This is a genomic window from Kitasatospora sp. NPDC048296 (assembly GCF_043201815.1).
GTDB lineage: Bacteria > Actinomycetota > Actinomycetes > Streptomycetales > Streptomycetaceae > Kitasatospora.
Window position 1 is genome coordinate 1 of the sequence record NZ_JBICZB010000052.1, and the last position, 54662, is coordinate 54662.

54 protein-coding genes and 5 tRNA genes (1 of these 59 running past the window's edge) are annotated in these 54662 nt (G+C 72.8%); 28 read left to right on the plus strand and 31 right to left on the minus strand.

The features are described from left to right. Nucleotides 1-154: 154 nt before the first annotated feature. A complete protein-coding gene (locus tag ACGF12_RS26445; protein WP_393034875.1) occupies nt 155-664 on the minus strand; it encodes a hypothetical protein in 510 nt (169 codons plus the stop codon). Nucleotides 665-857: 193 nt separating this feature from the next. Here ACGF12_RS26445 and ACGF12_RS26450 point away from each other — a divergent pair, with 193 nt between their 5' ends. After that, nucleotides 858-1598 (plus strand): nucleotidyltransferase domain-containing protein, encoded by a 741-nt coding sequence (locus ACGF12_RS26450; protein WP_393034878.1) that lies wholly within the window; start codon nt 858-860, stop codon nt 1596-1598. 298 nt (nt 1599-1896) lie between these two features. Then, a complete protein-coding gene (locus ACGF12_RS26455) occupies nt 1897-2820 on the plus strand; it encodes a hypothetical protein (protein WP_393034881.1) in 924 nt (307 codons plus the stop codon). Between the two features lie 734 nt (nt 2821-3554). On the opposite strand, the gene ACGF12_RS26460 is transcribed toward ACGF12_RS26455, so the two are convergent. Both ACGF12_RS26460 and ACGF12_RS26465 read right to left on the minus strand, forming a co-directional pair. Beyond that, nucleotides 3555-3627, minus strand: a tRNA-Lys gene (locus ACGF12_RS26460). A 58-nt stretch (nt 3628-3685) separates the two neighbouring features. Next, nucleotides 3686-4474 (minus strand): DNA polymerase beta superfamily protein, encoded by a 789-nt coding sequence (locus ACGF12_RS26465; RefSeq protein ID WP_393034884.1) that lies wholly within the window; start codon nt 4472-4474, stop codon nt 3686-3688. Between the two features lie 122 nt (nt 4475-4596). Between ACGF12_RS26465 and ACGF12_RS26470 the strand changes: the two genes are divergently transcribed. The 3 genes from ACGF12_RS26470 (at nt 4597) to ACGF12_RS26480 (ending at nt 7394) form a co-directional block, all read left to right on the plus strand. Continuing rightward, complete coding sequence (locus ACGF12_RS26470) at nt 4597-5817, plus strand: DNA glycosylase AlkZ-like family protein (protein ID WP_393034887.1); 1221 nt, start codon at nt 4597-4599, stop codon at nt 5815-5817. A 10-nt stretch (nt 5818-5827) separates the two neighbouring features. After that, entirely contained in the window at nt 5828-6589 is a 762-nt protein-coding gene (locus tag ACGF12_RS26475) for an SDR family oxidoreductase (RefSeq protein WP_393034889.1), read from the plus strand. A 109-nt stretch (nt 6590-6698) separates the two neighbouring features. Continuing rightward, complete coding sequence (locus tag ACGF12_RS26480; protein WP_393034892.1) at nt 6699-7394, plus strand: tyrosine-protein phosphatase; 696 nt, start codon at nt 6699-6701, stop codon at nt 7392-7394. Nucleotides 7395-7428: 34 nt separating this feature from the next. On the opposite strand, the gene ACGF12_RS26485 is transcribed toward ACGF12_RS26480, so the two are convergent. Both ACGF12_RS26485 and ACGF12_RS26490 read right to left on the minus strand, forming a co-directional pair. Then, nucleotides 7429-7935 (minus strand): RICIN domain-containing protein, encoded by a 507-nt coding sequence (locus tag ACGF12_RS26485; RefSeq protein ID WP_393034895.1) that lies wholly within the window; start codon nt 7933-7935, stop codon nt 7429-7431. After that, nucleotides 7928-8755 (minus strand): low temperature requirement protein A, encoded by an 828-nt coding sequence (locus ACGF12_RS26490; RefSeq protein WP_393035016.1) that lies wholly within the window; start codon nt 8753-8755, stop codon nt 7928-7930. The genes ACGF12_RS26485 and ACGF12_RS26490 overlap by 8 nt, the downstream gene beginning before the upstream one ends. 360 nt (nt 8756-9115) lie before the next feature. Between ACGF12_RS26490 and ACGF12_RS26495 the strand changes: the two genes are divergently transcribed. Both ACGF12_RS26495 and ACGF12_RS26500 read left to right on the plus strand, forming a co-directional pair. Next, nucleotides 9116-10270 (plus strand): hypothetical protein, encoded by a 1155-nt coding sequence (locus ACGF12_RS26495; RefSeq protein WP_393034897.1) that lies wholly within the window; start codon nt 9116-9118, stop codon nt 10268-10270. Nucleotides 10271-10365: 95 nt separating this feature from the next. After that, nucleotides 10366-10701, plus strand: coding sequence for a hypothetical protein (locus tag ACGF12_RS26500; protein ID WP_380609057.1), 336 nt, complete (start codon nt 10366-10368; stop codon nt 10699-10701). Between the two features lie 11 nt (nt 10702-10712). On the opposite strand, the gene ACGF12_RS26505 is transcribed toward ACGF12_RS26500, so the two are convergent. The 6 genes from ACGF12_RS26505 to crcB (ACGF12_RS26530) all read right to left on the minus strand — a co-directional run bounded on the left by ACGF12_RS26505 (nt 10713) and on the right by crcB (ACGF12_RS26530) (nt 16400). Beyond that, nucleotides 10713-11546: a TIGR02452 family protein gene (locus tag ACGF12_RS26505; RefSeq protein ID WP_393034900.1), complete on the minus strand. Its 834-nt coding sequence runs from the start codon at nt 11544-11546 to the stop codon at nt 10713-10715. Nucleotides 11547-11744: 198 nt separating this feature from the next. Beyond that, nucleotides 11745-14063, minus strand: coding sequence for a DEAD/DEAH box helicase (locus ACGF12_RS26510; RefSeq protein ID WP_393034903.1), 2319 nt, complete (start codon nt 14061-14063; stop codon nt 11745-11747). Between the two features lie 194 nt (nt 14064-14257). Continuing rightward, nucleotides 14258-14992 carry a hypothetical protein gene (locus ACGF12_RS26515; protein ID WP_393034906.1) on the minus strand — a complete coding sequence of 245 codons (735 nt, stop codon included), beginning with the start codon at nt 14990-14992 and terminating at the stop codon, nt 14258-14260. A gap of 159 nt (nt 14993-15151) precedes the next feature. After that, nucleotides 15152-15526, minus strand: a complete 375-nt coding sequence (gene crcB, locus ACGF12_RS26520) for a fluoride efflux transporter CrcB (RefSeq protein ID WP_393034909.1) — start codon at nt 15524-15526, stop codon at nt 15152-15154. Next, entirely contained in the window at nt 15523-15891 is a 369-nt protein-coding gene (locus tag ACGF12_RS26525; RefSeq protein WP_393034912.1) for a DUF190 domain-containing protein, read from the minus strand. Before ACGF12_RS26525 ends, crcB (ACGF12_RS26520) begins: the two co-directional genes overlap by 4 nt. Then, complete coding sequence (gene crcB / locus ACGF12_RS26530; RefSeq protein ID WP_393034915.1) at nt 15888-16400, minus strand: fluoride efflux transporter CrcB; 513 nt, start codon at nt 16398-16400, stop codon at nt 15888-15890. Before crcB (ACGF12_RS26530) ends, ACGF12_RS26525 begins: the two co-directional genes overlap by 4 nt. Nucleotides 16401-16470: 70 nt before the next feature. Here crcB (ACGF12_RS26530) and ACGF12_RS26535 point away from each other — a divergent pair, with 70 nt between their 5' ends. From ACGF12_RS26535 to ACGF12_RS26560, 6 genes are all read left to right on the plus strand, one after another. Further along, nucleotides 16471-16812 (plus strand): metallopeptidase family protein, encoded by a 342-nt coding sequence (locus ACGF12_RS26535; protein ID WP_393035019.1) that lies wholly within the window; start codon nt 16471-16473, stop codon nt 16810-16812. Nucleotides 16813-16925: 113 nt separating this feature from the next. Further along, nucleotides 16926-16998: transfer RNA gene (locus ACGF12_RS26540), tRNA-Glu, on the plus strand. Between the two features lie 57 nt (nt 16999-17055). After that, nucleotides 17056-17129: transfer RNA gene (locus ACGF12_RS26545), tRNA-Asp, on the plus strand. A 27-nt stretch (nt 17130-17156) separates the two neighbouring features. Further along, nucleotides 17157-17230, plus strand: a tRNA-Phe gene (locus ACGF12_RS26550). A 178-nt stretch (nt 17231-17408) separates the two neighbouring features. Beyond that, complete coding sequence (locus ACGF12_RS26555) at nt 17409-17825, plus strand: prevent-host-death protein (RefSeq protein WP_238860932.1); 417 nt, start codon at nt 17409-17411, stop codon at nt 17823-17825. Next, nucleotides 17822-18247: a cytotoxic translational repressor of toxin-antitoxin stability system gene (locus ACGF12_RS26560; RefSeq protein WP_393034919.1), complete on the plus strand. Its 426-nt coding sequence runs from the start codon at nt 17822-17824 to the stop codon at nt 18245-18247. Before ACGF12_RS26555 ends, ACGF12_RS26560 begins: the two co-directional genes overlap by 4 nt. A 71-nt stretch (nt 18248-18318) precedes the next feature. Here the strand turns inward: ACGF12_RS26560 and ACGF12_RS26565 are convergent, their stop codons facing one another. Then, entirely contained in the window at nt 18319-19452 is a 1134-nt protein-coding gene (locus ACGF12_RS26565; RefSeq protein WP_393034922.1) for a hypothetical protein, read from the minus strand. Between the two features lie 212 nt (nt 19453-19664). On the opposite strand from ACGF12_RS26565, the gene ACGF12_RS26570 reads away from it, so the two are divergent. Further along, nucleotides 19665-20210: a Uma2 family endonuclease gene (locus tag ACGF12_RS26570; protein ID WP_393034924.1), complete on the plus strand. Its 546-nt coding sequence runs from the start codon at nt 19665-19667 to the stop codon at nt 20208-20210. Between the two features lie 243 nt (nt 20211-20453). On the opposite strand, the gene ACGF12_RS26575 is transcribed toward ACGF12_RS26570, so the two are convergent. Both ACGF12_RS26575 and ACGF12_RS26580 read right to left on the minus strand, forming a co-directional pair. After that, nucleotides 20454-21515, minus strand: coding sequence for an alpha/beta hydrolase family protein (locus tag ACGF12_RS26575; protein WP_393034927.1), 1062 nt, complete (start codon nt 21513-21515; stop codon nt 20454-20456). 31 nt (nt 21516-21546) lie between these two features. Then, nucleotides 21547-22458 (minus strand): zinc-binding dehydrogenase, encoded by a 912-nt coding sequence (locus ACGF12_RS26580; protein WP_393034930.1) that lies wholly within the window; start codon nt 22456-22458, stop codon nt 21547-21549. Between the two features lie 237 nt (nt 22459-22695). On the opposite strand from ACGF12_RS26580, the gene ACGF12_RS26585 reads away from it, so the two are divergent. Continuing rightward, on the plus strand, nt 22696-23730 hold the full coding sequence (locus ACGF12_RS26585) for a LysR family transcriptional regulator (RefSeq protein WP_393034932.1): 1035 nt from the start codon (nt 22696-22698) through the stop codon (nt 23728-23730). Here the strand turns inward: ACGF12_RS26585 and ACGF12_RS26590 are convergent. The 3 genes from ACGF12_RS26590 to ACGF12_RS26600 form a co-directional block, all read right to left on the minus strand. After that, entirely contained in the window at nt 23645-24853 is a 1209-nt protein-coding gene (locus tag ACGF12_RS26590; protein WP_393034934.1) for a serine hydrolase domain-containing protein, read from the minus strand. The two genes, ACGF12_RS26585 and ACGF12_RS26590, sit on opposite strands and share 86 nt — an antisense overlap. 111 nt (nt 24854-24964) lie before the next feature. Next, the gene (locus tag ACGF12_RS26595) at nt 24965-25906 is read right to left on the minus strand and encodes a hypothetical protein (protein ID WP_393034937.1); all 942 of its coding nucleotides are present in this window, start codon (nt 25904-25906) and stop codon (nt 24965-24967) included. Beyond that, on the minus strand, nt 25903-26421 hold the full coding sequence (locus ACGF12_RS26600; protein ID WP_393034940.1) for a SigE family RNA polymerase sigma factor: 519 nt from the start codon (nt 26419-26421) through the stop codon (nt 25903-25905). The genes ACGF12_RS26595 and ACGF12_RS26600 overlap by 4 nt, the downstream gene beginning before the upstream one ends. A 141-nt stretch (nt 26422-26562) precedes the next feature. Here ACGF12_RS26600 and hrpA point away from each other — a divergent pair, with 141 nt between their 5' ends. Beyond that, a complete protein-coding gene (gene hrpA / locus ACGF12_RS26605; RefSeq protein ID WP_393034942.1) occupies nt 26563-30555 on the plus strand; it encodes an ATP-dependent RNA helicase HrpA in 3993 nt (1330 codons plus the stop codon). A 106-nt stretch (nt 30556-30661) separates the two neighbouring features. Next, nucleotides 30662-30735, plus strand: a tRNA-Asp gene (locus tag ACGF12_RS26610). A gap of 382 nt (nt 30736-31117) precedes the next feature. Here the strand turns inward: ACGF12_RS26610 and bldC are convergent. Next, a complete protein-coding gene (gene bldC, locus ACGF12_RS26615) occupies nt 31118-31324 on the minus strand; it encodes a developmental transcriptional regulator BldC (protein ID WP_014137253.1) in 207 nt (68 codons plus the stop codon). Between the two features lie 487 nt (nt 31325-31811). Next, nucleotides 31812-32723: a hypothetical protein gene (locus ACGF12_RS26620; protein WP_393034944.1), complete on the minus strand. Its 912-nt coding sequence runs from the start codon at nt 32721-32723 to the stop codon at nt 31812-31814. 198 nt (nt 32724-32921) lie between these two features. Between ACGF12_RS26620 and ACGF12_RS26625 the strand changes: the two genes are divergently transcribed. Together ACGF12_RS26625 and ACGF12_RS26630 are read left to right on the plus strand one after the other, a co-directional pair. Next, on the plus strand, nt 32922-34079 hold the full coding sequence (locus ACGF12_RS26625) for a Glu/Leu/Phe/Val dehydrogenase dimerization domain-containing protein (RefSeq protein WP_393034946.1): 1158 nt from the start codon (nt 32922-32924) through the stop codon (nt 34077-34079). A 383-nt stretch (nt 34080-34462) separates the two neighbouring features. Beyond that, nucleotides 34463-34717, plus strand: a complete 255-nt coding sequence (locus tag ACGF12_RS26630; RefSeq protein WP_393034949.1) for a DUF3073 domain-containing protein — start codon at nt 34463-34465, stop codon at nt 34715-34717. Between the two features lie 157 nt (nt 34718-34874). Here ACGF12_RS26630 and purM read toward each other — a convergent pair whose 3' ends face one another. From purM to ACGF12_RS26645, 3 genes are all read right to left on the minus strand, one after another. After that, nucleotides 34875-35960, minus strand: a complete 1086-nt coding sequence (purM, locus tag ACGF12_RS26635; protein ID WP_387618686.1) for a phosphoribosylformylglycinamidine cyclo-ligase — start codon at nt 35958-35960, stop codon at nt 34875-34877. A 139-nt stretch (nt 35961-36099) separates the two neighbouring features. After that, entirely contained in the window at nt 36100-37683 is a 1584-nt protein-coding gene (gene purF / locus ACGF12_RS26640; RefSeq protein ID WP_387618683.1) for an amidophosphoribosyltransferase, read from the minus strand. 331 nt (nt 37684-38014) lie between these two features. Next, nucleotides 38015-38929, minus strand: coding sequence for a diacylglycerol kinase (locus ACGF12_RS26645; protein WP_393034952.1), 915 nt, complete (start codon nt 38927-38929; stop codon nt 38015-38017). A gap of 126 nt (nt 38930-39055) precedes the next feature. Between ACGF12_RS26645 and ACGF12_RS26650 the strand changes: the two genes are divergently transcribed. Together ACGF12_RS26650 and ACGF12_RS26655 are read left to right on the plus strand one after the other, a co-directional pair. Continuing rightward, nucleotides 39056-40339, plus strand: a complete 1284-nt coding sequence (locus tag ACGF12_RS26650; protein WP_393034955.1) for an adenylosuccinate synthase — start codon at nt 39056-39058, stop codon at nt 40337-40339. A 127-nt stretch (nt 40340-40466) separates the two neighbouring features. Continuing rightward, nucleotides 40467-41069 (plus strand): GNAT family N-acetyltransferase, encoded by a 603-nt coding sequence (locus ACGF12_RS26655; RefSeq protein WP_393034958.1) that lies wholly within the window; start codon nt 40467-40469, stop codon nt 41067-41069. 65 nt (nt 41070-41134) lie between these two features. Here the strand turns inward: ACGF12_RS26655 and ACGF12_RS26660 are convergent, their stop codons facing one another. Then, on the minus strand, nt 41135-41290 hold the full coding sequence (locus tag ACGF12_RS26660; RefSeq protein WP_393034961.1) for a hypothetical protein: 156 nt from the start codon (nt 41288-41290) through the stop codon (nt 41135-41137). 340 nt (nt 41291-41630) lie between these two features. On the opposite strand from ACGF12_RS26660, the gene ACGF12_RS26665 reads away from it, so the two are divergent. The 3 genes from ACGF12_RS26665 to metG all read left to right on the plus strand — a co-directional run bounded on the left by ACGF12_RS26665 (nt 41631) and on the right by metG (nt 44554). After that, nucleotides 41631-42479, plus strand: a complete 849-nt coding sequence (locus ACGF12_RS26665; RefSeq protein WP_393034964.1) for a helix-turn-helix domain-containing protein — start codon at nt 41631-41633, stop codon at nt 42477-42479. After that, a complete protein-coding gene (locus tag ACGF12_RS26670) occupies nt 42476-42688 on the plus strand; it encodes a DUF397 domain-containing protein (RefSeq protein WP_387618665.1) in 213 nt (70 codons plus the stop codon). The genes ACGF12_RS26665 and ACGF12_RS26670 overlap by 4 nt, the downstream gene beginning before the upstream one ends. A gap of 132 nt (nt 42689-42820) precedes the next feature. After that, the gene (gene metG, locus ACGF12_RS26675) at nt 42821-44554 is read left to right on the plus strand and encodes a methionine--tRNA ligase (RefSeq protein WP_393034967.1); all 1734 of its coding nucleotides are present in this window, start codon (nt 42821-42823) and stop codon (nt 44552-44554) included. A gap of 129 nt (nt 44555-44683) precedes the next feature. Here the strand turns inward: metG and cutA are convergent, their stop codons facing one another. The 4 genes from cutA to ACGF12_RS26695 all read right to left on the minus strand — a co-directional run bounded on the left by cutA (nt 44684) and on the right by ACGF12_RS26695 (nt 47335). Continuing rightward, a complete protein-coding gene (cutA, locus tag ACGF12_RS26680; protein ID WP_393034969.1) occupies nt 44684-45013 on the minus strand; it encodes a divalent-cation tolerance protein CutA in 330 nt (109 codons plus the stop codon). Nucleotides 45014-45159: 146 nt separating this feature from the next. Further along, complete coding sequence (locus ACGF12_RS26685) at nt 45160-46080, minus strand: class I SAM-dependent methyltransferase (protein WP_393034972.1); 921 nt, start codon at nt 46078-46080, stop codon at nt 45160-45162. Between the two features lie 61 nt (nt 46081-46141). Further along, nucleotides 46142-46291, minus strand: coding sequence for a hypothetical protein (locus ACGF12_RS26690; protein ID WP_393034975.1), 150 nt, complete (start codon nt 46289-46291; stop codon nt 46142-46144). A gap of 93 nt (nt 46292-46384) precedes the next feature. Beyond that, nucleotides 46385-47335 (minus strand): hypothetical protein, encoded by a 951-nt coding sequence (locus ACGF12_RS26695; protein ID WP_393034978.1) that lies wholly within the window; start codon nt 47333-47335, stop codon nt 46385-46387. Nucleotides 47336-47500: 165 nt separating this feature from the next. Here ACGF12_RS26695 and ACGF12_RS26700 point away from each other — a divergent pair, with 165 nt between their 5' ends. After that, on the plus strand, nt 47501-48556 hold the full coding sequence (locus ACGF12_RS26700) for an aldo/keto reductase (RefSeq protein ID WP_393034981.1): 1056 nt from the start codon (nt 47501-47503) through the stop codon (nt 48554-48556). A gap of 54 nt (nt 48557-48610) precedes the next feature. Here ACGF12_RS26700 and ACGF12_RS26705 read toward each other — a convergent pair whose 3' ends face one another. Both ACGF12_RS26705 and ACGF12_RS26710 read right to left on the minus strand, forming a co-directional pair. Further along, nucleotides 48611-49180 (minus strand): GNAT family N-acetyltransferase, encoded by a 570-nt coding sequence (locus tag ACGF12_RS26705; protein WP_393034984.1) that lies wholly within the window; start codon nt 49178-49180, stop codon nt 48611-48613. Nucleotides 49181-49203: 23 nt separating this feature from the next. Beyond that, nucleotides 49204-50103, minus strand: coding sequence for an NAD(P)-dependent oxidoreductase (locus ACGF12_RS26710; protein ID WP_393034987.1), 900 nt, complete (start codon nt 50101-50103; stop codon nt 49204-49206). A 97-nt stretch (nt 50104-50200) separates the two neighbouring features. Between ACGF12_RS26710 and ACGF12_RS26715 the strand changes: the two genes are divergently transcribed. From ACGF12_RS26715 to ACGF12_RS26725, 3 genes are read left to right on the plus strand one after another with little or no spacing between them, the layout of a single operon-like run. After that, on the plus strand, nt 50201-50548 hold the full coding sequence (locus ACGF12_RS26715) for a winged helix-turn-helix transcriptional regulator (RefSeq protein ID WP_393034990.1): 348 nt from the start codon (nt 50201-50203) through the stop codon (nt 50546-50548). Nucleotides 50549-50592: 44 nt separating this feature from the next. Further along, complete coding sequence (locus tag ACGF12_RS26720) at nt 50593-51102, plus strand: GNAT family N-acetyltransferase (protein WP_393034993.1); 510 nt, start codon at nt 50593-50595, stop codon at nt 51100-51102. A gap of 59 nt (nt 51103-51161) precedes the next feature. Continuing rightward, nucleotides 51162-52976 carry an NHL domain-containing thioredoxin family protein gene (locus ACGF12_RS26725; RefSeq protein ID WP_393034996.1) on the plus strand — a complete coding sequence of 605 codons (1815 nt, stop codon included), beginning with the start codon at nt 51162-51164 and terminating at the stop codon, nt 52974-52976. A 71-nt stretch (nt 52977-53047) separates the two neighbouring features. Here ACGF12_RS26725 and ACGF12_RS26730 read toward each other — a convergent pair whose 3' ends face one another. After that, nucleotides 53048-54361: a M18 family aminopeptidase gene (locus tag ACGF12_RS26730; protein ID WP_387618884.1), complete on the minus strand. Its 1314-nt coding sequence runs from the start codon at nt 54359-54361 to the stop codon at nt 53048-53050. Nucleotides 54362-54610: 249 nt separating this feature from the next. Next, nucleotides 54611-54662: the final stretch of an acyl-CoA dehydrogenase gene (locus ACGF12_RS26735; protein ID WP_387618887.1), read on the minus strand. 1778 nt of this gene lie beyond the right edge of the window; the window shows 52 of its 1830 coding nt (coding positions 1779-1830); its start codon lies off the right edge, out of view — the gene reads right to left on this strand; it ends in the stop codon at nt 54611-54613.

Consider the following 54662-nt stretch of genomic DNA (forward strand, 5'->3'; position numbering starts at 1 on the left):
CCCCCCGGGCCCCGCCCCCCCCCCCCCCCCCCCCCCCGCGCGGGGGCCCCCCCGCCCCCCCCCCCCCCCCCCCCCCGGGGCGGGGCCGGGGGGGGGGGGGGCCCCCCCCCCCCGGGCCCCGATCCGTCAGGGGGAAGCACGACAGGTGCGGGCCTCAGGCGCGCGCGCCCGCCTTCGCGTCGTGCTCGGCGAAGAACTCGTCGGCGATCGCCCGCGTGCGCGGCAGCTCGGCGACCGGCTCGCCGATGACCCGGCCCGCGAGTTCGCCGGCCAGCCGGGCCACGTCCTCCCGCAGCTCGGCCTCGGCCAGCACCCGGTCGGCCTCCAGCTGGACCTTCGCCTCCGCCAGCATCCGGTCCCGCAGCTGCTGTCCCTCGGCCCGCAGCTGCGCGATCAGCGCCGCCCCCTCCTCGGTGGCGGTCTGCCGGATCAGCGCCGCCTCGTGCCGCGCCGCGGAGAGCTCCGCCTGGAACTCCGCGTACACGCGCTGGGCCTCGGCCCGCGCCTCCTCGGCCCGCTCGACACCACCCTCGGTGGCGTCCCGGCGCTCCTCCAGGGTCTTCTCGATGCGCGGAAGCAGCAGCGCCCCGAGAACCCCGAATATCAGAAAGAAACAGACAAGTCCGACGACGAGCTGAGCCATGTCCGGCTTCAAAGGTCCCATGGTCTCAAGATAGTTGAGTCACCGTCGCTCACTCCCACCGGATCCCTTCCCGGCTCCCTCCCCCCAGGGGGCGGTGCCCGCGACCGCAGGTCGGGGCACCCCCGTCGAGCGGGTCCCGGCGCTCGGCGCCTCCGTCCACCGGGACCCGGCTCCGAAGGTGTGACGGCCCCAGGGCCTGTGGGACCGTGGCCGGATGCACCATGATCCGATCGACCAAGCGCGGCGCCTCGTCCGAGACCACCTCCCCGGGGCGCTCGCCGTGGTCCTGGCGGGATCCACCGTCTCGGGGCGGGCAGGCGCGAACAGTGACCTGGACCTCGCGGTCCTGATCGCCGACGGGGGCGAGACCTACCGGGAGACGCTCCGCTTCGAGGGGCGGGTCGTGGAGCTGTTCGTCCACACCCGGGCCGGCCTGCGCGACCTCTTCGCGGTGGACCTCGCCACCCGGCGCGCCGTGCTGCAGAACATGTACGCGACCGGCCTGGTCCTGGTCGACGTGGACGGGGAGGCCGGGCGGGCCCGGGCCCTGGCGGAGGAAGACCTGCGCCAGGGCCCGCCCGCACTCGAACCGGAGACCGTGGAGACCAAGCGCTACGGCCTGACGGACGCGCTGGACGACCTGCTCGACGCCACCGCTCCGGTCGAACGGCTGGTCACCGCCGGGGTGGTGGTCAACACCGCTGCCGACCTGCTGTGCGACCACCACCGAGCCTGGACGGGCAGCGGCAAGTGGCTGCCGCGGCGCCTGCTGGCGGCGGATCCCGAGCGCGGCGCCGCACTGCTCGACGCCTACGCCCGGCTGGGCGCTTCGCAGGACCCCGCGCCGCTGGCCGAGGCCGCCTCGGCGATTCTGGACCTCGTCGGCGGCCCGCTCCGCGAGGGATACCGCCGGGCCTGGCAGGGCGTCATCGAGTCCGTCGGCGTCGGCCGCTGAGCGCGACGCCCGACGGACCGGAGGTCCGCCGGAACGACCTCCGTCGCGTGGGCCACCAGGGGCTCGAACCCTGAACCCGCGGATCGGACGATCGATCCTGAGCACGGTGCGGCCGGCTCGAACGGGCTGCCTGCTGTTGTTTCCGCAGCTCGGCGTACTGCTGCGGCTGAGTGACAAGGGTGCGGCTCCCCGAGGATGTTCACGATGTGACGAGTCGAGCCCTCTTAACTTCATCTGATACCCAACTGTGTCGCCCTACGGGCGGTTGCCCGCGTCCGCCACCCATGGAGGTCATCGGATGAATCTTCGACCCTGGGTTGCAGCATCGCTGGCGGGTGCGGCCGTCGTCCTCGTGTCCGCGCCTGCAGGCGTCGCCGCGCAGGCGTCCACGCGGCACGAGTCCGGCTCCCGGTGGCCCCAGGACGAGGACGGGGAAGGGGAAAGGGGAGGCGAATGGGGCGGGGAAGAGCGAGGGGAATGGGGCGGGGGCGCGGACGGACACCCCTATCGCTACAGTCCCTGGCGCCACTGCTTCAGCGCCCGCCGCGTCGTGCTCATCGACAAAACCCTCAGGGCGATTCTGACCAACAGCCGGCGTGGGCCGGAGGCTCTCGTTCTCCAGGGGAGTTCGTCGTCCTCGTCCTCGTCGCCGGAGGCACCGTGGGACAACTTTTCCGTTTCCACGTATTTGGACGTGGATTATCCCACCAACACCAGCAATCAGTATGAATTCCAGATTCGCGGCTTTTTCAGGGAGCACCCGGTCTTCGTGGTGAAGGCCTTCGGCCGCCACGAGCGGGCCTTCCCCTTCGCAGCCGCCCGCTGCGTCGACGACTACTACGACGACCACCGCCACCACGACGGTGACCGGGATGACCACGATCGTCAGCACGATGGTGCGGCTGCCGACGGGAGTGGCCCGTCCGCCGCCCCGTCGCCCCAGGAGTCCGGCTCGCCGTCACCCACTCTCGGCTCCGGAGGCACCAGCCTTCCTCTTCCGCCCGATGATGCGGCTGTCGGCAGGAGCGTCGGTCGTCTGAGCGCGAAGCGCATCGGGATCGCGACCGGCGGCTTGCTGCTGGTTCTGGGAGCGCTGGCCACGGCCTGGCTCCGCCGATGCCGCCGGCAGCGTGCTGCTCGGCCGGAACAGGAACCGGCAGCACCTTCGATCCCTGATGTCACATCACCTCAGGAGCCCGAGGTGCCGCCGACCCAGCCGTAGCAATGGCGAACGGTCGGCCTCCCGGCGGAACCGGTCAGGAGGGACTGCTGCTTGCGGTGGAGTCCGCCGAGGCCGAGGGGCTCGGGCGGGGGTCGTGGGGGCAGATCCAGTTGGGGTTCTTGACTCCGAAGCTCAGGCCCCACTCCCTGTCACAGCCGCCCCAGTACGCTCCCACCCAGCCGCAGTAGGGGCCGCCGTAGCTGTAACAGGGGCGCGGTGATTCCTGCGAGCCCGGATTCGTGGAGAGCGGCAAGGACGATTCGGCGTTGCTCCGCGACGTGCCGGAGACACCGACCATGCGGACCCGCGTGGCATCGGAACCATGGGACGACCGGTCCATGAGGAAGAGGGGCAGGCCGAAGGCCGAGACGGAAGCCGCCACCGTCGCAGCAGCGAGAGCGCCGCGGGTCAGGCGCATGACTGTTCCTCCTGGCTCCGTGGTCTGTGGCAGGTGTGGACGAACTCTGCGCACGAGCGCCGCCGCCGTGAGCGCCGGAGTTGAAGGTATGGTCTGGAAAACTCCCCGGCAGCCAGCGAACCGCCAATCAGGCGGCCTTGCTCCGGTTCTTCACTCGAAGGGTCTCGTCCCCTTGAGACGCTGCGGCGGTCGGCGAGACCGTCGGGCCCACTGCGGGCGCACCCGCACCCGGGAAAGCGGAAACGCCCTGCCCGGCAAAGCCGGGTCAGGGCGCTGAGTCGCAGGTCCGCGGGCGTGAGAACGCCACCGGGAAGAGTGGGCCACCAGGGGCTCGAACCCTGAACCTACGGATTAAAAGTCCGCAGCTCTGCCAATTGAGCTAGTGGCCCGCGGCCCTTTGCCCCGGCTGGATCCCGGAGGTCCCGGGTGGGGAGGGCCACGGCGATCCTACCCGGTGGGGCCCAGGGCTCCGCCAGTGGATTGGGTGGACGCGCCGGGTTCCCGGGGCGGGGCTTGAGGCGGGGCTTGAGGCGGGGCTTGAGGCGGGGCTTGAGGCGGGATGTAGTGGGCGGCACGGACGCGGCGGAGCCAGGCTTCGGCGGGGCGCGGATCGGGGGCGTCGGGCAGGACGCCGGGGCGGGCGAGGCGTTCGGCGGCGTCGGCGAGCAGGGATTCGGCGGTATCCGGGCGGTCGGCGATGCGTTCGCCGAGGTCACGGACGCGCTCGGGGTCGGGCAGCCGGATCAGGTGGTGGCCGGTCTCGTGCAGCCGGACGGCCTGTTCGACCAGCCGGACCAGGTGGCGGGCGTGCTTGGCGGCACGACGCCGGGTGACCGGGTCCCCGGTGTCGCGGGTCAGCAGCTTGCGGAACTGCTGGTCGGCGTAACCGAGATAGGCCTTGCGGACGGCCGGCCCGCTGAGGAACGTCGAGCGGATCCCGACCAGTTCGCGACCGAGCGGGGTCACGGTCTCGTACAGGTCCTCCGGCAGCCAGACGAGTTCGGAGGCAGTCGGATTGCAGGACAGCGCCAGGCGGCACCACTTGGCCGCCTCGTGCAGGGTGACGTCCGGCGCGGTGGTGACGTGCGACTCGGCCGGGCGGTGCAGGCCGTGCAACTCCTCGGTGGGGGTGGCGAACAGGCCCAGCCGGTCGACGTCCGAGTCGGCGTGGGCGAAGCCGTACGCGGTGGAGCCGACGATGCCGGACAGCAGGACGGTGCCGGGTGTGGCGGACACGGACGGACTCCTCTCGAACGGACGGGCGACTACCGCACCCGCCCCGGAATCCTCTCCGGAACGGGCCGCGCCGGGCGAGCGATTTCCGGTCCGGGGTCCGTCCGGCCGCCGATACTGGCCCCATGGAGCACGATCCCCACCGGCAAGCCGTCGACGTCGAGAAGCTGCGGGCCTGGTGGTCGCACCGGCAGTGGCTGGACCGCCCGCGCACCGGGGCCTCCGCCGCCGAGGTGCTGGCCGCCACCGGCTGGGCCCGCTCGGTGGGCGGCGCGGCCCCGTACCTGGGCCTGTTCGCCCGGGCCGGGCTCGACCGGGCGGCGGTGGACGCGGCGGTGGCCGCCCTGGAGGTGCACGAGCTGCCGTCCGCGCGCGGCTGCACGTACGTACTGCCGGCCGCCGACTTCGCGCTCGGCCTGGCGGCCGGCGCGGCCGCCCCGGCGGGTGAACTGGCCGCGGCCCAGAAGCACCTGGGGGTCGCCATGGACGAGGTCGAGCAACTCTGCCTGGCCGTCGAACGGGTGCTGACCGCGGACCGGCCGCTGGACCCGGCCGCGATCCGGGAGGCGGTCGGCGACGCCGTCCGCCCGCTCGGCGAGGCGGGCCGCAAGCGCGGGCTGGCGACCACCCTGCCGCTCGCCCTCGGGCTGCTGCAGTCGCGCGGGCGGATCCGCCGGGTGCCGGTCAACGGCCGTCTGGACCAACAGCGTTACGGCTACGTCGGCTGGGACCAGCCGGTCCGCGGCGACGCCGTCGACCTCGCCCGCCGCTACTTCTCCTGGGCCGGCCCGGCCACCCTCAAGCACTTCCGCTGGTTCTCCGGCTTCACCGCCGCCACCGCCAGACGGGCCGTCGCCGAGGCCGGACCGGTCCCGCTCGCACCCGGCTCCGAGCTCCTGCTGCCGCCCGAACTCGCCGAGGAGTTCGCCGGGTTCGAGGTGCCGAAGGATCCGCACTACACCCTGCTGGCCGGCATCGACGGCATCCACCTGCTCCACCGCGACCTGCCCCGGCTGCTCGACCCCGCCGACGCGGCCCGCCCGCTGCCGGCCGGAAAGGCCGGGCGCACCTTCGGCGGTGAGGCCGACCCGCAGACCCACCTGGTGCTCGACCGCGGCCGGATCGTCGGCCTGTGGGAGTACGACACCGAGCGCGCCGAGATCGTCCACCAGCTGTTCGTCCCGCCCGATGACGCGCTGCGCGCGGCGGTGGCCCGGACCGAGGCCTTCGTGCGGGACGAGCTCGGCGACGCCCGCGGCTTCAGCCTGGACTCGCCGAAGAGCCGCGCGCCGAAGATCGCGGCGCTGCGGGCGACGACGGGTGTCCCCGGCCGAACCGCCGGGTAGCGTACCGATCATGTCGACCACCACCACCGACGAGGTCCTGATCGTCACCGGCGCCGGCCGCGGCATCGGCGCCGCCACCGCCCTGCTGGCCGCCCGCCGCGGCTACCGGGTCTGCGTCAACTACCGTACGGACGAGGCCTCGGCGGCCGCCGTGGTGGACGCGATCCGAGCCGAGGGCGGCACCGCCCTCGCCGTCCGGGCCGACGTCACCCGCACCGCCGAGGTGGAGCGGCTGTTCACCACCGTGGACACCGAACTCGGGGAGCTCACCGGGCTGGTGAACAACGCGGGCACGCTGGAGAAGCAGTGCCGGCTGGAGGACATCGACGAGGACCGGCTGAACCGGATCTGGGCCGCCAACATCACCGGCCCGTTCCTGTGCGCCGCCCAGGCCGTCCGCCGGATGTCCACCCGCTACGGCGGGCGCGGCGGCGCGATCGTCAACGTCGGCTCGGCCGCCTCCCGGATCGGCTCGCCGAACGAGTACGTCGACTACGCGGCCGCCAAGGGCGCGGTGGACTCGATGACCCGCGGGCTGGCACTGGAGGTCGCCGCCGAGGGCATCCGGGTCAACTGCGTCCGCCCGGGCCTGATCCACACCGACATCCACGCGCTCGGCGGCGAGCCCGGGCGGGTCGAGCGGGTCGCACCGAACCTGCCCATGCGGCGCGGCGGGCAGCCGGAGGAGGTCGCCGAGGCGATCCTGTTCCTGCTCTCCCCGGCCGCCTCGTACACCACAGGGGCGTTCCTGGAGGTCGCCGGGGGCCGCTGAGGCCCCCGCCGGCCGGGCCGGGCCGGCGGTTCCCAGGGGGCGGGGCTTCAGCGGACGGCCCTCTCCGGTTTCCTTCCGCCGATCCGCCCTCGCCCGTACGGTGGAGGCCATGACCGACGCCTTCATCGACATCCCCGGTGTGCGCAACTTCCGTGACGCGGGCGGAATCGGCGCCCTCCGCCGGGGCGTGCTGTACCGCTCCGGGTCCTTCCACACGCTCACCGAGGAGGGCGCCCAGAAGCTCAAGGACCTCGGCCTGCGCACAGTGATCGACCTGCGCAGCCCGTTCGAGCTGGAGGTCTGGCCGGACCAGCGACACGGCCTCGACCACGAGACCCTCAGCCTGCCGACCCTGCCCGCCAACCGCGAGGACGTGGACCGGCCCTGGCCCGAGAGCCAGGCCGACCTCTACGCCTTCATGCCCGAGACCGCCGGCCCCTCGCTCGCCGCGCTCATCCGGCACCTGACCGACCCGGCGGCGCTGCCGGCGCTCGTGCACTGCGCGGTCGGCAAGGACCGCACCGGGCTCACCATCGCCGTCCTGCAGTCCCTGCTGGGTGCCTCCGACGCCGACATCACCGCCGACTTCCTGCTGTCCAACCTCGGCCTCGGCCTGGACCAGGGCCCCGTCCCGTACGTCGACGAGACCGGCTCCGAGCGGCTCTCACGCCCGGTCAGCGCCGAGCACATCGCCTCCTCCCTCGGCTGGATCCGCACCCACCACGGCACCGTCCCGGCCTACCTCCACGCCCACGGCGTCACCGAGGCCGAGCTGGACGCCGTGCGCGCCAACCTCTCGGTCTGACCACAGAGCGCTCCCGACCGCACAGGGCGCGTTCCTACCGACGCTCGAAGCGCCACCACTGGGTCGGTGCGTCGACGTCCTCCCACTGCTGGACGCCCGCGTCCGGCTCCGCCGGGGCGGTCAGCGGCTTGCCGCTGATGAAGCTGGTGACGGTGTACGTCCCCGGTGCGTCGACGTGGGCCTCCAGCAGCCACTCCTGGGCGCCGAAGGCGTTGGCGGACCACAGCTGGATCGGGACGCCGTCGTCCGGGGAGGCGCCGGTGACGTCCAGGCGCTTGCCGCCGGCGGCGTTCTCGATGTGGAACAGCGCGCCGCCCGGGTGCACGGCGGTGAGCTGCCAGAGCTGGGCGTCGGAGCCGTCCTCCGCGCCCACGCGGACGCGGGCGCCGCTGCGCCGGGAGCCCTCGGCGACCTCCAGCAGCAGGCCGCTGCCGACATTGCGGATCCGGTAGCGGCCGTCGGTGATCGCGGGGTCGGCCGCGCCGTCACTCGCGCTGTCAGTCGCTCGGTCAGTCGCTCGGTCAGTCGCTCGGTCAGTCATGTCCGAAGTCTCCCACCGGGCGCCGACAGGCGGACTCGTACCCGAATACAGCGGCCAGCACCGCCGCCACGGCGCCCACCTGGTCCAGCGCCGAGGCCGCGGTGCCCAGCGGGACGGTCGCCAGGACCGCGGCGGCGCCGATCAGCCGGGGCAGGTGGGGACGCAGGCCGAAGAAGCGCCGCACGGCGGTGTTCACCACCAGGTACAGCGTGATGCCCCCGGCCAGCGCGAGGGCCTGCGGGAGGGTGATCGCCGCGTCGGGGTGGGCGACCGCCGACTTCACCCCGGCGGCGAACAGCAGCACGCCGAGCAGCAGCCCGAAGTGGCCGAGGTAGTAGACGGTGACCGCGGCCCGGTTGCGCTCGGCGGAGGGCAGCGCGGCCATGTGGTGCTCGGCGCGCGCGTCGTCGTCGTGCCCGAAGTACGCCCACCAGAGGCCGACGCAGACGGTCAGGCTGAGCAGCGCGACCGCGATCAGCGCGGGCCCGAGCTCGGCCGTCCCGGCGCCGACGCCGACGGCGATCACCGACTCGCCGAAGACGATGATCATGATCAGCCCGTGCCGCTCCACGAAGTGGTCCGCGCGCAGCCGGAACTCGGGCAGCCGGGCCACCTGCGGGGTGACGAACTGCATCGCGAACGCGGCTGTCCAGAAGTCGAGTTGAACCTTCCCGGCGAGGTACCCGCCGGCCACCACCAGGGCGCTGACGACCAGGTTGGACGCACCCATCCGCAGCACCGGCAGGCGCCACCCCGGCGGCGCGGCACCAGTGGCCCGCGCCGACCGTGGGTACGCGGCTGCATCGCGTTGGTCAGCCAGTTGACATCCTCCTCCGGCTGCGGCCGGAGGATTCCAACCCTCGCGGGTCGGGCTTTCTGCTTCACAGCCGGTTGCCGACCTGGATTACCAGCGAAGGGACGGTGTGCCGCCCATCGGTCTTACATCAGCTCCACAGACCTGACTTCCCGCCAGCCCGGCGGTAGGCCGGGCCGGAACTTGGTTATCGCTCCGACCCGGCGTAACCAAAATATCACGGCGAGTGACCCATCGGAGCGGGGGTGGCGGCGCGCCTGCTCCAGATGTGCTCCGCATGACACGGTCACCGCGCGAGTATCCGTCACCGAACCTGAGCCCGGGGGCGTTTCCGGCGGACGGGCTCCGCCGCCTATGCTGCGGCGAATGTCCACCGAGCAGAACCCCGAGCGGAACCCGCAGCAGAACCCCGGGCAGAGCCCCGAACAGACTCATGGTCAGCTCCCTCCGCAGCGTCAGCAGCCCACCCTCCTCGACGCGGTGGCCGAGCTGGAGGCGGTGGTCGCGGCCGGGGACGACGAGCGCCTCGGCCCGGCCCTGGGTCTGGTCGGCGGACTGTTCGGCCCCGCCGAGCCGGCCGAGCGGCAGGCGGCCGGACCCCGGCTGGCCGCGCTGCTGCCGGACGCCCCACCGTTCCCCCGGGCCCACCTGGCCATGATCACGGGCGCCTGCGTGGAGTACGGCGCCGACCCGGTGGCCTGCTCCGGCCCGGTGCTGGCCGGCCTGCGCGGGGCGCTGACCGGCGCGCAGCGGCTGGTCGAGCGCTGGGCGCAGACGGGTGGCGGCCCGCTGCCCGACCGGGAGGAGGACGATCCGGCCGAGGCGCACGCCCGGATCGAGGACCCGGCGCACCTCGACGAGTGGAACGCGCACCTGGCCGTGGTCGCCTGGTGGACGCTGCACCTGTGGCAGCAGGCCGCCTGGGCGGTCTACGCGCACGCGCCGGTCCGGGCCGAGGCCCGGGCCTCGGGCGTCACGGCCGTACTGCTGGAGCTGGCGGGCCGGTACGAGGGCGGGCAGCACGACCTCAAGGGCCTGGCCCACCTGGCGCGGGTGCTCGACGACGAGCCGCTGCTGGTGCTCGACCGCCCCACCGGCACCGGCTACCTGCTGCGGATGAGCGGCCTGAGCGACACCTTCCAGCTGCACACCCTGCTCGCCGACCTGCTGATCGGCGGCGGCCACCTGCCCGGCACCCCGCAGGACCCGGAGGTGGTGGCGCTGGCCCGGACCGAGTTCCTGGACGGCCGCCGGCTGATCGCGACCGGCGCCTTCAACCTGGTCGCGCCGGACGGCTCCTGGCTCTGGAACGAGGGGACGCCCGACGACATCCCGGTGCTGGACGGGGTGCGCACCCTGGTGCTGGAGCCGCTGCCGTACGAGCGCACCTGGTCGGCCGGGCGGTTCATCCAGGAGATCCCGGGTGACCTGCGGCTGGAGCGGGTGCTGGACCCGGTGGAGGCGGCGCCGCTGCTGGCCCGGACGGTGCCGGGGATGTCGGTGGTGGGGGCCTTCGGGTAGAGGCCCCGGCCGGCCGTCGCGTTCGCCGGGTTAGGGTCGGAAGCCGACGCAGCCCCTCCGGCCGCGGCCGTGACGAGTGACGAGTGGAGTCGACGATGGCGAAGGTCCCGAACGTGCTCTCGGCCGCCGCGCCCGCGGCGCTGACCGCGGCGAGCGGTCTGGTCGGCGGTTACGGCGTCGCCCGCTGGAGCGGCCGGCGCGAACTGGGCGGCGCGGTGCTGGCGGTGGCCGGTGCCGGGGCGGCCGCGCAGTGGCGCCGGAGCGCGGGCACGGCCACCGCGGCGGCGCTGACCGGCCTGTACGTGGCGGCCTTCGGCGGCTCGCACCCGCTGGCGAAGCGGATCGGCGCCTGGCCGTCCGTCTTCGCGGTCACCGGTGTGGTCGCGGCCGCCTCCACGGCCGCGACGGTGCTGGCCGCCCGCAAGCGGTAGCCGGCCCCCGCCTACCGGACCGCCGCGCCGAACCGGGCCTCGAAGGCCGCCCGGTTCGCCGAGACCGGTGAGCGGTCCCAGACCGCGAACACCACCTGCTCGAAGGCGGCCCCGTACCGGGCCAGCGCGCCCTCGAAGGCCTCGGCGACCTCGGCCGGGTCGTTGCGGAACACCCCGCAGCCCCAGGCGCCGAGCACCAGGGCGCGGACCTCGTGCCGGGCCGCCGCCGCGAGCACCCGGACGGCCCGCTCGGCGAGCACCCCGCGGACGTCCGTACCGGGCGAACGCCGTTCCAGCTGACCGGCGTTGGGCGCGGGCGAGGTCAGGAAGGTGACCGGGTACGGCCGGGCCAGCAGGGCCCCGCGCCCGTCCCTGATCACCGGGACGTCCGGCGAGACGATCACCCGGTGGCTGTACCGCAGGTCGGTCGAGGCCCGGTGCGCCTCGTAGTAGTCGGGCGCCTCCAGCAGGCAGGAGTACAGCAGCGCGCTGCGGCACAGGTCCTCCTCCTGGGCGCGGGCGCCGCGCAGGTAGCCGCCGCCGGGGTTGCGCGCGGAGGCGAAGTTCAGCACCCCGACCGGCCCGGCACCGGCCGCGACCAGCCGCCGGGCGGCCTCGATGCTCCCCTCGGCCGTCACCTCGATCCGCCCGGCGGCCGGACCCGGCCCGGGCCCCCCGGAAGCCGACAACTCGTCCAGCGCGCGCGGCGCGTACGACACCGTGCCGGCCTTCGCCGCCGTCAACTGCTCCCCCACCGGCACGAGTTCGCCGCCGGCCGTCCGGTAGCTCCCCCGCTCGGCGATCTCCTCGTTCACCCGTGCCACGTCATGCAGTCTGCTGCTCATGTCCGTGACGCTACGGGACTACCGCCGCGCCGCGCCACAGGTTATTCTCACTTCCAGAACAACACCTCGGGGGGCGTGCACACGGAGGTGTCGGGGGGTATCGGGGGAACGCGAAGGGCCCGCTCCGGGGGACGGAGCGGGCCCTTCGTGTGGTCGGTCGGTCAGTCCGGCCGGCGGTCTACCACCGGCCGTACGACGTCAGTTCTTCCAGCGCGGCTTGCGGTCGTCGCGGCCGCCACCGAAGCCACCGCGGTCACGGTCGAAGCCGCCACGGTCGCGGTTGAAGCCACCGCGGTCGGCCTGCGGACGGCCGCCGGAGCGGTGGTCGTCGCGGCGCGAGAACGGACGGCTGCTGCCGCCGCGCTCGTCACGGTCCCGGCCGGAGGACGGGCGGTCGCCGAAGGAGCGGGCCGGACGGTCGCCGAAGGAGCGGCCGCCGCGGTCGTCACGGTCACGGTTGAAGCCACCGGAACGACGCTCGTCACGGTCGAAGCCACCGGAGCGACGCTCGTCGCGGTCACGGCCGCCGCCGAAGCCACCGGAACGACGGTCGTCACGGTCACGGTTGAAGCCACCCGAACGACGCTCGTCACGGTCGAAGCCACCGGAGCGACGCTCGTCGCGGTCACGGCCGCCGCCGAAGCCACCGGAACGACGGTCGTCACGGTCACGGTTGAAGCCACCGGAACGACGCTCGTCACGGTCGAAGCCACCCGAACGGCGGTCGTCGCGGTCACGGCCACCGCCGAAGCCACCGGAACGACGGTCGTCACGGTCACGGTTGAAGCCACCCGAACGACGCTCGTCACGGTCACGGTTGAAGCCACCCGAACGACGCTCGTCACGGTCACGGTCGCGGTCACGTGCGAAGGCCGGACGCTCGGTGCGCGCCTCGCGGTACGACGGGGTGCGCTCCTCCGCCTGCGGCGCGGCCGCGGCAGCGGGGGCCTCGGCGGCGGCCGGGGCGTCGGTCGCGGCCTGCTCGCCCGCCTCCTCGGCGGCCGGGGCCTCGTCCTCGATGCCCAGCTCGGCCCGCTCGCGCGCCGCACGGGCGGCCAGGCGGTCGGCCTCCTCGCGCAGCTCGGTGGCGCGGCGCTGGGCGCGCTCCAGCTGGCGGGTCATGTCGGCGAGCTCGCGCTCGGCGGCACCGGCGATGTTGGCGGCGCTCTCGGCCTGCACCTCGGTGAGCGAGCGGGCGCCGGTGATCTTGGCGACCTCGGCGTCGAAGGCGTGGTCCAGGATGTGGCGGCTGGCGTCGACGCCCGCGTCCTCCATCAGGCGGAAGACGCCGCGGCGCTGGTGCGGCAGCACCAGGGTGACGACGGCGCCGGAGCGGCCGGCGCGGGCGGTGCGGCCGGAGCGGTGCAGGTAGTCCTTGTGGTCGCCGGCCGGGTCCACGTTGAGGACCAGGTCGATGCCGTCGACGTGGATGCCGCGGGCGGCGACGTCGGTGGCGACGACGACGTTGACGTAGCCGTCCTTGAAGTCGCCGAGGACGCGGGTGCGGGCGCCCTGGGTCATGCCGCCGTGCAGCGCGTCGGCCTTGACGCCGGCCTCGATCAGCTGCTCGGCGACGCGGTCGGCGCCCATCTGGGTGCGGACGAAGATGATCGTGCGGCCCTTGCGGGCGGCGATCGCGTTGGTGATCGGCGCCTTGTCCTTGGGCTTCACCACGAGGATGTGGTGGGTCATGGTGGTGACGGCGCCGGCCGACGGGTCGACCTCGTGGGTGACCGGGCTCTTGAGGTAACGCTTCACCAGGGTGTCGATCTCGTTCTCCAGGGTGGCGGAGAACAGCAGGCGCTGGCCGCCGGCCGGCACCTGGTCGAGGATCTCGGTGACCTCGGGCAGGAAGCCCATGTCGGCCATCTGGTCGGCCTCGTCGAGGACGACGGTCTGGACGTCGTCCAGCTTGGCGGAGCCGCGGTTCAGCAGGTCGCGCAGACGGCCGGGGGTGGCGACCAGGATGTCGACGCCGCGCTCCAGCGCGTAGATCTGGTTCGACATCGAGGTGCCGCCGCAGACGACCTTGAGGCGCAGGCCGAGCACCGAGCCGAAGGGCTCCAGGGCGTCGGCGACCTGCATGGCCAGCTCGCGGGTCGGGACCAGGATCAGGCCGCGCGGGTGCTTGGCGCGGGTGCGCTCGCCGTCGGCGAGGCGGGTCAGCAGCGGCAGGCCGAAGCTCAGGGTCTTGCCGGAGCCGGTGCGGCCGCGGCCCAGCACGTCCTTGCCGGCCAGGGCGTCCGGGATGGTCGCGGCCTGGATCGGGAACGGGGTGGTGACGCCGCGCTTGGCGAGGGCGCGGACGACGTCGTCGTGCAGGCCCAGGTCGCCGAAGGTGATGGTCGGCTCGGCGGCCTCCGCGGCCTCCGCGCTCTCCTCGGCGGTGTCGGCGGCGATCTCCTCGGCCATCTCCGCGGCCTCGGCGATCAGTTCGGTGTTGTCGGTGGCGTCGGTGACATCGGCGGCGGCCTCGTTCGCGGGCATGGCGAAGCGGGCGTCGTCAACGAGAGACATGCAAAACCTTCCGGAAGTGGCACGCGCCAAAGTCCGGGTTCTGTTTCACAACCGCCTCTATGCGGTCAGCCACGGATCGCCGGAACGCGCCAAGGGCGCCAGATGGGAGTAGGGCGCCAGTCAAATGGATCAAACGAACGATCTACCACCATAGAGGACCAACGGGACCGGAGGCAAACGTCCTGGCCAGCTTGCTAGTGCGCACCCGCGTGCGGACTCGGGGCCGCGGAACCGGAGCTTCCCGGGGAGGGTTCCGGGGCCGGCGGGACGGTTGCGGCGGGCGTGGTGTGCTCCGGCTCGGGGGAGCTGGACGGACGGCCGCTCGGGGTGGCCGACGGGGTCCCGGCCGAACCGCCGCCGGAGCGGCCCTCGCCGGTGCCGCCCGCCCCGCCCGTGCCGCCGGGACCGGCGGTGCCTCCGCTGCCGGCCGAAGCGCCGCCCGGGTGGGGCGCGGGGCTCGGCCCACCGCTCGTCGAACCGCCGCCCGGCGCGCTCTCGGGAGCGCCCGCCCCCGGCACCGGGACCACGCCGGCGACCACGCCGTTCGCACCCGGCGCGACCTCACCCGCCACGGTGGGCGTGGCCCCGGCGGGCGCGTTCTCTGCCTGCAAGCCCCCAGGACGCTCCGGACGCCCCGAGACGCCCCCCGGGTGCCCGGCGCCGGGCGAGGCCGGGGGACCGGCCGTCGCCCCCGGCTTGCCCGCCGGACCGGCCTGCCCGACCGGGGCCACCCCGCCGTGCTTCTCGTCCGCCGCCGGACCGACCGACATGCAGCCGGTCAGCCCCAGCCCGGCCACCGCCAGCACCGCCGCCGCCCGTACCGCGCGTGACCGCCGCAGCGCCGCCTCCCGCAGCGCCGTCTCCCGCACCGGCGCGGCCACCCGCGCCCGAACCGCCCGCACCGTCCGCACCGCCCGCACCGAAGCCACCGAGCTTCCTCTCCACCGCCCCACCCGGGCCGCCCACTGGCGCGCGGCCGCTTTCGGTGCCCAACGCGCGCCGGGCGCGGCGGGACACGGGCTGCACGGCAGTTCTCGGGCCGCTCCCGACGGCTCCCGGCGGCTCGCGGCGGCCGCGGACGGGCCCGCTCAGCCCCAGAGCGCCGAGGCCAGCTCCGCCCCCGCGTAGACCGCGGCCAGGCCGGCCGCCAGGCTGCCGGCCACGTTCGCCACCGCGTACCGCACGGCGCCGGCCTCGGCCAGTCGCAGCGTCTCGTACGAGAAGGTCGAGTAGGTGGTCAGCGCCCCGCAAAAGCCCGTCCCGACCAGCAGTCGGACGTGCGAGGAGGCCGCGCCGGCCGCCACCGCCCCGGCCAGCAGGCCGAACACCAGGCAGCCGAACACGTTCACCGTGAAGGTGCCCCACGGAAACACCGAGTCGTGCCGGGACTGCACCGCCCGGTCGGTCAGGTACCGCAGCGGCGCGCCGACCACGGCGCCCGCCACCACCAGCAGCCAGTTCACCGCGCTCCCCCGCCCGCGCCGCGCTCGGCCGCACGGCCCGTGTACCGGACGACCTCGCAGTGGTCCAGCACCACCAGCCCCTCGGCCACCAGCTCCTCCAGCTGCGGCAGGAACGCCCGCACCCGTTCCTCCTCGTCCACGATCACCACCGCCACCGGCAGGTCCTCGCTCAGCGACAGCAGCCGGGCCGTGTGCACCAGCGACGAGGCGCCGAACCCCTCGATGCCCCGGAACACGCTCGCCCCGGCCAGCCCGGTCGCCCGCGCCCGGTGCACGACCTCGCTGTACACCGGGCGGTGGTGCCACATGTCGCTCTCGCCCACCAGCACGGTCAGCCGCAGCGCCGGCCCGCTCAGCCGGCTCACCGGGCACCCCCGTCGCGGACCGGGCGGCGGATCAGACGCCGGGTCAGCACCGCCGCCGCCCACACCGCGCCGAGCGCGCCCAGCAGGGTCAGCCCCAGGTACGCCAGCCCGGGCCCCGGCCGCCCCGCCTCCAGCAGCCGGCGGATGTCCACCGAGTAGGTCGAGAAGGTGGTGAACCCGCCCAGCACCCCGGTGCCGAAGAACGGCCGCAGCAGCGGATGCGCCGGACGCCCCTCGGTGATCGCCACCAGGAACACCCCGATCACCGCGCAGCCGACCACGTTGATCAGCAGCGTCGTCCACGGGAACGCCGTCGGCCCGGTCTCCCAGCCCAGCCCGGCCGCGTACCGGGCCACCGCCCCGATCGCGCCGCCCACCGCGACCACCGCCACGGCCGACCCCTGCCCGCGCAGCACCGGCGGCCGGCCCCGCACCGCCGCCGCGGCCGGCGACCCGGTCCGCACCGGGCCCTCCGCGGTGTCGTCCAAGGCGTCCTCCGAAGTCGTCACGGCCCCATCAAACACCGGCGTCCGCTGTCTGGCACGCCGTCACCCGAGACCCGACAATGATCCGGTGGAGATGACCCGGGAAGAGTTCGAAACACTGGTCAGCGACGCCCTGGACCAGATCCCCCCGAAGCTCGCCGCCATGATGGACAACGTCGCGGTCTTCGTCGAGGACGAACCCGACCCCGACGACCCCGAACTCCTCGGCCTCTACGAGGGCACTCCGCTGACCGAGCGCGGCGAGTGGTACGCCGGGGTCCTGCCCGACCGCATCCTGATCTACCGCGGCCCCACCCTGCGCCACTGCGAGACCCGCGAACAGGTGGTCGAGGAGGTCCGCACCACCGTCATCCACGAGGTCGCCCACCACTTCGGCTTCGACGACCACGAGCTGGACGAGCTCGGCTGGTCCTGACTCCCGCCCAGGCCCGGCCCCCCACCCGGCCCAAACCCGTTTTGGCGATCCGCCCCGCATCCCATATGCTTCTCGACGTCCCCGAACGCTGGAAACAGCGGGACAGGCCGCAAGCCCTCATCGTCTAGTGGCCCAGGACGCCGCCCTTTCAAGGCGGTAGCACGGGTTCGAATCCCGTTGGGGGCACGCAGTACACCGTAGTAAAGTGCAGTACCGCAAGACCTTAGTGGTTCGCCACTACAAGGTCCCGTGGAGCAGTTGGTTAGCTCGCCACCCTGTCAAGGTGGAGGTCGCGGGTTCAAGTCCCGTCGGGATCGCTCGTCTCGCAAGAGACGGTGCAGTACGGCCAGGTAGCTCAGTTGGTACGAGCGTCCGCCTGAAAAGCGGAAGGTCGCCGGTTCGACCCCGGCCCTGGCCACAATTGCCTGAACAGGCACGATGCCCTCGAAGCAGCTCGCTTCGGGGGCATTTTCGTGCCGTTTGACGCCAACGGCACGGCGGACGGTCGCTCCTCTCACGAGCCCCAGCGAGTACGTGACGTACTTGACGTACTTCCGCCATAGGGCGACCCTGGTTCTCGGACGAGGAGGCTCCCCATGACAGCAGTCCACTACGAGAGCTACACCGAAGCCCGAGCGCACCTGAAGGACCTACTGGACGCGGCAGGGCAGGGTCGGGTCGCGACCGTTCGCCGGGACACCGGGTACGCGGCGGTGGTCGACGCGGGACGGCTACGCCACGCGCTCACGCTGCTGTGCCCGTCCAAGGCCGAGGTGGTCGCCGAGGGCGGCGGCTGGTCGGTGTTCTTCCCTGGCCTCCCGGTCGCCGCGGACGGCGGCACGTTCGACGAGGCCATCGACGAGATGGTCGACGCGCTCCGCGAGTATGCGGAGGACTGGCAGGACCGACTGCTGAGCGCTCCGAACCACCGCGACAACTGGGGCCTGGTCCAGCTGATCGGTCTCAGCGACGACGCACAGCTCCGCGACTGGCTGCTCGGAGTCGCGAAGTGACCTGGCCTCAGCCGACACGCGAACAGCACGAGCAGTTCTGCAAGGTTGAAGGCTGGGACCGCGTACGTGACGCGCGCGGCCGCACCGGCACCCACCACATCACCTATGAGTTCGGTCTCCCCGACGGGCGGATCCTGCGTACTCGGGTATCGCATCCGGTCGACCGCACCGCGTACGGCGCGAGCATGTGGGCGCACATCCTCCGCGATCAGCTGGACGTGACGGAGGATGTCTTCTGGCCGTGCGTCCTGGACGGCACGCTTCCCGATCGAGGCGCGCCCGAGCCACCGCGCGAGGCACTTCCCGCGGATCTGGTCCACATGCTGATCAACCGCGTCGGACTCACCGAGAACCAGGTCGCCGAGCTGAACAAGGCCCAGGCGATCGCGCGACTCCAGCAGTTCTGGACCGAGGGCCACTGACACCAGTTACTGGATCGCCGCCGGGGCCGCTGGTGTTCCTCCGCGCGTGCCACAAGCAGGCCGGACAGGCATCAGCCTCGCAGTGCCCGGTCGTCGAGCCGACGCAGCAGACCGGGCAGGTGCCGATGCTGGTCGCGGAGCGCGGCCAGCCGCTGCCGAAACTGAACGCCGCGTCCGACGTGGTCACAGGCGTCACGAAGCTCGACCAGGAGGGCCACGGCGACGTCGTAGCGGGCCACCTGCTTACACGCGACGTGGTTCTCGGCCTCGCGCCAGATCGCTTCCTCGTCGGCGGCCAGGGCGGTCAGCTTCGTCGCCCGCGCTTCGACTCGAACCCGCTCGGCGCGCTGCCGGCGTTCCGTGATTCGCGCATGCGCTGCGTCCAGCAGTTCCGCGGCGGAGCGCTGGCCCGGCACCGTCGCGACAGACGGTTCGCCGCGCAGTCGGCGCAAGAGTCCGGCTCCCAGCTGAGGCTCATCACCCAGCGCGAGGCGCAACAGGAGGTCGTCCTTCTCCGTCTCGGGAAGTGCGGCGATCAGCGGCGCCAGCTCCTTCTTCCCGGGCCTCTTCCGAGGTGCGGGGGCGGGCGGGCTGGCCTCGGCGGCCACCGCCAGCAGGTCGGCGTCGACCCGCAGGAAGTCCGCGAGCGCCCGCTGCGGTGCGGTGAGCCGGTCGAGCCCGGCCGGGACCGGAGGCTCGACCGCTGCCCGGTACTCCTCCTCGTCGTCCTCCTCGAGTGCCCAGGCGCCGATGGCGGACAGCCAGGCGAGGTACAGGGCGCGGCGATCCCCGGCGGCCAGCTCGGCCCGCACCCCGGCGATGGCACCGAGCGAGTCCTCGGCGCCCTCCGCCCAGTCCCCGCCCTCGTCCTCGCTCCGCAGGTCCAGGACGAGGTGGGTCTTGGTCGTCCATGCCTCGACGTACTCGTCGAAGCAGTACGGCTCCAGCGCCCGCAGCGGGAGCTGCTCCTTGGGCAGGCGCAGGATCACCTGACGGGTGCCCCAGTTGGTCAGGTAGAGGTGGGCGTCGTAGTACTGCTCCACCATCCGCCGAGGGTCGCCGCGGAAGTTGCCCCACTGATATTCGTTGGTGAAGCTGGTCGCGGTGATCCGGGCCCGGGTGGACAGCGACCGCAGTTGCCCCTGCTCGTCGCTGCTCAGCGGTCGGTCGATCGCCAGGAACTCGTAGTACTGGTACTCGCTCATCGCGGCGACCCTAACGGGAATGCCGATCCTCGATGATGAAATCCGCCAAGCCCGAGGCAGACATACGCCCACAGGCAGCTGCCACGCCGGCCGACCGGGACCGACCCGTGCACTTCTCGGCTGAACCTGACGCGGAGATGAAAGACCCGGCCAACGGCGGACTCGCCGACTAGGCTGGAACATCGGCTGACTCACCCGGAAGGGCACCGCGCATGAACCCCGAGCACTTCGCGCTCCTTGAAGAGGCCCGCAGGAGCCTGCCAGACGGGTTCAAGGTCGAAATCTCCGGCGACACCATCGTCATGATGGTCAGTCCCTCGGGTATTCACCAACGGAATCTCTTGGTGGTGCGCCGCCAGTTCGACGCACACGCCCCGGCAGGACTACTGCCCAGCGAGAACACGGACCTCGTCTCGCCCAATGTCGGCAAGAGCCGCAATCCCGACCTGACGTACCTGCCGGACGATGCACTCACGACCAGGGACAACCAGGTTCCTGCCGAGGTTGCTGCGATTGCCGTCGAACTGGTCTCACCGTCCAACCCGGAGAACGACTGGGTGGGTAAGGTACGGGACTACCCGCTCATGAGAATCCCTCTCTACCTCGTGATCGACGCAAGGGAGAAGGCGGTCACGCTCTTCAGCCGACCCGACGGCACGAAGTACCACCGCCGCGAGGACATCGCGTTCGGCGAGACCATCCATATCCCGGAGCCGTTCGACTTCGAGCTGATCACGACCGGCCTGCTCCCCTACTGAGCACACCCAGCACATGCGAAGCTCCGCCGGTTGACGCCAACGCTGACGCCAATCAGCCCGAACGACGGCGTCCGAAGGCGGCCTTCTACGTACAGCAGGATCTCCCGAACCGGGGCATATCAACGCCCCGGCTTGGCCTGAAAAGCGGAAGGTCGCCGGTTCGACCCCGGCCCTGGCCACAACCGGGAAGCCCCCGTAGCGAATTCGCTACGGGGGCTTCGCTCTTTTGCTCCCGTGGCCCCGTCAGGCGAGCCGGGCGGCGAGCCAGTCGGCGGTGGTGGGGAGCCAGTCGGGGAGGGCGGTGCCGAGGAGGTGGTTCCCGTGGGGGACGAGGAGCAGCTCGGCGTTCGGGGCCTCCGAGGCGAGGGCGGTGGCGTTGGTGATGCCCGGGATGCGGTCCTCGCCGCCCTCGACCACCAGGAGCGGGAGGGTGATCACCGGGGCGAGGGCGGTCAGGTCGACCCGGGCCGCGAAGGCGCGGGCCGCCTCGGGGCCGCCGCAGCGCTGGGCGAGGGTCTCGGTGACGAACGGCACCAGGTGCTCCCAGTCCAGCCGGTACGGGCCGCTGACCGTCACCGCTGCGCGCAGCCGCGGCTCGCGGGCGGCGGCCGTCGCGGCGTAGTAGCCGCCCAGGCTGAGGCCGATCACGGCGACGCGGGCGGGGTCCAGGCCGTCGTGGTGGGCGATCGCGTCCAGGGCGCGGCCGACCACCCGCTGGTAGTCCGGCTCCGGCGCGCTGGTGGCGGCCAGGACGCCCTGGCCGGGCCCGTCGATCGCGAGCACCGCGACCCCCCGGGCCAGCAGGGCCTCGGCGACCGCGTGGAACTCCTCCTTGCCGGAGTCCATGCCCGGCACGACCACCACCACCGGGGCCTGCCCCGCCGGGGCGGCCTCCCCTACCGGGGCCGGGCGGCGCAGCCAGCCCGCGAAGCCCTCGCCCTCCACCCGCTCCGCGGTCGGCTCCAGCAGCGCCAGCGCCCGCCGCATCGCCGTGTCGGCCTCGGCGGCGAGCCGGGCGGCGGCGGCCCGGTCGGGGTGCGGCAGCAGCCCCGCGACGTGGAACCAGCGGGCGGCGTCGCGGTAGGCGGTGCCGGCGGTGACCGTACGGCCCTCGGCGGCGGCGCGCTCGGCCGCGGAGGCGTACCGGCGCCCGGCGGCGGCGAAGGCGGCCGGCCAGTCATGGAGGGAGGTCAGCGGGGCGGTCACCCGGTCGTATTCGAACAGGTCGAGGCCGGCGCCGTGGGCGCGGGGGCGGTTCACCTCGACGAAGGCGGGCAACTGGTCGGCGTCGTCGACGAAGGACATGGTGGGAGTTCCTTTCCGGAAGGAGGGGGGTTCAGGCGACGGTCAGTACGGCCTTGCCGCGGATCCGGCGCTCGCGCAGGTCGGTGAGCACGGTGGCGGTCTGCTCCCAGGGCGCGATCCGGCCGAGCTCCGGGGTCAGCCGGCCCTGCTCCGCCAGGCGCACCAGGGTGGCCAGGTCCTCGCCGTCGGGCACGTCGGAGTCGGCGTAGTGGAAGTGCCGCAGGGTGGCCGACTCGGGGCCCTTGAAGAAGTCGAAGAAGTCGAGCGTGGCGGGCGTCCGGGAGGCCTGGCCGAACCAGATCAGGGTGCCGCGCCGGGCCAGCCGGGCCAGCGCGAGCGGCAGCGCGGCGCCGCCGGTGGACTCCAGCACCAGGTCGTACGGGCCGCGCGCCGCACCGAGCTCGTGCAGCACCTCGGCGGCCCCCAGCTCGGCCAGCCGCCGGCCGCGTTCCGGGGAGGCGGTGACGACGGTCAGCTCGGCCCCGGCCGCGGCGGCCAGCTCGGTGAAGTAGTGTCCGACCCCGCCGGAGGCCCCGGTCAGCAGCACCCGCCGTCCGGCCAGCGCCCCGGCGGCCCGCAGCAGCCGCAGCGCGGTGAGGCCGGCCAGCGGCAGCGCGGCGGCCCGGACGGCGTCCAGGCTGTCGGGCAGTTCGGCGAGCGAGGAGGTCGGCACGCACACGTACTCGGCCCACCCCCCTGCCGACGGATGGCCGACCACCCGGCGGCACACCCCGGGCCCCGACCCGTCGGCGGCGGCCTGGACGACCAGCCCGGCGACGTCCTTGCCCGGCCGCCACCCGGGCCTGGGCGCCTCCAGCTGGAACGTCTCCCCCCGGTTCACCGAGAAGGCCTCCACCTTCACCAGCGCCTCCCCGGCCCCCGGCCGCGGCTGCTCCACCTCCGCGAACCGCACCGCCCCGCCCGCCGCCACCAGCGCCTTCATCCCCGCACTCCCTCCGCTCGATCGGACCCCCCAGCTCACCGCGCCCGCCACCGGCCGGTCCAACAACCGGCGGCGGGCCACGACAACCGACGGTTGTCAGGCGAGGAGGAATGGGGTGCGACGCGCGGCCGAAAGCCACCGACCACCACGAAAGCACCACCCACGGCGCCTCCCGCTCCGCGCCCGCCCCCGGCGGGTGCCCCCACCCCCCTCCCCCACACCGCCTAAGGTGCCCGGGTGGATCTGGATCTGGCGCAGGTGCGGGCGTTCGTGGTCGCCGCCGAGGAGTTGCACTTCGGGCGGGCGGCCGGGCGGTTGGGGATCAGTCAGCAGGGGCTGTCGAAGCGGGTGGCCCGGTTGGAGGCGGCGCTCGGGGTGCGGTTGTTGGAACGGGACGCCCGCGGGGTGGGGCTGACCGGGGCGGGGCGGCGGTTCCTGGAGCCGGCGCGGCGGGTGCTGGCGCAGGGGGAGCGGGCGGTGGCATCCGTGCAGGGGGCCGGGCGGCCGCTGCGGGTGGATGTGTGGGGGCACCTGTACGCGCCGATGCGGACGCTGGCGCGGGCGGTGGACGCGGCGCCGGGGCTGGAGGTGGAGCCGGTGCCGGGGCGGGATCTGCCGTCGGTGGCGGCGGCGTTGCTGCGCGGGGAGTCGGACGCCGGGTTCGGCCGGGTGCACGCCCTGCCGGACGGCGCCGACGCCGGGCTGACGCACCGGCTGGTCCGTCTGGAGCCGGTGGACGCCCTGCTGTCCGCCGACCATCCGCTGGCCGGCCGCGACACCCTGAGCCCGGCGGAGCTGCGCGGCAGTGTGCTGCGCTATCCGGCGGCGGTGGACCGGCTGGACTTCCTGACCCGCTTCGCCGCCCGTTTCGGCATCACCGACCGGGTCGGCTCGACCAATCTGGGTCTGGAGCACTTCGTCGACCAGGTCCGGGCCGATCCGACCTGTTTCTCGCTGGTCCCCGCCGACGGCCCGCTCCCCGACCGCCCGGGCGTCCGTACCGTCCCGCTGGCCGGTCCGACCCCGCTCTACGCCTGGTCGCTGCTCTGGCGGGCCGACGCGGGCACCGACCCGCACCCCCGGCTGGAGCAGCTGCTGGAGGCGTTCACGACGGAGGCCGCCCGCAGCCGGTGGCTGGAGTACGACCCGGCCCGGGACTGGCTCCCGGACGCCGACGAGGCCGCGCTCACCCCGCCAGGGCCTGGTACGCGAGCACCTCGAAGTCCCGTGCCACCGCCGGTGGGGCGGGGTTCTCGAACATCCGCTGGGTGAGCAGGACGCCGGTCAGCCGTTCGGCCGGGTCGTTGAACCACACCGTGCCGAGCCCGCCGTCCCAGCCGTAGCGGCCGGGGGCGGCGAGGCCGGTGCGACTGGTGGCGACGGAGACGCCGAAGCCCCAGCCGGTGAGCTCGTCGCGCCCCAACAGCGGTGCCGAGTCGGCGAGTTGGACTGCGCTGAGGTGGTTGGTGGTCATCAGCTCGACGGCCGGCCGGGAGAGGACCCGGACGCCTCCGGCCCCCTCGCCGCCGGCCAGCAGCATCCGGGCGAAGGCGAGGTAGTCGTCGAGTGTCGAGACCAGGTCGCCGCCGCCGTCGTCGAGGCGCGCCGGCCGGGCCCAGGCGCTGTCGGCCGGGTCGTCGTACGGGACGAGCCGGCCGCTCGCCCGGTCGCGCACGTACTCGACCGGGAGCCGGTGCAGCTGGTCGGCGGGGACGGTGAAGTCGGTGTCCCGCATGCCGAGGGGGTCGAGGACGCGCTCGCGCAGCACCTCGCCGAGCGGCTTGCCGCAGGCGCGGGCGAGCAGGATGCCGAGGACGGTCGAGCCGGTGTGGTAGCGCCAGCCCGCCCCGGGCTGGTGCAGCAGCGGCAACTCACCGAGGCGGCGTAGGAATTCGTCAGGCTCGGGGTAGTCCGTCCGGGGCGGCCGGACGTCGACTCCGCGTTCGGCCGTCGCCCGGGCGATCGGCGCGGACGGCGGGAGCATCGCGAAGCCGTAGCCGAGCCCGAAGGTGAGCAGGTCGCGCAGGGTGATCGACCGCAGGGCGGGCTCGGTGTCGTCGAGCTCGCCGTCCGGCCGGCGCAGCACCCGGCGGTCGGCCAGCTCGGGCAGCAGGTCGTCGACCGGGTCGTCCAGTCGCAGCCGGCACTCCTCGACCAGGGTGAGGGCGGCCACCGCGGTGACCGGTTTGGTCATCGAGGCGATCCGGAAGAGGGTGTCCCGCCGCACCGGGGCGCTGCCGGCCGTGTCCAGGCTGCCGAGCACCTCGACGTGGAGGTCGGCGTCGCGGGCCACGGCGGCCACCAGGCCGGGCACCTGGCCCTGTTCGACGTGCCGGGACAGGACGTCGCGCATCCGCCCCAGCCGGTCCTTCGACAGGCCCGTCGCGCCGCTCATCGGCCACCGCCTTCCCGATCGTCGACGCTTCGTCACGCCACCGGTCCACTGTGGCGCACGACACTGACAATCGGGTGCGGCGGCGGCTCGACCCGTGACCCCGGCGCCGGATCACCACCAGGTGCTCTGGGTCCGCAGCACCGACCCGTCCGCGGCGTAGGAGGTGGCGGTGTTGTCGGTGGAACCCGGTCTGCGGACGACGGCGTACCAGTGGACCGGGGAGTCCCCGACCGCGACCGGCACCGCCTCGACGGAGCCGCCGGTCTTCCAGGTGACCACGACCTTCGCGACCTCGGGTCCGACCGGGACGACCACCATGTCCGGGCGGCCCGCCGCCCCGACCACGCGGTTGAGCACCACGCCCTTGATGATGCCCTCCGAATCGCCCTTTGCCGTCCCGCCCGGGGCGGTGGTCGCTTCCACGAAGTCTCCGGGCTGCCGCGTGCCGTCCGCGGTCAGATAGACGTCGACCCGGTCCGTGTGCGGTTCCCAGGCCGGGTTGCCGCTCTGCTCGGGGTCCGACAACAGGTTCGGGTCGGCGGCGCGCCGCTCCTCCCCGATCAGCCGGCCCTGCTTGAGGCCGTCCTCCGCGGTGGGGGCCGCCGGCCACAGGGCGACCCAGGCCTCCAGGGCGTGGCCGTTGACGGTGCCCTCCCGGACCTTGACCCGGATCGGTGTGAACGGGTCCCGCGCGGTCCCGGACGGAGCGGCCGAAGGCGTCGGGGTGGGGGTGGCCGTCGGGGTGGGGACGGCCGACGGGGTAGGGGAGGCCGACGGCGTGCCCGAAGCGGTCGCAGCCGCGGAGGAAACGGCGGCCACCGAGGCGCCGCCGGCTCCCCGCCCGTACCCGCCGAACGCCGCGCCCGCCCCGGCCACCGCGACGACCACCGCCGCTGCGGCCGCCCCGGTCAGCAGCCGCCGGCGCCGCAGCCGGCGACGCCCGCCGGCGACCAGCCGGTCGTACGGGACGGCCCCGATCTCGACGCTCCCGGCCAGGTCGCCCAGCTCGTACGACGCCGCGGCCTCGGCCCCGGCCATGTCCTCGTTGCTCATCTTCCGCCTCCGATGGTCGTCAGCCCGTTGAGTGAGGAAGCCTCCCGGAGCTTGGCCAGCCCCCTGGCCGCCTGGCTCTTCACCGTCCCGACCGAGCAGCCCATCGCCGCCGCGGTCTGGGACTCGCTGAGGTCCTCCCAGTACCGCAGCACCACGGCCTCGCGCTGGCGCGGCGGCAGGGCGGCGAGCGCGGCGAGCAGCACGGCCCGGTCGTCCGGGTCGGGCCCGCTCGGCGCGGGCCGTTCGGGGAGGGCGTCGACCAGGTGCTCCGCCGGTCTGCGCCGGAACCGCCGGGCGTGCTCGTTGATCAGGATCCGGCGCACGTAGGCGTTCGGGTCGTCGGCCGCCCGGACCCTGCCCCAGGCGACGTAGGCCCGCTCCAGCGCCTGCTGGACCAGGTCCTCGGCGCCGTGCCGGTCCCCCGCGAGCAGATACGCCGTCCGCAGCAACCGTGACCACGCACCGCCGGCGAACGCCCGGAACTCCTCGTCCCGTGCGGTCTTCTGGGCTCCCATGAGCACCTCCTCAACCCCCCAGAGCCCGGAACCCCCGCCGACCGTTGCCCGCCGTTCGCGATTCCGCGCCGGCGGCTGTGACACTGGAGGAGCTCGAAAACCGAGGTGCGCTCCGCCGTACCTCCTTGCGAACCTAGAGGGATGCCCGCAGTGAGTTCTCCCGCAGTCCAGTCCGCCCCCGCACCCGCCGAGGGTCCCGGAATCGGTGAGCTGGCCGCCCGCCTGCCCGAGCTGACCCTGCGCGACGAGGTGCGGCTCGGGCGTCGGCTGGAGGGGGCCCGCCGGGTCCGGAAGCCCGAGGCCCGACAGAAGATCGCCGCCGAGATCGCCGCCGACATCGACCGTGCCGAGCTGCTGGTCGAGCAGCGCCGGAACGCCGTCCCGGAGATCGGCTATCCCGCCGAGCTGCCGGTCAGCCAGAAGAAGGACGACATCCTGGAGGCGATCCGGGACCACCAGGTGGTGATCGTCGCGGGTGAGACCGGTTCCGGCAAGACCACCCAGATCCCGAAGATCTGCCTGGAGCTGGGCCGCGGCGTGCGCGGCCTGGTCGGCCACACCCAGCCGCGCCGGATCGCCGCCCGTACGGTGGCCGAGCGCGTCGCGGAGGAGCTGAACAGCCCGCTCGGCGAGGCGGTCGGCTGGAAGGTCCGGTTCACCGACCAGGTCGGCCAGGACACCCTGGTCAAGCTGATGACGGACGGCATCCTGCTGGCGGAGATCCAGACCGACCGCGATCTGCGCCAGTACGACACCCTGATCATCGACGAGGCCCACGAGCGCAGCCTCAACATCGACTTCCTGCTCGGCTACCTCAAGCAGCTGCTCCCGCGCCGCCCTGACCTCAAGGTCGTGATCACCTCCGCGACCATCGACCCGGAGCGCTTCGCCCGGCACTTCGGCGACGCTCCGATCGTCGAGGTCTCCGGCCGTACGTACCCCGTCGAGGTCCGGTACCGGCCCGTCCTGGAGGAGGACGAGGACGGCGACGAGGCCGACCGCGACCGGGACCAGGTCCAGGCGATCTGCGACGCCGCCCAGGAACTGCAGGACGAGGGCCCGGGCGACATCCTGGTCTTCCTCTCCGGCGAGCGCGAGATCCGCGACACCGCCGACGCCCTCACCAAGCTGAAGCTGAAGAACACCGAGATCCTGCCGCTGTACGCCCGGCTCAGCTCGGCCGAGCAGCACAAGGTCTTCCAGCGCTCGCGCAGCCGCCGGATCGTGCTGGCCACCAACGTGGCCGAGACCTCGCTGACCGTCCCCGGCATCAAGTACGTGATCGACCCGGGCACCGCCCGGATCTCCCGCTACAGCCACCGCACCAAGGTGCAGCGGCTGCCGATCGAGGCGATCAGCCAGGCCAGCGCCAACCAGCGCAAGGGCCGCTGCGGCCGCACCTCGGACGGCATCTGCATCCGGCTGTACTCGGAGGAGGACTTCCTCTCCCGCCCCGAGTTCACCGACGCCGAGATCCTGCGCACCAACCTGGCCTCGGTGATCCTGCAGATGACGGCGGCGGGTCTCGGCGACATCGCCGCCTTCCCCTTCCTGGACCCGCCGGACTCCCGCAACATCAAGGACGGCGTACACCTGCTGCACGAGCTGGGCGCGCTGGACCCGGAGGAGAAGGACCCGCGCAAGCGCCTGACCCAGCTCGGCCGCAAGCTCGCCCAGCTGCCGGTGGACCCGCGGATGGCCCGCATGGTGCTGGAGGCGGACCGCAACGGCTGCGTGCGCGACGTCATGGTGATCGCCGCCGCGCTCTCCATCCAGGACCCGCGCGAGCGCCCCGCCGAGAAGCGCCAGGCCGCCGACGACCGGCACCGCCGGTTCAACTCGGAGACCTCGGACTTCCTCTCCTACCTGGCGATGTGGCGCTACGTCCGGGAGCAGCAGAAGGAACTCTCCTCCTCGGCCTTCCGCCGGATGTGCAAGGCCGAGTTCCTGAACTACCTGCGGATACGGGAGTGGCAGGACGTCTACACCCAACTGCGCACCGTCGCGAAGCAGTTGGGTGTCACGATCGAGGAAGATCCCACCCGGGCCGGCGGTCACGAGGGAGAGCCGGACGCGGACCGGATCCACCAGTCGCTGCTGGCCGGCCTGCTCTCCCACATCGGCCTGTTCGACGTGGAGAAGCGCGAGTACGGCGGTGCGCGCGGCGCCCGCTTCGCGGTCTTCCCGGGCTCCGGCCTGTTCAAGAAGCCGCCGCGCTGGGTGATGTCGGCCGAGCTGGTGGAGACCTCCCGGCTGTGGGCGCGGATCAACGCCAAGATCGAGCCGGAGTGGGTCGAGCCACTGGCCGGCCACCTGATCAAGCGCAGCTACAGCGAGCCGCACTGGGAGAAGAAGGCCGGCGCCGTCCTGGCGTACGAGAAGGTCACCCTCTACGGGATGCCGGTCGTCGCCCAGCGCAAGGTCAACTACGGGCGGATCGACCCGGAGCTCTGCCGGGAGCTGTTCATCCGCAACGCCCTGGTCGAGGGCGACTGGGAGACCCACCACAAGTTCTTCGCCGAGAACCGCAAGCTGCTCGGCGAGGTCGAGGAGCTGGAGAACCGGGCCCGCCGCCGGGACATCCTGGTGGACGACCAGACCCTGTTCGACTTCTACGACGCCCGGCTGCCCGACGACGTCGTCTCCACCCGGCACTTCGACTCCTGGTGGAAGAAGGCCCGGCACGAGCAGCCGGACCTGCTGAACTTCGAGAAGTCGATGCTGATCAACGACGCCGCGGACGGCGTCACCGAGGCCGACTACCCGGACTACTGGCAGCAGGGCAAGCTGCGCTTCAAGCTGACCTACCAGTTCGAGCCGGGCAGCGACGCGGACGGCGTGACCGTCCACATCCCGCTGCCGGTGCTCAACCAGGTCACCGCGGAGGGCTTCGACTGGCAGATCCCCGGTCTGCGGGAGGAGCTGGTCACCGCGTACATCAAGTCGCTGCCGAAGGCGATCCGGCGCAACTTCGTCCCGGCACCGGACTTCGCCAAGGCGGCACTGCGCCAGGTGAAGGACCGCCAGGAGCCCTTGCTGCCGTCCCTGGAGCACGTCCTGAAGCGGCTGACGGCGGTCACCGTGCCGCCGAAGGCCTGGGACGACGAGCGGGTGCCGGAGCACCTCAAGGTGACCTTCCGGGTGGTGGACGGCCGCCGCAAGCTCGCCGAGTCCAAGGACCTGGAGGAGCTGCGGCTGAAGCTCAAGCCGAAGCTCAAGGAGACGCTCTCCTCGGCGGCCTCCGGCCAGGGCATCGAGCAGGGCGGGCTGACCGCCTGGCCGGCCGGGCTGCCGGTGCTCCAGCGCACCTTCGAGCAGCGCTCCCGCGGCCACTCGCTGCGCGCCTACCCGGCACTGGTGGACGAGGGCGCGTCGGTGGGCGTCAAGCTGTTCGACACCCCGCAGGCGCAGGCGCAGGCCATGTGGGAGGGCACCCGCCGGCTGCTGATGCTGACCGTCAACTCCCCGGCCAAGTCGATCCAGGGGCGGCTGGGCAACCAGGCGAAGCTGGCGCTCTCGCACAGCCCGCACGGGTCGATCACCGCGCTGTTCGAGGACGTGGTGTCGGCCGCGACCGACCGGCTGATGACCCTGGCCGGCGGCCCGGCCTGGGACGAGGCGGCCTTCGGCAAGCTGCACGACAAGGTGCGCGCGGACCTGTACGACCTGTCCGCGGACACCACGTTGAAGACGGCCACCGCGCTGATCGCCTTCCACAAGGCCTCGACCCGGCTGAAGTCGGTGAGCAGCCCGGTGCTGCTGAACGCGGTGAACGACATCCGGCTGCACCTGGCCTCGCTGGTGCACCCGGGCTTCGTGACGGCCACCGGCTGGCAGCGGCTGCCCGACCTCAAGCGCTACCTGCTGGCGGTGGACCGCCGGCTGGAGGCGCTGCCCAACCACCCCCAGCGGGACGCCCAGCAGCTGCTGAAGGTCCAGCAGGTGCAGCAGGCGTACGGGGAGCTGCTGGCGGCGGTACCGGCCGGGCGGCAGCCGTCCGAGGAGGTGCGGGCGATCCGCTGGATGATCGAGGAGTTGCGGGTCAGCTTCTTCGCCCAGTCGTTGGGCACGCCGAGCCCGGTCTCGGAGAAGCGGATCATGAAGGCGATGGACGCCGCACGGGCCGTGCTCTGAGCTGCGGGTGGGCCTTCAGGAGCCAGTTCGACCTGGGGGCCCACCATGGGCTACAGTCTGTCTTGTTCGCAGCGCGGCAAGCGAGTGAACGAGATCAGAAAACTCTGGTCCCGTGGAGCAGTTGGTTAGCTCGCCACCCTGTCAAGGTGGAGGTCGCGGGTTCAAGTCCCGTCGGGATCGCCGCAGTGCGAGAGGCCCGGAACCGTCAGGTTCCGGGCCTCTCGCTTTTTGTCGTCCCGCTCGTACCCCGGACCGGACCCAGACCACAAGTGACGGACCGCGTGACTGTCGTCACCCACCCCCCTCCGGAGATCGGCCCTGGAACGACCTCCCGGAGACCCCACTAATTTAATATGTAAAATTGCACTGTTATTCACTGTGAATCCCCCCCGTCCCGTGCGCATCAAATCGTTATATGGAGTTCAACATTCCGACAGGCCGGAAGGGGGCCCGGAAGGGATCCGGAAGGCGCCCGGACGCCGACCCCCGGGCATGGCAAAGGGGCCGCTAACCGGACCCGGCGGAGTCCGGTTAGCGGCCCCTTTAAAGAGCCTTTGGCCTATCAGGCCTCAGTGCGCTGAGCGGGAATCCCGGCCAGCAGAGCGCGCACCTCCGCCTCACGGTAACGGCGGTGACCACCGAGCGTGCGAATCGACGTCAGCTTGCCGGCCTTGGCCCAGCGGGTGACCGTCTTCGGGTCCACGCGGAACATGGTGGCAACCTCTGCCGGCGTCAGCAGCGGCTCAGCATCAGGGGTACGAGCGGTCATGAGCGGCCTCCTCGGGAGAACCGAACCAGGGCGGTTCTATCCTTCAAATTCTGCACCTTGGCCCGCGATGCCCGAAATGGCATAGACGGGCCGAGTCGGTTATAGGACGAACGGCTTGTCCTGGTGTCTACAACTACACCATCCGTCCAGCCCTATCGACCAAACCGCCAAAATTGACCCCTCACGGGTTCAAGGCCGACGGATGGCGATGGACCACCCCATAGCGGACAGTCACACGGCAGTGACGTCCGGTTACGAGGGGACCAGACCCTTCGTTTCCCCGCAAAGCACGCATCGACTCCAGAACCACCCAAAAGTGGGCACGCTTACGTGAAGTTGGGCTGGTTGTCCCATTTTTGCACATAGGGGTAAGTTCGCGTCAACGGTGAGTAGTGTCACGTTCGACAGCTATTGACCCGAACCAGGACCTTGGTCATCGGCATCGCGGACCAAAGACCCCACACAGTCATACACGGGCGGTCGGACGTCAGTTCGCGTACCGAAGCGCCTGCACCCGGCGCCACCGCACCGTCAGCTCCCCGTACACGCGCAAGGCCTCCGCGGTCTCCCCCGCCCGCAGCGCGCGCAGCCCCTCCTCCAGCTCCCCCGCCGAGCGGTCCGCCAACAGCCGCTCCGGCCCCAGCAGATGCACCAGCCCCCCGTAGTCCAACTCCACCAGCGAGCGCGGGTGGAACTCCTCCAGCCACCGCCCGACCTGCTCCGCCCCCCGCACCAGCTCCCCGTCCGGCACCCCCTCGCGCAGCGCCCGGAAGGCCCTCGCCACCCGCCGCCGCGCCTGGGCCATCGGCACCAGGTAGAACAGCGCCGCCGGCCGCCCCCGCTCCCCCTCCACCCCTTCCACGCCCACGCCGCCCGGCACGAAGCACCGGTCCTCGTCCCCGAACGGCAGGAACCAGCGCACCGGCACCTCCCACCGGCTGGTCAGGATCCACGGCCGGGCGTCCGGGTGCTCGGCCCGCCAGCGCTCCCGGTCCGCCTCGGCGGCCGCCCGGGCCACCGGCGGCACCGCGGTGTCCAGCAGGGCCACCGGAGCCCCCGCCAGCAGCTCCTCCAGGGCCTGCCAGCTGCGCAGCCTGGTCGCCCACGGGCAGACGTACAGTACGCCCTCCACCACCCGCAGGTACGCCCGCCCGCTCTCCCGCTCCGGCAGCGCCCGGGGCGTCCGGGCGGCCAGCTCCGCGAGCGCCGCCCGCTGCTCCTCCAGCACCGCCCCGGCCACCGGCTGCGCCGCCGCCACGGCGTCCGGTCCGTGCTCCGCCGCGTACGCCTGCCAATGCGCCCGCTCGGGCTCCGGGTACGCGGCCAGCGGCTCGTAGACCCGCAGGTGGGCGGCGTAGGGCGGCTGTACGGAAGTGCGTACGACGGTCACGTCCTGCATGGTCGCACGCGCCGCCCGGACCCGGGAGGGCGCGCCCCGGAACCGTTCGCGCCCGCACCGTGCACCCCCTCTCGTCTCACCCCTCGGACAACCGGCACAAGCTCGGACAAGAGGGCCGATCCAAGGCCCGCGCGCGGCTACTCTTCGCCCTAGGCGCCCGCACCACCGCAGCGGGCCTTCGATACTGGAGTCACCACAGTGACCGACGTACAGACCCCCGCCACGCACTCCGCACCCGGCGTGCTCAGCAGGATCTTCCGTACCGAGCAGGACGGCGCCCCCGGCGACGGCCACGAGCAGGTCGTCCTCTGCCACGACCGCAGCTCCGGACTCAAGGCGATCATCGCCATCCACTCCACCGCGCTGGGCCCGGCCCTCGGCGGCACCCGCTTCTTCCCGTACGCCTCCGAGGAGGCGGCCCTGGAGGACGCGCTGAACCTGTCCCGCGGGATGTCCTACAAGAACGCGCTCGCCGGGCTGGACCTCGGCGGCGGCAAGGCCGTCATCATCGGCGACCCGAACAAGGACAAGAACGAGGCGATGCTCCGGGCCTACGGCCGCTTCGTGGAGTCCCTGCGCGGCCGTTACATCACCGCCTGCGACGTGGGCACCTACGTGCAGGACATGGACGTCATCGCGCGCGAGACCGAGTTCGTGACCGGCCGCTCGCCCGAGCACGGCGGCGCCGGCGACTCGTCCATCCTGACCGCCTTCGGCGTCTTCCAGGGCATGCGGGCCTCCGCCCAGGCCCGCTGGGGCCAGCCGACCCTGCGCGGCAAGCGGGTCGGCGTCGCGGGCGTCGGCAAGGTCGGCCACTACCTGGTCGGCCACCTGGTCGCGGACGGCGCCACCGTCGTCGTCACCGACCCCTTCGAGGCCGCCGTCAACCGCGTGCGCGCCGCCCACCCGGAGGTGGAGGTGGTCGCCGACACCACCGCCCTGCTCCAGGCCAAGCTGGACGTCTACGCCCCCTGCGCCCTCGGCGGTGCGCTGACCGACGCCACGGTCGCCGCGCTCGGCGAGTTCGGCACCTCCGTCGTCTGCGGCGCGGCCAACAACCAGCTGGCCCACCCGGGGGTCGAGAAGGACCTGGCCGACCGCGGCATCCTGTACGCCCCCGACTACCTGGTGAACTCCGGCGGCGTGATCCAGGTCGCCGACGAGATCGACGGCTTCAACTTCGAGCGGGCCAAGAACAAGGCCACCAAGATCTTCGACACCACCCTGGAGATCTTCACCCGGGCCGCCTCCGACGGCATCCCGCCGGCGGTCGCCGCCGACCGCCTGGCCGAGAAGCGGATGCGCGAGATCAGCGCGCTGCGCACGGTCCTGCTGCCGCACGCCCGCCGCGCCTGATCGGACCCGGTGCGTTGATCGGATGCGCGGGGGGTTCCACCCGGTGGCCCCCCGCGCATCACGATGTGGAACCGGATTCTCACTTCTCCGCCCGAACGGGTGATCCGGGGTCCCCCTAGGGGGGATAATCATTCTTGGAACGACGGACCTCAGACACCTCCGGACGGCGCGCAAATCGCCGCAAAACCTCCCCTGACCAGGGAAGACCTGGTCTCGGGTGCAGTCGGTGCGCGCCACGTCACACCGACGACGTACCGTCCAGCGGCGGAAACAGGTACCGTTAATGCTCCAAGGGACGGTCCTCCCATTCGGGCAGGCCGGTCCTGATCATGAACACGTGTCAGACTCGGGGCCGTGAGCCCCATCGTTGAGGGGGTCGACCCATGGGGCGCGGCCGGGCCAAGGCCAAGCAGACGAAGGTCGCCCGCGAGCTGAAGTACAACAGCGGCGGGTTCGACGCTAACCGTCTGTCCAACGAGCTGGGCGTATCGCCGTCCACGCCTTCGATCGAGCCGGAGCCGATCGAGGAAGAGGAGGACGACGACCCGTACGCGGAGTACGCCGCCCGCTACGCCGTCGACGACGAGGACGACAACGAGCCGGGCACCGGGCCGTCGCAGGCCTCCCGCCGCTCGTAATCCACAGCTTCACCGGACCGGTCCGGGCGCCCTGGGCGCCGGGCCGGTCTTCGGCGTTCCCGAACACCGTCCGTACCGTCCCCCGTCCGGGGGCGCAAGAGGGCCCCTCCGGCGCACCGGAGGGGCCCTCCCACGGGTCGGGGGCGGATCAGCCCGCTCAGCCCGCCGTGAAGCCCTCGTAGGCGTTGTAGAGGGCCGCGCCGCCCTCGTGCTCGTCGGTGCGCTCGACGATGTCACCGAGCAGCCAGGCCTCGACGCCGCGGTCCTCCAGCAGCGACAGCACCACGTCCACCGAGTGCGGCGGGACGACGGCGACCATGCCGACGCCCATGTTGAGCGTCTTCTCGATCTCCAGGGTGGCCACCTTGCCGACCTCGGCGACGGTCCGGAAGACCGGCAGCGGGGTCCAGGTGCCGCGGTCCAGGCGGGCGTGCAGCCCGTCCGGGATGACCCGGGCCAGGTTGGCCGCCAGGCCGCCGCCGGTGACGTGCGAGAAGGCGTGCACCTCGGTGGCGCGGATCAGCGCCAGGCAGTCCAGCGAGTAGATCCGGGTCGGCTCCAGCAGCTCCTCGCCGAGGGTGCGGCCGAACTCCTCGACCTTGCGGTCCAGCTTCCAGCCGGCCTCGTTCAGCAGCACGTGGCGGACCAGCGAGTAGCCGTTGGAGTGCAGGCCGGAGGCGGCCATCGCGATCACCACGTCGCCGGCCCGGACGCGCTCGGCGCCCAGCAGCGCGTCGGCCTCGACCACGCCGGTGCCGGCGCCCGCGACGTCGTACTCGTCCGGGCCGAGCAGGCCCGGGTGCTCGGCGGTCTCGCCACCCACCAGGGCGCAGCCGGCCAGCGCGCAGCCCTCTGCGATGCCCTTGACGATCGAGGCGACCCGCTCCGGGACGACCTTGCCGACGCAGATGTAGTCGGTCATGAACAGCGGCTCGGCGCCGCACACCACGATGTCGTCCACGACCATGCCGACCAGGTCGTGGCCGATGGTGTCGTGCTTGTCCATGGCGGCCGCGATGGCCACCTTGGTCCCCACGCCGTCGGTGGCCGAGGCCAGCAGCGGCCGCTCGTAGTTCTTGAAGGCGGAGACGTCGAAGAGGCCGGCGAAGCCGCCGAGACCGCCGACCACCTCGGGGCGGTTGGCCTTCTTCACCCACTGCTTCATGAGCTCGACGGCGCGGTCGCCCGCCTCGATGTCGACACCGGCGGCGGCGTAGGTGGCGCCGTTCTGGTTGGTGGTCACTGCGTGCGGCCCTCTCGGGTCTGGTGGGGGTGGTTCGTTGCGGCGGAGGGGCGCGTCGTCCGCGGACGACGTCCCGACCGCGTCCCCGGGGCGGGAACAGCGGTGGGGCCCCGGTTCGCGGGACCCCACCGTGGGTTCGTTACGGGCGGCGCAGCGCGTCGGCCGCGCCCGCCCCGCCGAGCAGCGACTGGACGCCGTCCAGGTCGCTGCCGCTGGTCGGCTTGCCGCGGACGGCGGGCGGCTGCTGGCCGCCCTTGATCTCGGCCTCCAGCAGGAGCTTGCCGAGCAGCGCCGGGTCCGGCAGCTCCATCGGGTACTCGCCGTCGAAGCAGGCCCGGCAGAGCTTGTCCTTGGGCTGCTTGGTGGCCTCGATCATGCCGTCGATCGAGATGTAGGCGAGCGAGTCGGCACCGAGCGTGCGGCCGATCTCCTCCACCGTCATCCCGTTGGCGATCAGCTCCGCGCGGGTGGCGAAGTCGATGCCGAAGAAGCAGGGCCACTTCACCGGCGGCGAGGAGATCCGGATGTGCACCTCGGCGGCGCCCGCCTCGCGCAGCATCCGCACCAGCGCGCGCTGGGTGTTGCCGCGCACGATCGAGTCGTCCACGACCACCAGGCGCTTGCCGGCGATGACCTCGCGCAGCGGGTTCAGCTTGAGCCGGATGCCGAGCTGACGGATGGTCTGGCTGGGCTGGATGAAGGTGCGGCCCACGTAGGCGTTCTTCACCAGGCCGGAGCCGTACGGGATGCCGCTGGCCTCGGCGTAGCCGATCGCGGCGGGGGTGCCGGACTCGGGGGTCGCTATCACCAGGTCGGCCTCGACGGGGGCCTCCTTCGCCAGGCGGCGGCCCATCTCCACGCGGGAGAGGTGCACGTTGCGGCCGGCGATGGAGGTGTCGGGGCGGGCCAGGTAGACGTACTCGAACACGCAGCCCTTGGGCTTCGCCTCGGCGAAGCGGGAGCTGCGCATGCCGTTCTCGTCGATGGCGATGAGCTCGCCGGGCTCGACCTCGCGGATGAAGGAGGCACCGCAGATGTCCAGCGCCGCCGTCTCGGAGGCGACCACCCAGCCGCGCTCCAGCCGGCCGAGCACCAGCGGGCGGATGCCCTGCGGGTCACGGGCGGCGTAGAGGGTGTGCTCGTCCATGAAGACGAGCGAGAAGGCGCCCTTGACCTCGGGCAGCACGACCTTGGCCGTCTCCTCGATGGAGAGGTCCGGGTGGCCGGCCAGCAGGGCGGTCACCAGGTCGGTGTCGTTGGTCGCGGCGGTCCGGCCGGAGCGGGAGACGTGCTCCTCGCCGGGCAGTTCGGCGACCATGGCCGCCAGTTCGGCGGTGTTCACCAGGTTTCCGTTGTGCCCGAGGGCCAGCGAACCGTGCACGGTCGCCCGGAAGGTCGGCTGGGCGTTCTCCCAGACCGAGGAACCGGTGGTCGAGTAGCGGGCGTGTCCGACGGCGATATGCCCGTGCAACGACCCCAGCGAGGCCTCGTCGAAGACCTGGGAGACGAGTCCCATGTCCTTGAAGACGAGAATCTGGGAGCCGTTGCTCACTGCGATGCCCGCGGATTCCTGACCGCGGTGCTGCAGGGCGTAAAGGCCGAAGAACGTGAGCTTGGCGACCTCCTCGCCGGGAGCCCAGACACCGAAGACGCCGCAAGCGTCCTGGGGGCCTTTCTCGCCGGGAAGAAGATCGTGGTTGAGTCTTCCGTCACCACGTGGCACGTCTTCGAGTCTAGGGCAGTTGGCACAGGCCTCCGGAACCCGGGACTGGGGGTTTGTCCGGCGGTCTCGAAGTAACGCGCGTAGACAAAACCCCTTACGGGCTGGGGATTTCGGGTGGGGGGAATTCCGGCGGGTGGCGGTTGGCCTTGCGGTTCGCGCCTGTTGGGGAGTTCGGTGCGCAGTTCCGTGCACGGAGCGGTGGTTGTCGGGGTGGGAGCGAACGTGAGCCTGCTCACCCGGGGTTCAGCCGGGGTTCACGCGGGGGCTCCCTCGGTGGAAGCCATCGTGCGAGCCCGTGCGCGAGCCGTCACGCGCGCCGTCACGCGAGCTCTTACGCGGCCGGCAGCAGCAGTCCCCAGGAACCCGGGTGCACCGTCCAGGTCCGGGCGCGGACCGGCCCGACCGGGTGGCCGTCCGCCTCGTAGCCGAAGCCGCGCCCGACCACCGAGACGCTCGCCGCCCGGACGCGCACGAGGGCGCCGGACGCGCGGACCACCACCTCCAGCACACCCGTGCCGCCCGCCGTGCCGCCCGCCGTGCCGTCTGCCGGGCCGCCCGTCGCGCTGCCCGCCGCGTTGCCCGCCGCGCCGTCCCCGCCGCCCGGCAGGGACAGCTCGACCAGCCGGACCGGCCGGTGCACGTCCGCGAGCAGCCGGCCGTCCGCCTCGACCCGGACCCGGGGGCTGTGGTCGGCGGCCTCCGGGGCGAGTGCGTTCGCCTGCTCGGCCGCAGCCAATTTCGCCCATAGCGAACGCCAGCCACCCGCGCGGCCCACCAGGCGGCGGGTGGCACCGCCCGTGATCCGCACCCCGCCGAGCGCCACCCCGCCGCCGTCGTCCACCAGCAGGTCGAAGGTGCGCGGCGCGCCCGAGAGCACCGCCCGCGCGGCCCGCACCGGCTCCCCCGGAACCCCGAGCGCACGGGCCGTCGCGAGCTCCTCCGCACGCCCAACCGGAACCATGCCCACCGGATCGGCGCCCAGCTCACGGTGGCGATGCAGGGCCTGCAGCACCCTCTGCAGGGCGAGATCGGAACCGATCACCACCGGTCGCCGCCGACCCCGGTGCGAAAGCACCCGGTCGAGTTCGGACGGGCTCTCCGGATAGACCACCTTGACGTCCGTACCCCCGCAGAGCACGTCCTTCGCGATCCGCACCGACTCGCCGTCGGTCCGCCGGGCCACCGGGTCGAGGAGCAGCAGAATCGGCTCGGGGCCGCTGGTTGCAGGCGTGGACAGGGACGACACGACCGGTCCTTCCTCAGGTAATCTCTCGGTGCAAGAGCCCCTTGCGCCATTGCGCCAGGGGCTTCGTCTATCTCGGGGCAGACAGCGGCCTACGCAGGATGCCCCAACCGGAAGGGGTGTACGCCTGTGCCGGCACTCGTGCTCGTTGGCGCTCAGTGGGGAGACGAGGGCAAGGGGAAGGCCACCGACCTCCTCGGCGGCTCCGTCGACTACGTCGTCCGCTACCAGGGCGGCAACAACGCCGGTCACACGGTGGTCATCGGTGACCAGAAGTACGCCCTGCACCTGCTCCCCTCCGGCATCCTCAGCCCGAACGTCACCCCGGTGATCGGCAACGGCGTCGTGATCGACCCGGCCGTGCTGCTCTCCGAGCTGGCCGGCCTGAACGAGCGCGGCATCGACACCTCCAAGCTGCTGGTCTCGGGCAACGCCCACCTGATCACGCCGTACCACCGGACCCTGGACAAGGTCACCGAGCGCTTCCTCGGCAAGCGCCGGATCGGCACCACCGGCCGCGGCATCGGCCCGACCTACGCGGACAAGATCAACCGCGTCGGCATCCGGGTCCAGGACCTGTTCGACGAGTCGATCCTGCGCCAGAAGATCGAGGCGGCGCTGCACGACAAGAACCAGATCCTGGTCAAGCTGTACAACCGCCGCACCATCCCGGCCGACCTGGTGGTCGAGGAGTACCTGGGCTACGCGGAGAAGATCAAGCCCTTCCTCGCCGACACCACCCTCGTCCTGGACGAGGCGCTCAAGGCGAACAAGGTCGTCCTGCTGGAGGGCGGCCAGGGCACCCTGCTCGACGTCGACCACGGCACGTACCCCTTCGTGACCTCGTCGAACCCGACCGCGGGCGGCGCCTGCACCGGCGCCGGCATCGGCCCCACCAAGATCGACCGAGTCATCGGCATCCTCAAGGCCTACACCACCCGCGTCGGCTCCGGTCCGTTCCCGACCGAGCTGTTCGACCAGGACGGCGAGGCGCTGCGCCGCATCGGCGGCGAGCGCGGTGTCACCACCGGCCGTGACCGCCGCTGCGGCTGGTTCGACGCCGTCATCGCGCGCTACGCGACCCGGGTCAACGGCCTCACCGACTTCTTCCTCACCAAGCTCGACGTGCTGACCGGCTGGGAGCAGATCCCGGTCTGCGTCGCGTACGAGATCGACGGCCGGCGGGTCGAGGAACTCCCCTACAACCAGTCGGACTTCCACCACGCCAAGCCGATCTACGAGACGCTGCCGGGCTGGAACGAGGACATCAGCAAGGCGAAGACCTTCGCCGAGCTGCCGAAGAACGCCCAGGCGTACGTGAAGGCGCTGGAGGAGATGTCCGGCGCGCCGATCTCCGCCATCGGCGTCGGCCCGGGCCGGGACGAGACGATCCAGATCAACTCGTTCATCTGAGCCTGAGCGCTTCGAGGGCCCCACGGGACGCACCGTCCCGCGGGGCCCTTCGCTTTGCCGGGCAATCCCATTTGCACTAGTACATAACAACATTGCTTCTAGTGCAGAGTCGCGCTACGTTCGGATCATGACCGCGAAGCCGCCCACGCCCGTCACCCTCACCGGCCGCCACATCCGCCTGGAGCCGCTGGAGCGCCGCCACCTCGCCGACCTCTGGGCCACCGTCGGCTCCGAGCCCGAGGTCTGGCGCTGGACCATGAACCTCCCGCCCGCCACGGAGGAGGAACTCGGCGGGATCGTCGACGCCCGCATCGCCGAGGCCGCCGAGGGGCAGTGCGTCCACTTCGCCGCCGTCGACCTCGCGAGCGGCACCGCCGTCGGCATCACCGGCTACCACGACTTCAGCACCAAGGACGAGTCCGTGGAGATCGGCGGCACCCTCTACGCCCGCTCGGTCTGGCGCACCGCGGTCAACACCGAGGCCAAGCTGCTGCTGCTCACCCACGCCTTCGAGGACCTGGGCATGGGCCGCGTCTTCTGGAAGACCGACGCCCTCAACGAACGCTCCCGCAACGCGATCCAGCGCCTCGGCGCCCAGTTCGAGGGCGTCTTCCGCCGCCACCGCCTCCGCCCCACCGGCACCTGGCGCGACACCGCCTACTTCTCGATGCTCGCCGACGAGTGGCCGCCGGCCAAGTCCCGCCTGGTGGAGCGCCTTTCCCGGGGCTGACCGTTCACGCGCCACCCACCGCGGCGACGGCCCGCGTCCCGGGCGATCCGGGGCGGGGCCGGGAGCTATTTCCGCTCGCCGCGGGCGGAATGGCGGGGGGCGAACTCGCGTTTTGCGGCGCGGGGCAGCCGGGGCTGCATGTTGACCAGCCAGACCAGCCAGCCGACGAAAACGACGGCGAGGAGGAGGGCGGACAATCCGGCGACCAGGAGGGCGTTCATCGGGTCGCGGAAATGCGGTGGGGAAGGGGGCGTGGAAGGCGGAGAGGCGAGGGAAGGGGCACGGCTGTCTCCGGTCGGTGATGCCGAACGCCCTTACCATGCATCTGGTGTGCAATTACGGCTGACTGGCAGGGCTGATAGGCGACTTGGCGACTGTTTAGGCGACAACAAGTCAGCGAGTGACACGAACGACCATAGAGTCAAGGTGCCAGAGTTGCTACCGAGGGGGTGGACGTTCACTCCATCGTGGGGTATCCCCCATTTCGCTAGCTAGGGCCGGATCGCCACGGCACACTTCACCGGAAGCATCGCCCGAAGCCGCGATCCGGAGAAGAGAGTCATGCCACCCCGCTTGTCGCCGACCGTGCGCCAGCAGCGCCTTGGGATCGAGCTGCGCAAGATGCGCGAACGCGTCGGCGTGACGCCCAAAAGCCTGGCCGCCACAATCGGCACCGACCTGCCCAAGATCTCCCAGATGGAGAACGGGAAGTCGGGCATCAGCGCCGAACGGCTGCGGGTCTGGGCGCGCGCCTGCGGCTGCGCCGAAGGCCCGTACCTGGACGCCCTGCTCGCGATGACGCAGGACCGCCGGAAGTACTGGTGGGACGGCTTTCGGGGCCGGATGCCGAGCGGGATCGTCGACATCGCGGAGATGGAACACCACGCGGCCTCGCTGTCCATCCTCAACAGCACCTTCGTTCCCGGTCTGCTGCAGACCCCGGCGTACGCGGCCGCCGTGTTCGAGCGGCTCCCCGAGCACGTCCGGCAGGAGGCGGAGGCCCGGATGGCATTCCGGATTCGGCGCCAGCGGATCTTCGTCGACCATCCGAAGCCGTACAGCGCGATCCTGCACGAGTCCGCGCTGCGGATGCAGTTCGGCGGTCCGGAAGTGCTGCGCGAGCAGTTGCGGAGCCTGCTGGAGAATTCCGAACGGCCCGGGCTGGAAATCCGGGTGATCCCGTTCAGCGTCCCCACCTACACCGGGTCCGGGGAAAGCCTGTATCTCGCCCGCGGGCCGGTCCCGGAGCTGGACACCGTCCAGATCGACCTCTCCCACGGGCCGAAGTTCGTGCACACCGAAGCCGAATTGGCCTCCTACCGCCGGATCAAGGAGAAGACCGCGGCCATCGCGCTCGGGGCGGCCGAGTCCCGGGACTTCATCCGGGCCTTACTGAAAGACTTCTCATGAACGTGTGGCTGAGCGTGTGGCGCAAGTCGTCGGCCAGCGGTGAGAGCACCGACTGCGTCGAGGTCAGAGCCACCGGCGGGCTGGTGGAGATCCGCGAGTCGGACTGGCCCGAGGCGGTCGTGCGGACGACGCCGCGCAAGTGGGCGGCGTTCGTCCGCGGGGTGAAGGCCGGGGAGTTCGACCGGTACGCCGACTTCACCCGGCCGTGAGGCCGACGCCCGTACGCCGCAGCCCGTGCGCGGGGCCCGGCGGCGGTAGGCTTGGCAGCCCACAGTGGACCCTGCGCCTGGCACAGCACTCCGGGTGGGGTGCGCGTGCGGGAGAAATCGGAGCATCCGAGGATGGCTCGGCACCTGATCACCAGCGCCCTTCCGTACATCAACGGGATCAAGCACCTGGGCAACATGGTCGGGTCCATGCTCCCGGCGGACGTCTACTCCCGCTACCTGCGCCGGCGCGGCCACGAGGTGCTCTACATCTGCGCCACCGACGAGCACGGCACGCCCGCCGAGCTGGCCGCCCAGGAGGCCGGACTGCCGGTCGCCGAGTTCTGCGCCCGGGCGCACCACGCCCAGAAGGCCGTGTACGACGGCTTCGCGCTCTCCTTCGACCACTTCGGCCGCAGCTCCTCGCCGCAGAACCGGGAGATCACCCAGGAGATCGCCCGCGAGCTGCAGCGCAACGGCTTCATCGAGGAGCGCTCGATCCGCCAGGTGTACTCCAACGCCGACGGGCGCTTCCTGCCGGACCGCTACATCGTCGGCACCTGCCCGCACTGCGGCTACGACAAGGCGCGCGGCGACCAGTGCGAGAACTGCACCCGGGTGCTGGACCCGACCGACCTGCTGGAGCCGCGCTCGGCGATCAGCGGCAGCTCCGACCTGGAGGTCCGGGAGACCCGGCACCTGTTCCTGCTCCAGTCGAAGCTGACCGAGGAGGTCGAGCAGTGGATCGCCGCCAACGGCGACGACTGGCCGGTGCTGGCCTCCTCGATCGCCCGCAAGTGGCTGACCGAGGGCCTGCAGGACCGCTCGATCACCCGTGACCTGGAGTGGGGAGTCCCGGTGCCGGCCGACGTGTGGCCCGAACTGGCCGCCGAGGGCAAGGTGTTCTACGTCTGGTTCGACGCCCCGATCGAGTACATCGGCGCCACCAAGGAGTGGGCGGACGCGGCCCCGGCCGGGCAGCTGCGGGACTGGAAGTCCTGGTGGTACGAGGCCGACGAGACCGTCCGCTACACCGAGTTCATGGCCAAGGACAACGTCCCGTTCCACACCGTGATGTTCCCGGCGACGATCCTCGGCTCGCGCCGCCCGTGGAAGAAGGTCGACTACGTCAAGGCCTTCAACTGGCTGACGTACTACGGCGGGAAGTTCTCCACCAGCCAGAAGCGCGGCATCTTCACCGACGTCGCGCTGGAACTGCTGCCGGCCGACTACTGGCGCTACTTCCTGATGGCGCACGCTCCCGAGTCGGACGACTCCAGCTTCACCTGGGACCTCTTCGCCTCGGTGGTCAACAAGGACCTCGCCGACACCCTCGGCAACTTCGTCAACCGGGTGCTCTCCTTCAGCCGCAAGCGCTTCGGCGACGACGTCCCCGGCGGGCACGCCCCGGGCGAGGCCGAGCAGCGCCTCGGCGAGCAGATCGCCGCCCTGCTGGCCGAGTACGAGGCCCAGCTGGACGCGCTCAACTTCCGCAAGGCGGCACAGGGTCTGCGCGCGCTGTGGAGCGCGGGCAACGCCTACCTGGACGAGAAGGCGCCCTGGCTGCAGGTGAAGACCGACCCGGAGGCGGCGGCGCTGACCCTGCGGACGGCGATGAACCTGATCCACCTGTACGCGGTGGTCTCCGAGCCGTTCATCCCGACCGCGGCGGCGGCGATGCGCGGCGCCTTCGCCCTGCCCGAGGACTCGCCGGCGGCCACCCGCAGCTGGGTCGACGCCCGGGAGGCGCGGGCGCTGGACCTGATCCCGGCGGGGACGGCGTTCACGGTGCCGCCGGTGCTGTTCGCCAAGATCACGGACGAGGACCTGGAGGCCTGGACGGCGCGCTTCGGCGGAGCCGAGGGCTAGTCGGGAGCTGGTCCGGCGCTGGTCCGGCGCTGGTCCGGCGCCGGTCGAGGGCCGGTGCGACACGCGGGCAGGGACCCGGGGGCTTCCCCGGGCCCTGCGGTGCCGGTCTTCCCGGAAACGCTTCCTGAGCTACCCGGCCGTCTCCTCCGCGACCCAGGCCAGGTAGCCGGGGCTGCCGGAGACCACCGGCACGGCGATCACCTCGGGCGTCTGGTACGAGTGCCGCGCGGCGACGAACCCGGCCAGGCGGTCGGCGAGTTCGGCCCGGGTCTTGAGGTCGATCCGCCACTCCTCGGCGTCCTGCACCTCGCCCTCCCACCAGTACACCGACCGGACGGGGTACACCTGCGCGCAGGCCGCCAGGCGCTCCCGCACCACGGCGGCGGCCAGGGACCGGGCCTGCTCCTCGCTCTCGTGGGTGGTGGTCACCACGACGAAGCCCTGCTGGTTCGCTGTCATGCGCCGACGCTATCCGTCGCGCCGGTCGCACCGGCGGTAACCGTCGCAGCGGCGGCGCCCGGAGCCCCCGGCGGTGAGCCCGGCGCCCCGCCGCCGCGGCCTCGGAAGCGCGGCGACGGGGCGGCTCGGTGCCCGCGGGCCCGGCCTCAGGGCCGGCGCGCGGTGTGGACGGTCATGGCGGAGAGGTAGAAGGCGTCCGGGCGGTTGAGGATGCCGGTGGGCGCGTCCTCGGCGAGGAGGGCCTCCAGGGTGGCGCGGTCCTCCGGGGCGAGCGCCTCGGCGAGCTGGTCGTGGCGGCGGCCGAGCCGGGCGTGCAGGTACTCGCGGACGGGCCGGGCGAGCGGCGCCGGGTGGTCGACCAGGAAGGTGCGGGTGCCGTTGGGGACGAGTCCGGCCCGCCGCAGCATGGCCGGCCAGTCCTCGATCTCCTCGGCGGTGTCGGGCAGTTCGGCGCGCATGGCGCTGAAGCCGTCCTCGTGGGCCGCGTCCAGCCGGGCCTGGAAGCCGGGCCGGCCGAGGCCGAAGTCCCGGGGCAGGAACCGCGGCGGCAGGCCGCTCTCGGCGACGGCGAGCAGCCCGCCCGGACGCAGCCGCGCGCCCAGGGCGGTGAGCGCGGCCTGCTGGTCGCCCAGGTGGTGGATCGCATTGCCGGACCAGATCAGGTCGGCCTCGCCGAGCTTGTCGAACTCGGCGGGCAGATCGGCCTGTTGGGTGCCCAGTCGGCCGCCGGAACGGGTCCGGGCGCGCTCCAGCAGCGCGGCCGACTGGTCGACGGCGACCACCTCGGCCGCCGGGAAGACCTCGGCAAGCAGCCCGGCGATCACCCCGGGACCGCTGCCGACGTCCAGGACCCTCCGTACCCCGCCCTCCCCGTCCTCGCCGGACAGGCCGGATAGGCCGGACAGCCAGCGCGCGGCCTCGGTGACGGCTGCGGCGCGCAGGTCGGCCTCCTGCTCCAGGTGGGCCGCGAGGGCGTCCCAGTCGAGGTCGGCGGCGGGAACGTGGCCGTGCTGGTGGCTGTGTTGGTGGCCGTGGTCGTGCTGGTGCTGGTGCTGGTGCGAGGACATGGCCTCTCCTCCCGGGTCGTGAGGTCTTGGGGTTGTCGGCGGGTCGACGAAAGCTTCCCGCTCAGGCGGGCACGGCGGCGCCGGACGCGCGGTAGCGGTCGACCGCCTGCCCGACCTCCTCCGCCGTGAGGTCGTGGTCCAGCGCGAAGGCGGCCGCTCCGGCGCCGACCACCACCACGTCGTGGCGCTCCGTCGTCCTCGTCTCGCTCATGGCGCTCACCTCCGTCGCCAGGCTGCGACCGACCATCCCGTGTCGGCAAGCGTTGTTGCCACCTCAGCAAACACCTCCCTCGCTCTCCGCCGCTCACGCCCCGGTCCGCCGCCAGTACGAGCGGACCGCCACCGCCAGCGCCACGCCGTACCCGGCGAAGGCGCACGCCCCGACCCAGGCCACCTGCAGCGCCTGTCCGGCCGTGGCGAACTCGCCCTGCCGGACGCCGAACACCCCGACCGTGCACAGCGCCAGGTAGCCGATCCCGACCAGCCCGTACGGCACCAGCGTGGCCGCGCCGATCAGCGCCGGGGCGAGCGGCAGCCACCGCGGGACGCGACGGCCGCGCAGCGGCAGGGTCCAGCGCGGGAACACCTGCCCCCACGGCCGCACCAGCCCCCAGAGCAGGAACACCCCGATCGCCGCCAGCAGCACCGTGCCGTCCAGCCCCCAGCGCTCCAGGGCGAGCCAGATCCCGGACGAGCCGTTGTGCACGTAGCTCGCGTACACCTCGTCGCTGCTGATCCCGGCGAAACTGCCGCCGAGTGCCCAGATCAGCTTCATCACGACGTACGGAACGAAGGCCAACGTCCCTGCCCAGGCCGCGAGTTGGACGGCGGCCGGGGCCAACGACGGGGCCGTGGGGGGAGCGGTCGCCCGGGCGACCGGCCGCCGGGCCCGGGCGGCCCCGGCCAGCAGCAGCGCCCCGGCCGCCGCCAGTGCCTTGTGCACCGCGGCCGGGACGCTGTCCACGGCCTGCCCGAACAGCAGCGCCACCACGTCCATCAGCAGGCTCCAGGCCGCCACCACGGCCAGCCCGCACAGCACCCACAACACCCCGGTCAGCCATCGCGCCGACCGCAGCCGTACCGCCGCACACCCGGCCGCGACCGCCGCCAGGCCCACCCCGGCGACCGCCCACCCCAGCCAGGCGCCGCCGAGCAGCGCGGTCCCGCTCAGCGCGCAGCCCAACCCGAACCCGCCGTAGCCGACTCCCCAACCGGCCACCGCCCAACCGCTCCTGACCCACCCACGCTTCGCCATGGCCCCAGGGTCACCCGCGCCGCCGCACCCCGGCCTCCGCCGGGACGACGATCCGGCTCCCCCGCCGGAGGGATCCCCGGACACCCCTTGCCTTGGAGCGCACTCCAACTCCTAGCCTCTGACCCACCACCGCATCACCGACCCACCATCAGGGGGAGCACGACCATGCGCTACCGCGTTCTCGGCGGCACCGGCATCGAGGTGAGCGCCTACTGCCTCGGCACGATGATGTTCGGCGCGATCGGCAACCCGGACCACGACGACTGCGCCCGGATCATCAACGCCGCGCTCGACCGGGGCATCAACTTCGTCGACACCGCCGACATCTACTCGGCCGGCGAGTCCGAGGAGATCGTCGGCCGGACACTGGCCGCCCGCGGCGACCGCGACGACATCGTGCTCGCCACCAAGGCACACTTCCCGATGGGCGAGGGCCGCAACCGGGGCGGCAACTCGCGGCGCTGGATCCTCCGCGAGGTCGAGGAGAGCCTGCGCCGACTGCGTACCGACCGGATCGACCTGTACCAGATCCACCGGCCGGACCACACCACGGACATCGAGGAGACCCTCTCCGTCCTCGGCGACCTGGTCCGGGCCGGCAAGATCCGAGCCTTCGGCTGCTCGACCTTCCCCGCCGAGCAGATCGTGGACGCCCACCACGTGGCCGAGCGCCGCGCCCTGCCGCGCTTCCGCACCGAGCAGCCGCCGTACTCACTGCTCGCCCGCGGGGTGGAGCGGGACGTGCTGCCGGTGGTGCAGCAGCTCGGGATGGGCGCCCTGACCTGGGGCCCGCTGGCCGGCGGCTTCCTCACCGGCCGCTACCGCAAGGGGCAGGAGATCGACCTCACCCGCGGCCGCGCCGCGATCAACCCGGGCCGTTTCGACCCGGCGCTGCCCACCACGGCCGCCAAGCTGGACGCGGTGGAGGCCTTCACCGAGCTCGCCGGGGAGCTCGGCTGCACCCTGCCCGAGCTGGCCGTGGCCTTCCCGCTGGCGCACCCGGCGGTCACCTCGGTGATCCTCGGCCCGCGCACCATGGAGCAGCTCGACTCCGCCCTCAAGGGAGCCGACCTGGTCCTGGACGACGCCGTCCTGGACCGGATCGACACCATCGTCCCGCCCGGCACGGACCTCTACCAGGCCGACGGCGCCTGGCAGCCGCCGGCCCTCACCACCCCGGGCCTGCGCCGCCGCCCGGCCGCCGAGCGCTCGGCGGGCTAGCGCAGCGGCGGGCCGGCGGCAGGCTCGACGGGGCTCGGACGGGCTCGACGGGGCTCAGCCCCTCGGCGCGGCGAAGCAGTGGACGAGGACCGTACGGCCGGAGGCCCACCGCTGCTCGCCGCTGCCGAGCAGGGTCCAGCCGAGGCGGCGGTAGAGGGCCACGGCGGCGGTGTCGGTGGCGAGCACGTCGAGCACGGGGTGCAGCCCGAGCGCCCGCGCGTGCACCACGGCGCGTGCCAGCAGGTGCGCGCCGGTGCCGTGGCCGCGCGCCGTCGGGGCGACGTACAGGCGGCCGATCACGGCGGTCAGTTCCGGCCGCCCGCCGGTCCGCAGGCTCCACAGCCCGGGGGCCGCATCGCCCGGGGCGCTGCGGGAGAGTCCGACGTGCCCGGTGATCCGGCCCGCCGCCTCGGCGACCCAGGCGGCCAGCAGGCCGTCCGGGGTGAGCCAGGCGGCGGGCCGCTCGGGCCGGTCGGCGGGGTAACCGTCGACGGTGTGGACGTCGTCCAGCACCCGGACGCAGTCGGCGAGGTCGGCGGCGCGGCGCCGTCGGACGCCCGCCCCCGGACCGGTCCGCCGAGATCCGGACGCGACGACGTCGGCGCGTTCTTCAAGGTCAGCCATGCCGGTACGTTACCGGCCGCCCCTCACCGTCGCAGCAGGTCGACGACCCCGGTCAGGTCCTCCTCGCCGCTACCGAGCCCCAACCGACGCTCCATCAGCCGGAAGTAGGGCTCCAGCAGTTCGGGGCTCACCCCCTGCTCCTCGGCGGTGCGCAGCAGCGTGCTCTTGCCCGCGACCTGCATCGCCAGGCTGGACACCACGCCCTTGGTGTAGTCGCCGCTCTCCAGCTGCTCCGCGGTCGTGGCGACGGTCCGGGACATCGCGGTGAGGAAGTCACTGAGCAGCGGCGCGAGCTCGCCCGGCGCGACGGCCTCGCCGCGGATCAGCGCGAAGGCGTGCGCGACCCCGGCGAACATCCCGTACATGGCGCTGAGCAGTGCCACGTCGTGCAGCGCCGCGCTCCCGGCGTCCTCGCCCACGTACCGGGTGTCGGCCGGGACGGCGAGGGTCGCCCCGTGCTCCTCGAACAGCCCGGCGGAGCCGCTGTAGAAGACGTACGGCCCGGCCGCCGGGATGCCGATCATCGGCGGGACGGCCATGATCCCGCCGTCCAGGTAGCGGGCGCCGCGCCGCTCGGCCCAGGCGGCGCGGGCGCGGGCCTGCCCGGGGGTGCTGGTGACCAGGTTGACCAGGTCCTTGCCGGCCAGGTCGGCGCCGGCCAGCGCCTCGTCCACGGAGGCGTCGTCGAGCAGGCAGACGACGACCAGCCGGTTCGCCGCGACGGCCTCGGCGGCGCTGTCGGCGACGACGGCGCCGCGTACGGCGAGCGCGTTGGCGCGGGCGGCGGTGCGGTTCCAGACGGTCAGCGGGTGCCCGGCGGTGAGCCAGGCCTCGGCCAGCGCGGTGCCCATCGCGCCGAGGCCGAGCAGGGTGAGCGGGGCGAGCGGGGTCCGGCGGGATTCCTCAACTGTGTTCTGTGCCATGCCGATCAGCCTCCGCGCCGACCCCGGAAACGATCAAGTACGCACTTCGAAGTGGGTGGTTACCCTGAGGTGAGGATCGAGGTCGGAAGGGGTGGGCATGGCGACCGTGCCGAGGCCGGGGGCGTACGTCTGCGGGATCGACGCCGCGATGGACGTGATCGGCGGCAAGTGGAAGGTGCTGATCCTGTGGGCCCTGGGCGAGCGCCCGTGCTGCCGCTTCGGCGAGCTGCGCCGCCTGGTGCCGGGGATCACCGAGAAGGTGCTGGCCGCCCACCTGCGCGAGCTGGAGGCGGACGGCATCGTGCACCGGGAGGCGTACGAGGAGGTGCCGCCCCGGGTCGAGTACGCGCTGACCGAGGCGGGGCGGCACCTCAACGCGGCGCTCGCGCCGCTGGGGCGCTGGGGGCGGGAGCACGTCCTGGGTGGGGCCCCGCACCCCCGGTGACTCAGGGCTCCTCCGCCACCGGGTACCAGCGGTTCAATACCGTCATGCGACCCGACCTCAGCACCCCGCTGCGCAGCGAGCGCCTCGACCTGCTGCCGCTCGTCCCCGAGCACGCCGACGAACTGGCCGCCGCCCTCGCCGACCCCGCCCTGCACACCTTCACCGGCGGCCACCCGGCCACCCCCGAGGAGCTGCGCGCCCGCTGCGCCCGGCTCGCCGCCGGCTCCCCCGACCCAGCCGAGACCTGGGGCACCTGGGTCCTGCGACTGCGCGCCGACGACGCCCTGACCGGCTACGTCCAGGCCACCGTCCGCCCCGGGGCCACCGAACTCGCCTGGGTGGTCGGCACCCCCTGGCAGCGGCGCGGCCTCGCCACCGAAGCCGCCCGCGCCCTCCTCGCCCACCTCACCGCCCTCGGCACCACCACGGCCGTCGCCCACATCCACCCCGACCACCACGCCTCCGCCCGCGTCGCCCACACCCTGGGCCTGCGCCCCACCCCGCACACCCAGGACGGCGAAACCCGCTGGCGGGCCGGCCTTTCGCAGCCGTAGCCGCCGAGCCCCGACCCCACCCGGAATGCCCACCACCATCGATGGGGTTGGATACAGCCATGGCATCTCGTGCACGCGTACGCGCCCCCGAGCTGGTCGGGGCAGGCGGTTGGCTGAACACCGGCGGCAAGGAGCTCACCCTCGCCGACTTCCGGGGCAAGATCACCGTCCTGGACTTCTGGACCTTCTGCTGCATCAACTGTCTGCACGTCCTCGACGAGCTCCGTGAGCTGGAGGAGAAGCACCGCGACACCGTGGTGATCGTCGGCGTGCACTCGCCCAAGTTCGTCCACGAGGCCGACCACCAGGCCGTCGTCGACGCCGTCGCCCGGTACGAGGTGCACCACCCGGTGCTGGACGACCCGGCGCTCGCGACCTGGAAGCAGTACGCCGTCCGCGCCTGGCCGACGCTCGTCGTGATCGACCCCGAGGGCTACGTGGTGGCCCAGCACGCCGGTGAGGGCCACGCCCACGCGATCGCCCGCCTGGTCGAGGAGCTGGAGGCCGAGCACGCCGCCAAGGGCACGCTGCGCCGGGGCGACGGCCCGTACGTGGCGCCCGAGCCCACCGCCGGGAACCTCAAGTTCCCCGGTAAGGCGGTCCGGCTGCCGAACGGCCACTTCCTGGTCGCCGACTCCGGCCACCACAGCCTGGTCGAGCTGGCCGAGGACGGCGAGACGGTGGTGCGCCGGATCGGCGACGGGCAGCGCGGCCTGGTGGACGGCGCCAGCCCCCGGTTCAGCGAGCCGCAAGGCCTCGCGCTGCTGCCGGAGGGCGCCGACTACGACGTGGTCGTGGCCGACACCGTGAACCACGCGCTGCGCGGCGTGCGCCTCGCCGACGGCAGCGTCACCACCCTGGCCGGCACCGGCCGCCAGTGGTGGCAGGGCTCGGCGACCGAGGGCCCGGCCCGCGAGGTGGACCTCTCCTCGCCCTGGGACGTCGCCTGGTTCGACGGCAAGATGTGGATCGCGATGGCCGGCGTGCACCAGCTGTGGGCGTACGACCCGGCGGACGGCACGGTCGGCGTCGCGGCCGGCACCACCAACGAGGGCCTGGTGGACGGCCCGGCCGCCGAGGCCTGGTTCGCCCAGCCCTCCGGCCTCGCCGTCTCCGCGGACGGCGAGAAGCTCTGGGTCGCCGACTCCGAGACCTCCGCGCTGCGCTTCGTTTCACGTGGAACCATGACGGTCCAAACCGCCGTCGGCACCGGCCTGTTCGACTTCGGCCACCGTGACGGCGCCGCCGACCAGGCCCTGTTCCAGCACCCGCTGGGCGTGACCGTGCTGCCGGACGGCTCGGTGGCCGTCGCCGACACCTACAACCATGCGCTGCGCCGCTTCGACCCGGCGAGCGGCGAGGTCAGCACCCTGGCCACCGATCTGCGCGAGCCCTCCGGCGCGGTGCTGGTGGACGGCGACATCGTGGTGGTCGAGTCGGCCCGGCACCGGCTGACCCGGCTGCGGCTGCCCGAGGAGGCCGTCCGGGTCGAGTCGGTGGCGCACCGCACCCAGCGCGCGGCCACCGAGGTCGCGCCCGGCGCCTTCCGACTGGACGTGGTCTTCGAGGCGCCGAGCGGCCAGAAGCTGGACGAGCGCTACGGCCCGTCCACCCGGCTGCTGGTCAGCTCGACCCCGCCCGAGCTGCTGGTCTCCGGCGCCGGCGCGGACTCCGCCCTCTCCCGCGAGCTGGTGCTCTCCGACCAGGTCACCGAGGGCGTGCTGCACGTCTCGGCGATGGCGGCCTCCTGCGACGACGACCCGGAGATCGAGTTCCCGGCCTGCCACGTGCACCAGCAGGACTGGGGCGTGCCGGTGAAGCTGGTCGCCGACGGTGCCCGCCGCCTCCCGCTGGTCCTGGCCGGGATGGAGTAGGCGGGCGGACGAAGAGGGCGGGGCCCGGCGGACATCACGTCCGCCGGGCCCCACCCTCTTCACCGGGAGCCTCAGCCCTCCAGGAACGCCTTGATCGCGCTCGCCAGCAGGTACGGGTCCTCCGCCCCGCACAGCTCACGCGCCGAGTGCATGGACAGCGCCGCGATGCCGCAGTCCACCGTCTTGATGCCCAGCCGCGCCGCCGTGATCGGGCCGATGGTCGTCCCGCAGGGCATGGCGTTGTTGGACACGAAGGTCTGCCACGGCACGCCGGCCTTCTCGCAGGCGGCCGCGAACACCGCCCGGCCGACCCCGTCGGTCGCGTAGCGGTTGTTGACGTTGACCTTGAGGATCGGCCCGCCGTTCGGCATCGGGTGGTGGCCCGGGTCGTGCCGCTCGGTGTAGTTCGGGTGGACGGCGTGGCCCATGTCCGAGGAGAGGCAGACGGTGCCGGCCAGCGCCCGGGCGCGGTCCTCCGGGTTGCCGCCACGGGCGTGGATCGTCCGGTCGATCACGTTGCCGAGCAGCGGGCTCTGGGCGCCGGTGTCGGACTCGCTGCCGGTCTCCTCGTGGTCGAAGGCGGCCAGTACCGGGATGTACGGCAGCTCGACGGTGCCCTCGGCGGCCGCGGTGGCGACGGCGGCGAGCGCGGCGGTGGCCGCGTGCACCGACAGCAGGTTGTCCAGTCGCGGGGCGGCCAGCAGCTCCCGGTCGCGGCCCAGGTACGAGGCGGGCTGGACGTCGTGGGTCATGAGGTCCCAGCCGACCACGTCCTCGACGGCCAGGCCGGCCCGCTCGGCGACGTAGCCGATCAGCGAGCCCTCGTCCACCGGGCCGAGGCCCCAGATCGGGGTGACGTGGCGCTGCCGGTCGAGCTTCATGCCGTCGTTGACCTGGCGGTCCAGATGGATGGCGAGCTGGGGGACACGCAGCAGCGGCTCGTCCAGCTGGACGAGCCGCGCGCTGCCGTCCTTGAGCGCGAGTCTGCCGGACAGGCCGAGGTCACGGTCGAGCCAGGTGTTCAGCGGCACCCCGCCGTAGATCTCCACCGCGACCTGCCGCCAGCCCGCCGAGCCGGTGTCCGGCAGCGGCTTGACGCGCAGGTTCGGCGAGTCGGTGTGGGTACCGACGATGCGGAACGGCGTCTCCGGGCCGGCCCCTTCCGGCAGGTACCAGGCGATCAGCGCGCCGGCGCGGATCAGGAAGCGCCCCCCGGCCGCCCCGTCCCAGGCGTCCGTCTCGGCGACCTGACGGAACCCCGCCTTCTCCAGGCGCTCGGCGGCGCTCGCGACCGCGTGGTACGGGGACGGCGAAGTGCCGAGGAACGCGATCAGATCGTCGGTGTGCGTCCGGTCGAAGAATGCCCGTCGGGCGGCGGTCGACATACTGCTCCTGGGTCGAGGGAGGGCCGAAGCCGGATGGGGAGTCGGCTTCGCACCTTGAGCATATGCCCGTACACGGACATGGCATTCGGAAGCTCATCCGGGCGGAACCCGGACACATCCGGGGTCCGCACGCGCCCAACTCCCCACCGTCCGGGGCTCTGCGGAGCACCCGGACAACACCGAAGGGCCCGGTGGCAGCCGGGCCCTTCGGTGTGAGGGTTTCGTCAGGCGGTCAGAAGGGGGTGCGGCCTAGAAGGCCTCCTCCGCCAGCTCCATGATCTCGTTGTCGATGCCCTCGGCG

Coding starts and splice junctions, on each gene's coding strand:
- ACGF12_RS26445 (WP_393034875.1), bottom strand. CDS start 664: ATGGGACCTTTGAAGCCGGACATGGCTCAGCTCGTCGTCGGACTTGTC.
- ACGF12_RS26450 (WP_393034878.1), top strand. CDS start 858: ATGCACCATGATCCGATCGACCAAGCGCGGCGCCTCGTCCGAGACCAC.
- ACGF12_RS26455 (WP_393034881.1), top strand. CDS start 1,897: ATGAATCTTCGACCCTGGGTTGCAGCATCGCTGGCGGGTGCGGCCGTC.
- ACGF12_RS26470 (WP_393034887.1), top strand. CDS start 4,597: ATGGAGCACGATCCCCACCGGCAAGCCGTCGACGTCGAGAAGCTGCGG.
- ACGF12_RS26475 (WP_393034889.1), top strand. CDS start 5,828: ATGTCGACCACCACCACCGACGAGGTCCTGATCGTCACCGGCGCCGGC.
- ACGF12_RS26480 (WP_393034892.1), top strand. CDS start 6,699: ATGACCGACGCCTTCATCGACATCCCCGGTGTGCGCAACTTCCGTGAC.
- ACGF12_RS26485 (WP_393034895.1), bottom strand. CDS start 7,935: ATGACTGACCGAGCGACTGACCGAGCGACTGACCGAGCGACTGACAGC.
- ACGF12_RS26495 (WP_393034897.1), top strand. CDS start 9,116: ATGTCCACCGAGCAGAACCCCGAGCGGAACCCGCAGCAGAACCCCGGG.
- ACGF12_RS26500 (WP_380609057.1), top strand. CDS start 10,366: ATGGCGAAGGTCCCGAACGTGCTCTCGGCCGCCGCGCCCGCGGCGCTG.
- ACGF12_RS26505 (WP_393034900.1), bottom strand. CDS start 11,546: ATGAGCAGCAGACTGCATGACGTGGCACGGGTGAACGAGGAGATCGCC.
- ACGF12_RS26510 (WP_393034903.1), bottom strand. CDS start 14,063: ATGTCTCTCGTTGACGACGCCCGCTTCGCCATGCCCGCGAACGAGGCC.
- ACGF12_RS26535 (WP_393035019.1), top strand. CDS start 16,471: ATGACCCGGGAAGAGTTCGAAACACTGGTCAGCGACGCCCTGGACCAG.
- ACGF12_RS26555 (WP_238860932.1), top strand. CDS start 17,409: ATGACAGCAGTCCACTACGAGAGCTACACCGAAGCCCGAGCGCACCTG.
- ACGF12_RS26565 (WP_393034922.1), bottom strand. CDS start 19,452: ATGAGCGAGTACCAGTACTACGAGTTCCTGGCGATCGACCGACCGCTG.
- ACGF12_RS26570 (WP_393034924.1), top strand. CDS start 19,665: ATGAACCCCGAGCACTTCGCGCTCCTTGAAGAGGCCCGCAGGAGCCTG.
- ACGF12_RS26575 (WP_393034927.1), bottom strand. CDS start 21,515: ATGTCCTTCGTCGACGACGCCGACCAGTTGCCCGCCTTCGTCGAGGTG.
- ACGF12_RS26580 (WP_393034930.1), bottom strand. CDS start 22,458: ATGAAGGCGCTGGTGGCGGCGGGCGGGGCGGTGCGGTTCGCGGAGGTG.
- ACGF12_RS26590 (WP_393034934.1), bottom strand. CDS start 24,853: ATGAGCGGCGCGACGGGCCTGTCGAAGGACCGGCTGGGGCGGATGCGC.
- ACGF12_RS26595 (WP_393034937.1), bottom strand. CDS start 25,906: ATGAGCAACGAGGACATGGCCGGGGCCGAGGCCGCGGCGTCGTACGAG.
- ACGF12_RS26600 (WP_393034940.1), bottom strand. CDS start 26,421: ATGGGAGCCCAGAAGACCGCACGGGACGAGGAGTTCCGGGCGTTCGCC.
- hrpA (WP_393034942.1), top strand. CDS start 26,563: ATGCCCGCAGTGAGTTCTCCCGCAGTCCAGTCCGCCCCCGCACCCGCC.
- bldC (WP_014137253.1), bottom strand. CDS start 31,324: ATGACCGCTCGTACCCCTGATGCTGAGCCGCTGCTGACGCCGGCAGAG.
- ACGF12_RS26620 (WP_393034944.1), bottom strand. CDS start 32,723: ATGCAGGACGTGACCGTCGTACGCACTTCCGTACAGCCGCCCTACGCC.
- ACGF12_RS26630 (WP_393034949.1), top strand. CDS start 34,463: ATGGGGCGCGGCCGGGCCAAGGCCAAGCAGACGAAGGTCGCCCGCGAG.
- ACGF12_RS26655 (WP_393034958.1), top strand. CDS start 40,467: ATGACCGCGAAGCCGCCCACGCCCGTCACCCTCACCGGCCGCCACATC.
- ACGF12_RS26660 (WP_393034961.1), bottom strand. CDS start 41,290: ATGAACGCCCTCCTGGTCGCCGGATTGTCCGCCCTCCTCCTCGCCGTC.
- ACGF12_RS26665 (WP_393034964.1), top strand. CDS start 41,631: ATGCCACCCCGCTTGTCGCCGACCGTGCGCCAGCAGCGCCTTGGGATC.
- ACGF12_RS26670 (WP_387618665.1), top strand. CDS start 42,476: ATGAACGTGTGGCTGAGCGTGTGGCGCAAGTCGTCGGCCAGCGGTGAG.
- metG (WP_393034967.1), top strand. CDS start 42,821: ATGGCTCGGCACCTGATCACCAGCGCCCTTCCGTACATCAACGGGATC.
- cutA (WP_393034969.1), bottom strand. CDS start 45,013: ATGACAGCGAACCAGCAGGGCTTCGTCGTGGTGACCACCACCCACGAG.
- ACGF12_RS26685 (WP_393034972.1), bottom strand. CDS start 46,080: ATGTCCTCGCACCAGCACCAGCACCAGCACGACCACGGCCACCAACAC.
- ACGF12_RS26690 (WP_393034975.1), bottom strand. CDS start 46,291: ATGAGCGAGACGAGGACGACGGAGCGCCACGACGTGGTGGTGGTCGGC.
- ACGF12_RS26695 (WP_393034978.1), bottom strand. CDS start 47,335: ATGGCGAAGCGTGGGTGGGTCAGGAGCGGTTGGGCGGTGGCCGGTTGG.
- ACGF12_RS26700 (WP_393034981.1), top strand. CDS start 47,501: ATGCGCTACCGCGTTCTCGGCGGCACCGGCATCGAGGTGAGCGCCTAC.
- ACGF12_RS26705 (WP_393034984.1), bottom strand. CDS start 49,180: ATGGCTGACCTTGAAGAACGCGCCGACGTCGTCGCGTCCGGATCTCGG.
- ACGF12_RS26710 (WP_393034987.1), bottom strand. CDS start 50,103: ATGGCACAGAACACAGTTGAGGAATCCCGCCGGACCCCGCTCGCCCCG.
- ACGF12_RS26715 (WP_393034990.1), top strand. CDS start 50,201: ATGGCGACCGTGCCGAGGCCGGGGGCGTACGTCTGCGGGATCGACGCC.
- ACGF12_RS26720 (WP_393034993.1), top strand. CDS start 50,593: ATGCGACCCGACCTCAGCACCCCGCTGCGCAGCGAGCGCCTCGACCTG.
- ACGF12_RS26725 (WP_393034996.1), top strand. CDS start 51,162: ATGGCATCTCGTGCACGCGTACGCGCCCCCGAGCTGGTCGGGGCAGGC.
- ACGF12_RS26730 (WP_387618884.1), bottom strand. CDS start 54,361: ATGTCGACCGCCGCCCGACGGGCATTCTTCGACCGGACGCACACCGAC.